Source organism: Pseudomonas sp. TH10 (assembly GCF_016651255.1).
In the GTDB taxonomy this organism is placed as follows: domain Bacteria; phylum Pseudomonadota; class Gammaproteobacteria; order Pseudomonadales; family Pseudomonadaceae; genus Aquipseudomonas.
In genome coordinates this window covers 1-45,697 of sequence record NZ_JAEKEG010000032.1, presented here as the reverse complement: position 1 = coordinate 45,697, position 45,697 = coordinate 1, and the positions used below count along the sequence as shown (strand labels likewise).

Below are 45,697 nucleotides of genomic sequence, written 5' to 3'. Positions count from 1 at the left end.
TGTCTGCCAGGCTCACCGCGCCATTGCTGATCAGCGTGTGTTCCGGGGCGACCACAAAATCCAGCGGGTCGTCCCACACCGGCGTAGCTTTGACCAGGGTGTGAGGTTCGGGGGCCAGGGTGATGACCGCCAGTTCCGCGCGGCCATGGAGGATTTCTTCGTAAGCCACTTCCGAATCGAGGAACTGAATATCCAGCGCTACTTGCGGGTAGCGTCGGGTGAACTCCCTTAATAAAGGCGGCAGGCGGTGCAGGCCGATGTGGTGGCTGGTGGCCAGGGTCAGGCGCCCGCTGACTTCGCCGGTCAGGTTGGTCAGGGCGCGGCGTGTATCGTCCAGCACGTTGAGAATCTGGTAAGCCCGCGGCAACAGGGCGCGGCCAGCTTCGGTCAGGCCGACTTCGCGGCCCAGCCGATCAAACAGGCGCACCTTCAATTGCTGCTCCAGGCCGGCGATGCGTTTGCTGATCGCCGGTTGCGTCAGGTGCAGCCGTTCGCCAGCGCCGGAGAAACTCCCCGTTTCGGCAATCGCGATAAAAGCATTGAGGTTGGCCAGATCCATGTTCGTATTCCAGTTGGTTATCCAAAGCATAAAAAATATGAATTTGAGTTATTTAATCTAACCCCATAGGATCGGCCTCACAAGCCAAAGGGTTATTGATAAGCCCAGGGCATAGAAACAAGCTGATGAGGAACCGTCTGATGGCCGGCAAAACGCTCTACGACAAGCTCTGGGATTCGCATTTGGTCAAGCAGCGCGACGATGGCTCTGCGCTGATCTACATCGATCGTCACATCATCCACGAAGTGACCTCGCCGCAAGCCTTCGAAGGCCTGCGTCTGGCCGGGCGCAAGCCATGGCGCATCGATGCCAACATCGCGACCCCGGACCACAACGTACCGACCACGCCAGAGCGCAAGGGCGGCATCGAAGCGATTGCCGACCAGGTTTCGCGTTTGCAGGTTCAGACCCTCGATGACAACTGTGATGAGTACGGCATCGTCGAGTTCAAGATGAATGACGTCCGCCAAGGCATCGTCCACGTCATCAGCCCGGAGCAGGGCGCGACCTTGCCGGGCATGACCGTAGTCTGCGGCGACTCGCACACTTCGACCCACGGCGCCTTCGGTGCTCTGGCTCACGGTATCGGCACCTCTGAGGTTGAGCACGTGCTCGCCACGCAGTGCCTGGTCGCCAAGAAAATGAAAAACATGCTGGTGCGCGTTGAAGGGCAATTGCCGTTCGGCGTGACCGCCAAGGACATCGTCCTCGCGGTGATCGGCAAGATCGGTACTGCCGGCGGTAACGGCCATGCCATCGAATTCGCCGGCAGCGCGATCCGCGACTTGTCCGTTGAAGGCCGCATGACCATCTGCAACATGTCAATCGAAGCCGGCGCCCGCGTTGGCCTGGTGGCTGCGGATCAGAAGACTGTCGACTATGTGAAGGGTCGTCCGTTCGCCCCGAAAGGCGCGGAATGGGACATGGCCGTCGAAGCCTGGAAAGACCTGGTGTCCGACGCGGATGCCAAGTTCGACACCGTGGTTGAGCTAGACGCTGCGCAGATCAAGCCGCAAGTCAGCTGGGGCACTTCGCCCGAGATGGTGTTGGCGGTTGATCAGAACGTGCCGGATCCGGCCAAAGAGATGGATCTGGTCAAGCGCGACTCGATCGTTCGCGCCTTGAAATACATGGGTTTGACCGCCAATCAGGCAATCACCGACATTCAGCTTGATCGCGTGTTCATCGGTTCCTGCACCAACTCGCGGATCGAGGACTTGCGCGCTGCGGCGGTGATCGCCAAGGGCCGTAAAGTCGCTTCGACCATCAAGCAGGCGATCGTCGTGCCGGGCTCGGGTCTGGTGAAGGCCCAGGCTGAAGCCGAAGGTCTGGACAAGATTTTCCTTGAAGCCGGTTTTGAATGGCGTGAGCCGGGTTGCTCGATGTGCCTGGCGATGAACCCGGACCGTTTGGAGTCCGGCGAGCATTGCGCCTCGACCTCCAACCGTAACTTCGAAGGCCGTCAGGGCGCCGGTGGTCGTACCCACCTCGTCAGCCCGGCCATGGCTGCTGCGGCAGCGGTGAACGGTCGTTTCATCGACGTCCGTGAATTGATCTAAGGAGCGCAGCATGAAAGCTTTTACCCAGCACACTGGTCTTGTCGCGCCTTTGGATCGTGCCAACGTCGACACCGACCAAATCATTCCGAAACAGTTTTTGAAGTCGATCAAACGCACCGGTTTCGGCCCGAACCTGTTCGACGAGTGGCGTTACCTCGATGTTGGTCAGCCGTATCAGGACAACTCCAAGCGCCCGTTGAACAAGGACTTTGTCCTCAACGCCGAGCGTTATCAAGGCGCCAGCGTGTTGCTGGCCCGCGAGAACTTCGGTTGCGGCTCCAGCCGTGAGCACGCGCCGTGGGCGCTGGAAGAATACGGTTTCCGCAGCATCATCGCGCCGAGCTACGCCGACATCTTCTTCAACAACAGTTTCAAGAACGGCTTGCTGCCAATCATCCTCAGCGACGCTGAAGTCGATGAATTGTTTAAGCAGGTTGAGGCCGAGCCGGGTTATCAATTGCAGGTCGATTTGCAGGCGCAGACGGTGACCCGTCCCGATGGCAAGGTTTATAGCTTTGAAATCGATGCGTTCCGCAAACATTGCCTGTTGAACGGTCTGGACGATATCGGTTTGACCTTGCAGGACGGCGATGCGATTGCGACGTTCGAGGCCAAGCACCGCGTGAGCCAGCCGTGGTTGTTCCGCGACGCATAATTGATTCGAGATTGATGTAGTCAGGGCTGGCCTCATCGCTGGCAAGCCAGCTCCCACAGGTTTCTCTGGTGTCCGCGAAATGTGTGTTCACTGAAGATCCTTGTGGGAGCTGGCTTGCCAGCGATGAGGCCGGAACAAGCACCATAAGATTCAAGGAAAGATCCCATGACCAGCACCGCCCAACACACTCAGGTCGTCCAAAAGCAATTCGGTGAACAGGCCGCCGCCTACCTGAGCAGCGCCGTTCACGCTCAAGGCACCGAATTCGCGCTGCTACAAGCCGAACTGGCCGGGCAGGGCGAAGCTCGCGTGCTGGACCTGGGTTGCGGCGCCGGTCACGTCAGTTTTCATGTCGCACCGCTGGTTAGGGAAGTGGTCGCCTACGACCTGTCGCAGCAAATGCTCGACGTGGTCGCTGCTGCCGCTGTAGATCGCGGCTTCAGCAACATTTCCACCGTCAACGGCGTCGCCGAGCGTCTGCCGTTTGCCGATGGCGAGTTCGACTTCGTGTTCAGCCGTTATTCGGCGCATCACTGGAGCGATCTCGGTGTGGCTCTGCGCGAAGTGCGCCGGGTGTTGAAACCGGGTGGCGTGGCAGCGTTCGTTGACGTGTTGTCACCGGGCAGTCCGTTGTTCGACACTTACCTGCAAAGCGTTGAAGTACTGCGCGACACCAGCCATGTGCGCGATTATTCCGCCGGTGAGTGGTTGCGTCAGGTCAGCGAGGCCGGTTTGCACGTTCGCAGCACCACGCGGCAGCGCCTGCGCCTGGAATACAGCAGTTGGGTTGAGCGCATGCGCACACCCCAGGTGATGCGCGCCGCGATCCGCGAGTTGCAGCAGGCGATGGGCAGCGAGGTGCGCGAGTATTTCGAGATTGAGGCCGACGGTTCGTTCAGCACCGACGTGCTGGTGCTGTTCGCCGAAAAATGAGTCACGCAACGATAGAATTTTTCCGGGTGTGCTCCAAGGGCGCACCGACTGATGACAAGAGGAAAGCATGAGCAAGCAGATTCTGATTCTCCCAGGTGACGGTATTGGCCCGGAAATCATGGCCGAAGCGGTCAAGGTCCTGGCATTGGCCAGCGACAAGTTCAACCTGGGTTTCGAGCTGAGTCACGACGTGATCGGCGGTGCTGCCATCGACAAGCATGGCGTGCCCCTGGCTGACGAAACCCTGGAGCGTGCCCGCGCGGCCGACGCGGTGCTGCTGGGCGCTGTCGGTGGCCCGAAATGGGACACCATCGAGCGTGACATCCGTCCTGAGCGCGGTCTGCTGAAAATCCGTGCGCAACTGGGTCTGTTCGGCAACTTGCGTCCGGCGATTCTGTACCCGCAATTGGCTGACGCCTCCAGCCTGAAGCCGGAAATCGTTGCCGGTCTGGACATCCTGATCGTCCGTGAGCTGACCGGCGGCATCTACTTCGGCGCACCACGCGGCACGCATACCCTGGAAAACGGCGAGCGTCAGTCCTACGACACCCTGCCGTACAGCGAAAGCGAAATCCGCCGCATCGCCCGCGTCGGTTTCGACATGGCCATGGTGCGTGGCAAAAAGCTCTGCTCGGTGGACAAGGCCAACGTGCTCGCCTCCAGCCAGCTGTGGCGTGAAATCGTCGAAGAAGTGGCCAAGGATTATCCTCAGGTCGAACTGAGCCACATGTACGTCGACAACGCCGCGATGCAACTGGTGCGCGCACCGAAGCAGTTCGACGTGATCGTGACCGACAATCTGTTCGGCGACATCCTTTCTGATGAAGCGTCGATGCTCACCGGTTCCATCGGCATGCTGCCGTCGGCTTCGCTGGACTCCAACAACAAGGGCATGTACGAGCCTTGCCACGGTTCGGCACCGGACATTGCCGGCAAAGGTATTGCCAACCCCTTAGCGACCATTCTGTCGGTATCGATGATGCTGCGTTATAGCTTCAATCTGCACGATGCCGCCGATGCCATCGAAAAAGCCGTCAGCGTTGTGCTCGACCAGGGGCTGCGCACCGGCGACATCCATTCGGCCGGTTGCACCAAAGTCGGTACGCAGGAAATGGGCGACGCAGTAGTCGCCGCGCTGCGGAATCTGTAATCTCTCGGGCCCGCTGCGAAATTCAATACAAAGCAGCGGCCCACTTTTCAAGAAGGTGTAGTTGCGATGAAACGTGTAGGTCTGATCGGTTGGCGCGGGATGGTCGGTTCCGTGCTCATGCAGCGGATGCTGGAAGAGCAGGATTTCGATCTAATCGAGCCGGTGTTTTTCACCACGTCCAATGTCGGTGGCCAAGGCCCGTCCGTGGGCAAGGACATTGCTCCGCTCAAGGATGCTTACAGCATTGATGAGCTGAAGACCCTCGACGTGATTCTGACCTGCCAGGGTGGCGACTACACCAGCGAAGTGTTCCCGAAGCTGCGCGAAGCCGGCTGGCAGGGTTACTGGATCGACGCGGCGTCCAGCCTGCGCATGAACGATGATGCAGTCATTATTCTGGATCCGGTCAACCGCAAGGTCATCGACCAACAGCTCGACGCGGGCACCAAGAACTACATCGGCGGCAATTGCACCGTCAGCCTGATGCTGATGGGCCTGGGTGGTCTGTTCGAGGCTGGTCTGGTCGAGTGGATGAGTGCCATGACCTATCAGGCGGCTTCCGGTGCCGGCGCGCAGAACATGCGTGAACTGATCAAGCAAATGGGCGCGACCCACGCCGCTGTCGCCGATCAACTGGCCGACCCGGCCAGCGCGATCCTCGACATCGACCGTCGCGTTGCTGATGCCATGCGCAGCGAAGCGTACCCGACCGAAAACTTCGGCGTACCGCTGGCGGGCAGCCTGATCCCGTGGATCGACAAAGAGCTGCCGAACGGCCAGAGCCGTGAAGAGTGGAAAGCTCAGGCCGAGACCAACAAGATCCTCGGTCGCTTCAAGAGCCCGATCCCGGTCGACGGCATCTGCGTGCGCATCGGTGCGATGCGTTGCCACAGCCAGGCACTGACCATCAAACTGAACAAAGACGTGCCGATCGCCGACATCGAAGGGCTGATCAGCCAGCACAACCCTTGGGTCAAACTGGTGCCGAACAACCGCGATATCAGCATGCAGGAGCTGAGCCCGACCAAGGTTACCGGCACCCTGAATGTACCGGTGGGCCGTCTGCGCAAGCTGAACATGGGTTCGCAGTTCGTCGGCGCATTCACCGTGGGCGACCAGCTGTTGTGGGGCGCCGCGGAGCCGCTGCGTCGCATGCTGCGGATCTTGCTGGAGCGTTGATCGCTTGAAGCAATGAAAGAACCCGTACCTTGTGAAAGGTGCGGGTTTTTTTATGAAATTGCCTGCGCCCCCACCAGCCGGTAAAGTGCCGCTCCCCACGTTCCGCCAGAGGTAGCACTATGACCCAGTCCCTTGATATTGCCGTAATCGGCGCCACCGGTACTGTCGGCGAAACCCTTGTGCAGATCCTCGAAGAGCGCGACTTCCCGGTGGGCAACCTGCACCTGCTCGCCAGCAGCGAGTCAGCCGGGCATTCGGTGCCGTTTCGCAACAAGAACGTGCGTGTGCGTGAAGTCGACGAGTTCGATTTCAGCAAGGTCAAACTGGTGTTCTTCGCCGCAGGCCCGGCCATCACCCTGAGCTACGCCGCGCGCGCCCATACTGCCGGTTGCTCGCTGATCGACTTGTCCGGCGCCTTGCCGGCCGATCAGGCGCCGCAAATCGTGCCGGAGGCCAACGCCGAAGTGCTCGCCAGCCTGAAAGCGCCGTTCCAGGTCAGCAGCCCGAGCCCGTCAGCCACCACGCTGGCTGTGGTGCTGGCACCCTTGCTGGGCATTATCGACCTGCAGCGCATCAATCTGACCGCTTGCCTGGCTGTGTCAGCCCAGGGCCGCGAAGCCGTCACCGAGCTGGCCCGGCAGACCGCCGAGCTGCTCAATGTGCGCCCTCTGGAGCCCAGCTTTTTTGATCGGCAGATGGCATTCAACCTGCTGGCCCAGGTTGGCAAGCCTGACGAGCAGGGCCACACGCAGCTGGAAAAACGCCTGGTACGCGAAGTGCGTCAAGTCATGGCGCTGCCTTCGTTGAAAATTTCCGTCACCTGCATTCAAGCCCCGGTGTTTTTCGGCGATAGCTATAGCGTCACCCTGCAGACTGCAGGCGAGGTCGATCTGGCGCAAGTCAACGCCGCCCTGGACGATGCGCCGGGGATTGAGCTGGTCGAGGCCGGTGATTATCCGACTGCGGTCGGTGACGCGGTGGGGCAGGATGTTGTCTATGTCGGCCGGGTTCGCCGGGGAATCGACGACCCGTCGGAACTAAATCTGTGGCTGACGTCAGATAACGTACGCAAAGGTGCGGCCCTCAATGCAGTGCAGGTGGCCGAATTGTTGATAAAAGACCTTTCGTAAAAGATACTTGCCAATAATTTGTCGACTGAATGCTGTCGGGCGCTATGCTTGCCCGCAGTGCTCGACAGCGCGGTTCAAACAAAGGATGAGGCTATGGTTCAAGTTCGCAAACTGGTGTTAGCAATAGCGGCCGCCTCGGCGCTGTCCTCCGGTATGGCGCATGCCCTCGGGCTCGGGGAGCTGACCCTGAAGTCGACCCTGAACCAGCCGCTGGTGGCTGAAATCGAGCTCCTTGATATCAAGGAGCTGACGGCGGCCGAAGTGGTGCCTAGCCTTGCTTCGGCAGAAGATTTCGCCAAGGCTGGAGTCGATCGCCAGGCGTTCCTCAACGACCTGACCTTTACCCCGGTGCTCAACCCCGGCGGCAAAAGCATCCTGCGCGTCACGTCGAGCAAGCCATTGTCCGAGCCGATGGTGAAATTCCTCGTGCAGGTCATGTGGCCCAACGGCCGCTTGCTGCGCGACTACAGCGTATTGCTTGACCCATCCAAGTTCTCTCCGCAGACCGCTGATGCCGCTGCGCAGCCAGCGCCGAGCCAAACTGTCACCGCACCGGTCACGGGTGCGACCAAGCCGACCGAGTACACCACCACTCGCCGCGACACCCTGTGGGAAATCGCCGCGAAGGCGCGCAATGGCGGTTCGGTGCAGCAGACCATGCTGGCGATCCAGGCGCTGAACCCGGATGCGTTTATCGACGGCAACATCAACCGGTTGAAAACCGGGCAGGTGCTGCGTCTGCCAGACCAGGCGCAGAGCACCAGCCTGCCGCAATCCAAAGCCATCGCCGAAGTCGCCGCGCAGAACACCGCCTGGCGTCAGGGCCGTCGTTATGCGCCGCAGCCCGGTGCCGGGCAGCAGCAGCTCGACGCGACCAATCGGCCTCGCGGTGACGCCCCTTCAACGCAGGCTGCCCGGGATAACCTCAGCCTGGTCTCGGCCGAAGCCGGCAAGGCGGGTGCGAAAGGCGCGGGGGCGACGCGAAGAATTTGAGCAACAAGCTGGCGGTGACCCAGGAAAGCCTCGACACCACCCGTCGCGACAACGAAGAACTGAAAAGCCGCATGGCCGATCTGCAGAGCCAGCTGGACAAGCTGCAGAAGCTGATCGAACTGAAGAACAATCAGCTGGCCAAGTTGCAGGCAGAAGGCGGTCAGGACGCGCCTGCGGATGTGGCGGCCGCCCCGGCGATCAACGCCGAACTGGCCACCGATCCTGCCGTGACTGCTCCGGAACAAGGCCTGGCACCAGAAGCCGTGCCACCAGTACCCGCAGCGACCCCCGAAGCTACACCGGTGGTCGAGGACAAGCCGGTCGAGCCAGCACCGGCGACGGCCACGGACGAGCAGAAATACAACGACCTGCTGACCAACCCGTGGCTTCTGGGCATGGTTGGCGGTGGGGCAATCGTTCTGCTGCTCCTGCTGTTGCTGCTCGCCCGTCGCCGCAAGGCCCAGCAGGAAGCAGAGAAACACCTGCGCATGGCTCGCGCCTTGTCCGAAGAGCAAGAGTTCTCTGTCGATCACGACCTGCCGGAAAGCAGCTTCGAAGGCCTGGAAGTTCCACCGCCGAGCGTGAAAATGGCGACTATGCCCGAGCCGACTCCGGCGCCAGCACCTGCACCCGCGCCGGTGATCGCTCCGGTAATCGTTACTCCACCCATCGCAGCGCCACTGATCTCGCCGGCTGCAGAGCACTCCGACGACGTCTTGCCCCGGGCTCAGTCGCACATCAACGCCGGTCGGTTTAACCAGGCGGGCGCGTTGCTGGAAGACGGCATCAAGCAAGAGCCTCAGCGCAGCGACTTGCGCCTCAAGCTGATGGAAATCTACGGCCGGCAAGGCGATCGCGAAGCCTTCGTCGCTCAAGAGCGCAAGCTGGTGGCCAATGGCGATAACTACGCCCAGGTCGAACAGCTCAAAAGCCGCTTCCCGGCCATGGCGATGGTCGCCGCGGGCGGCATTGCTGCCGCAGCCCTGGCTGCGCAAATGGATGCGCAGTACGTTAAGGACCTCATGCTGGACGAGCCACAGGAACCAGCCGCAGAGCCGGCGCCAGAGGCTGATGAGGCGCTGGACCAAAGCTTCGACCTGAGCCTGGATGACCTGGAAGCCGCCTCTCCAGCAGTGGTTGCACCCGAAACTGAGCCGGATACCCTCGGTGAGCTGGACGAATTCCCGTCCGACGATGACCTGAGCTTCCAGTCGGTGTTGCAACAGCAGACCGAGATCAAGGAAAACCTCGACGACCTGTCGGATTTCGATCTGGACATGGACCTCGGCGGTGATACCTCCCCGGCGATCCTGGCCGAGGATGACTTCCTCCTGGACCTGGATGAAGGCGTCAAGGACCTGCCTCTCGCTGACGTGTCAGGTACTCCAGAAGTGCCGCAGGACGACCTGGAACTGCCGGATGACTTCGACTTGTCGCTGGCCGACGAGATGGATGCGCAGGGGGCGTCTGAAGCCTTGCCTGCCGAGCCGGACGACCTGAGCGCCGAACTGGATCGTCTGTCCCGGGATATCAGCGCGCCGACCTTTACCGCCGACGACGCGCTGGTTTCCGCAGACGACGAGCCCGAGTTCGATTTCCTCTCGGGCACTGACGAAGTCGCAACCAAGCTCGACCTGGCCCAGGCCTACATCGACATGGGCGACAGCGATGGCGCGCGCGATATCCTCAATGAGGTCGTGAGCGAAGGCGATGACGGGCAGAAGAGCGAAGCGAAGGACATGCTGTCGCGGCTGGTCTGATGGCAGGGGGTAAACAACAGCGGCAGCCATTGAGGCTGCCGTTTTTTGTTATAGAAGACGATCTTTTGACTTTGGCTGGCATCCCCGGTCGACAGCCTTATAATGCCCGCCTTTGCAAAAACAGCAGGCTGTCCCACCTTGGCAAACATAGATAACCCGGTCGCCGAACTGGCCCCTGACGGCTTTTACCGCGTAGCGCTGGGCGTTGAGTACAAAGGTTCGCGCTACAGCGGTTGGCAGCGTCAACTGACCGGTGTGGCGACGGTGCAGGAAGAGCTCGAAAAAGCTTTGTCGAAAGTCGCCAATTCGCCGGTGTCCTTGCAGTGCGCCGGGCGTACCGACGCTGGCGTGCATGCCTGTGGGCAAGTGGTGCATTTCGACACTCAGGTCGATCGCTCGCTGAAGGCCTGGGTCATGGGCGCCAACATCAATTTGCCCCATGACATCAGCGTCAGTTGGGCGCGGGTGATGCCGGCGCATTTTCATGCGCGGTTCAAAGCCATCGCCCGGCGTTATCGCTACGTGATCTACAACGATCAGATCCGGCCGGCGCATCTCAACGAAGAAATCACCTGGAACCACCGCCCGCTGGATGTCGAACGCATGGCCGAGGCGGCGCAATACCTGGTCGGCACCCATGATTTCAGTGCCTTCCGCGCCGGTCAGTGCCAGGCCAAATCGCCGATCAAGAAGATGCACCACTTGCGTGTCACCCGACACGGCAAGATGATCGTGCTCGACATTCGTGCCAATGCCTTCCTGCATCACATGGTGCGCAACATCGCTGGCGTCTTGATGACCATCGGTGCGGGCGAGCGGCCGGTTGAGTGGATGAAGGAAGTGCTGGAAAGTCGCGAGCGCCGTTCCGGAGGTGTGACCGCGCATCCTTATGGTCTTTATCTGGTGCAGGTCGAGTACCACGACGAATTCCCGTTGCCCGAGCGTTTTATCGGGCCACATTTCCTTACGGGTTTCTCGGAACTTGACGGCTGACGCCCTCGAACGCTTTTGTTACCATCCGGGACTTTCCCGGATTTGCCTTGGAGTTTTTCTCGACATGTCAGCCGTTCGCAGCAAGATCTGCGGGATTACCCGCATAGAAGATGCGTTGGCCGCTGTCGAGGCCGGGGCCGATGCGATCGGCTTTGTGTTCTACGCCAAGAGCCCGCGAGCGGTGACCGTGCAGCAGGCGAGGGCGATCATCAGGGCATTGCCACCGTTTGTGACCACCGTGGGCCTGTTCGTCAACGCCAGCCGCTGCGAGTTGGGGGAAATCCTCGATGCCGTGCCGCTGGACCTGTTGCAGTTCCATGGTGATGAAACCGCTGAGGCGTGCGAAGGCTGGCATCGTCCGTACATCAAGGCGTTGCGGGTCAAGGCTGGTGATGACATCGCTGCCGCCGTGGATGCCTACCCGAGCGCTAGCGGCGTGCTGCTCGACACTTATGTCGAAGGCGTGCCTGGCGGAACCGGAGAGGCGTTTGACTGGTCTTTGATTCCGCAAGCGTTGAGCAAGCCGTTGATTCTGGCGGGCGGCCTGACGCCGGAGAACGTCGCCGACGCAGTGGTTCGAGTAAAGCCGTATGCCGTAGACGTCAGCGGCGGGGTAGAGGCAAGCAAGGGCATCAAGGATCACGCCAGGATCCACGCGTTCATCAACGCCGTAAAAGGCGTTTAGGCACCGGTTCCGATATTGATGTGACGGCTGGCAGTCTGCCGCCGTCCATCAATGCACTTGCACAAAGCAGGCGCGGCTGAGGGTTTGTGGAGGGCACGCAGGTCATGTTTCGCGCTGACCGTGGCTTTTCACCGATCATCGCCACACATATGAATTTAGCTGAAGGGCATACGCGGGGCTGCGAACCAGAGCGTTCGGGCCGCCGGTACTGGAGAAAGAAAGCATGAGCAACTGGTTAGTAGACAAACTGATCCCTTCGATCATGCGCTCGGAGGTCAAGAAGAGCTCGGTGCCTGAAGGTCTGTGGCACAAATGCCCGTCCTGCGAGGCTGTGCTGTATCGTCCGGAGCTGGAAAAGACCCTGGATGTTTGCCCCAAGTGCAACCACCACATGCGCATCGGCGCACGTGCGCGCATCGACATCTTCCTCGATGCTGAAGGTCGCAACGAACTGGGTGCCGATCTGGAGCCGGTTGACCGTCTGAAGTTCCGCGACGGCAAGAAGTACAAGGATCGCCTGACCGCTGCACAGAAGCAGACCGGCGAAAAAGACGCGCTGATCTCCGTCAGCGGCACCCTGCTGGGCATGCCGGTAGTGGTTTCGGCATTCGAATTCAGCTTCATGGGCGGTTCCATGGGCGCTATCGTCGGTGAGCGTTTTGTCCGCGCCGCCAACTACGCGCTGGAAAATCGCTGCCCGATGATCTGCTTCGCCGCCTCCGGTGGTGCGCGCATGCAGGAAGCGCTGATCTCGCTGATGCAGATGGCCAAGACCTCGGCTGTTCTGGCGCGTTTGCGTGAAGAAGGCATTCCGTTCATCTCGGTACTGACTGACCCGGTTTATGGTGGTGTTTCCGCCAGCCTGGCGATGCTCGGCGACGTGATCGTTGGCGAGCCGAAAGCCCTGATCGGCTTCGCTGGTCCGCGCGTTATCGAGCAGACCGTTCGTGAAAAACTGCCGGAAGGCTTCCAGCGCAGCGAGTTCCTGCTGGAACACGGCGCGATTGACATGATCGTCCACCGTCAGGAACTGCGCCCACGTCTGGGTAACCTGCTGGCACAGATGACTGGCAAGCCGACGCCGAAATTCGTCGCTGCACCGATCGAACCGATCGTGGTTCCACCGGTACCTGCTGGCCTATGACCGAGCGCACCCTTGGCGAGTGGCTCGCCTACCTTGAACAGTTGCATCCTTCGGCCATCGACATGGGGCTGGAGCGTTCGCAACAGGTAGCGTCCCGCATGGGGCTAGGCCAGCCGGCGCCTCGGGTGATCACGGTCACCGGCACCAACGGCAAGGGTTCGACCTGCGCTTTCGTGGCTTCATTGCTGCGCGCGCAGGGTCTGAGCGTTGGTGTCTACAATTCCCCGCATCTGCTGCGCTACAACGAGCGGGTGCAGCTCAATGGCGTCGAAGCCACTGATGCACAACTGTGCGAAGCCTTTGCTGCGGTCGAGGCCGGGCGCGGCGACATTTCCCTGACTTACTTTGAAATGGGCACCCTCGCGGCGTTCTGGCTGTTTCACCAGGCCGGACTTGATGCGGTGGTGCTTGAGGTGGGGCTGGGCGGGCGTCTGGACACGGTCAACGTGGTCGATGCCGATATCGCCTTGGTCACCAGCATCGGCGTCGACCACGCCGATTACCTGGGTGATACCCGCGAGTCCGTGGCCTACGAAAAAGCCGGCATCTTCCGCCAGGGCGCCCCCGCGCTCTGTGGCGATCTGAATCCTCCGCAACCTCTGCTGGACAAAGCCCGTGAGCTGGCCTGTCCTTTCTTTCTGCGTGGACGTGATTTCGATCTCGGCATGACCGATCAACACTGGCAGTGGCGCGGCACCGATGCGCAGGGGCAGGTTGTCGAGTTGCGTGACTTGCCGCTGCTCGACCTGCCGATGGAGAACGCCGCATTGGCCCTGCAGGCCTATCTGTTGCTCGGTTTGCCGTGGGATCCCCGGCAAATCGTTGCTGCGTTGCAGGACACTCGTGTGGTCGGGCGCCTTGATCGCCGTTCGTTCGAGTGGAATGGCAAGCGCCTGAATGTGTTGCTGGATGTGGGGCACAATCCGCATGCCGCCGAGTATCTGGCCCGTCGTCTGGCCTCGCGACCACCAGTCGGCAAGCGCCTGGCGGTGTTCGGTCTGCTGGCCGACAAGGATCTGGATGGTGTTGTCGGCGAATTGAGTGCTAGTGTCGAGCATTGGGCGGTGGCGCCGCTGGATTCGCCGCGTTCACGCCCGGCGGTTGAGTTGCAGGCAGCCCTGCAGAACCTTGGCGCTGGCGTCACGTCTTACGACAGTGTCGCCGCTGCGCTGGAAGGGCAGTGCGCCGTGGCGACCACTGACGACGAGATTCTGTTGTTCGGATCATTTTATTGTGTCGCCGAGGCCCTTGAATGGTTGGCCCGGCGCTCCACGGAGGAAGCGGCAAATGGCTTTGCTGGATAAAGCGTACAAGCAGCGCATGGTTGGCGCGTTGGTGCTGGTGGCGCTGGCGGTGATTTTCCTGCCGATGCTGTTTACCCGTCAGGATGAACAGCGTCAGGTGACTGTCGAAGCGCCTGCCGCACCGCAAGCGCCCGTGGTGCCGCAGGTGCAGATCGAGCCGGTGGTCGTACCTGAGCCTCAGGTGCTGCCGCAGGAGCCGGTGCCGAGCGACGAAGAAATCGCCGAGCAGCAAGCGCCGTCGACGCCAATCGCCCCTGCGGTGCCCGTCGCCCCTGCGCCGGCCTCGGCAGCCAAGCCGGTCGCGCCAGCCCCGGCACCCGTGCCGGCATTGGCCGCCAAGCCAAGCACGCCACCGGCCCAGCCAATCACGGCGACGCCAGGCAAGCCGGACACCAGCCAAAGCCGCGTCGATGCCAATGGCCTGTCGGTCAGCTGGTCGGTGCAACTGGCCAGCCTGTCGAACCGTGCCAGCGCCGAAAGCCTGCAGAAATCCCTGCGAGCCCAGGGCTACAACGCCTACATTCGTTCTGCCGATGGCAAGAATCGGGTGTTTGTCGGCCCGCTGATCGAGCGCGCCGAAGCCGATCGTCTGCGTGATCTGCTGGGTCGCCAACAGAACCTCAAGGGTTTTGTCGTACGTTTCCAGCCTGAGCGCGGCTAAAAACTATCACCTCGATTGAAATGCGCTGACAATCGCAGCTTACCGAGAGGCATGCGCTCTGCTAAAATGCGCCGCCTTATCCGTCTGTAGGCTGCACTGTGCCATTTACCTGGGTTGACTGGGCGATCGTTGCAATCATCGCCATCTCCGCTTTGATCAGTTTGAGCCGCGGCTTCGTCAAGGAAGCATTATCGCTGGTGACCTGGATCATCGCAGGAGCGGTTGCCTGGATGTTCGGTGGCTCACTGTCCGAGTACCTCGCCGGATACATCGAAACCCCATCGGCTCGCGTGATCGCGGGCTGTGCCATCATGTTTGTCGCCACGCTGATCGTGGGCGCAATGATCAATTATCTTATCGGCGAGTTGGTTCGCGTCACCGGGTTGTCCGGGACCGATCGATTCCTCGGCATGGCCTTCGGCGCTGCGCGTGGCGTGTTGCTGGTGGTCGTGGCGGTCGGGCTGTTGAGCCTGGGGCCGGTACAGCAGGACGGGTGGTGGAAAGAATCACAGCTCGTGCCAAAGTTTCTATTGGTCGCCGACTGGTCCAAAAACCTGATCCTCGGGTGGAGCAGTCAGTGGCTTGCCAGCGGAATCAGCGTACCCGCTGATATTCCGTTCAAGGAGCAATTCTTGCCGTCGGCGAAAACGCCACAGTGAGTGTTGTTCAGTTCAGATCCATTAAGTAGGGGTTGCGTCGCATGTGTGGCATCGTCGGTATCGTCGGTAAGTCGAACGTCAATCAGGCGCTGTATGACGCGCTAACCGTGCTCCAGCACCGCGGCCAGGACGCTGCCGGTATCGTCACCAGCCATGATGGCCGGTTGTTCCTGCGCAAGGACAATGGCCTGGTGCGTGACGTGTTTCAACAGCGTCACATGCAGCGTCTGGTCGGTCACATGGGTATCGGTCACGTCCGTTACCCGACCGCGGGCAGCTCGACTTCGGCCGAAGCCCAACCGTTTTACGTCAACTCGCCTTACGGCATTACCCTGGCGCACAACGGTAACCTGACCAACGTTGAACAGTTGGCCAAAGAGATTTACGAATCCGATCTGCGTCACGTCAACACCAGTTCCGACTCGGAAGTGCTGCTCAACGTGTTCGCTCACGAACTGGCCCAGCGCGGCAAGCTGCAACCGACCGAAGAAGATGTGTTTGCTGCCGTGACCGACGTGCATAACCGTTGCGTCGGTGGTTACGCGGTGGTTGCCATGGTGACCGGTTACGGCATCGTCGGTTTCCGCGATCCGCACGGCATCCGCCCGATCGTGTTCGGCCAGCGTCACACCGACGAAGGCGTCGAGTACATGATCGCGTCCGAAAGCGTTTCGCTGGACGTGCTTGGCTTCACCCTGATTCGCGACCTGGCACCCGGCGAAGCGGTCTACATCACTGAAGACGGCAAGCTGCACACCCGTCAGTGCGCGACCAACCCGTCCCTGACCCCATGCATCTTCGAACACGTCTATCTGGCGCGTCCGGACTCGATCATCGACGGCGTGTCGGTCTACAAGGCCCGTCTGCGCATGGGTGAGAAGCTCGCCGAGAAGATCCTGCGCGAGCGTCCAGAGCACGACATCGACGTGGTCATCCCGATTCCGGACACCAGCCGCACTGCAGCGCTGGAACTGGCGAACCACCTGGGCGTGAAATTCCGCGAAGGCTTCGTGAAGAACCGCTACATCGGCCGGACCTTCATCATGCCGGGCCAGGCAGCGCGGAAGAAATCCGTACGCCAGAAGCTTAACGCCATCGAACTGGAATTCCGCGGCAAGAACGTCATGCTGGTGGACGACTCGATCGTACGCGGCACCACCTGCAAGCAGATCATCCAGATGGCCCGTGAGGCCGGCGCGAAAAACGTCTACTTCTGCTCGGCTGCTCCAGCGGTGCGCTTCCCGAACGTATACGGCATCGACATGCCGAGCGCTCACGAACTGATCGCCCACAACCGTTCGACTCAGGACGTGGCGGATCTGATCGGCGCCGACTGGCTGATCTATCAGGACCTGCCTGACTTGATCGAAGCGGTCGGTGGCGGCAAGATCAAGATCGAAAACTTCGATTGCGCAGTGTTCGACGGCAAGTACGTCACCGGCGACGTCGATGAGGCTTACCTGAACAAGATCGAACAGGCGCGTAACGACTCCTCGAAGATCAAGACCCAGGCGGTCAGTGCGATCATCGATCTATACAACAACTAAGTAACCACCGGCCTGTAGGAGCAAGGCTTGCCCGCGAAGACTTTGGCGCTGCCGAAGGACCTTTCTCGGGCAAGTCCTGCGCCACAGGCCGGTTTAGTATCCATTACCGAGTAAGGCAAGGAGTGACAGCATGAGTCAGGATTGGGATGCCGGTCGGCTGGACAGCGACCTTGAAGGCGTAGCGTTCGATACCCTGGCCGTACGTGCCGGTCAGCACCGTACGCCGGAAGGTGAACACGGTGATCCGATGTTCTTCACTTCCAGCTACGTATTCCGCACCGCTGCCGATGCCGCGGCGCGTTTTGCCGGGGAAGTGCCGGGCAACGTTTACTCGCGCTACACCAACCCGACCGTGCGTGCGTTCGAAGAGCGCATTGCCGCGCTTGAAGGCGCCGAGCAAGCCGTGGCCACTGCCACCGGCATGGCGGCGATCATGGCCGTGGTCATGAGCCTGTGCAGCGCCGGTGATCATGTGCTGGTGTCGCGCAGCGTTTTCGGCTCGACCATCAGCCTGTTTGAAAAATACTTCAAGCGTTTCGGCGTAGAAGTCGATTACGTGCCCCTGGCGGACCTGTCCGGCTGGGATGCGGCCATCAAGGCCAATACCAAATTACTGTTCGTCGAGTCGCCGTCCAACCCGCTGGCAGAGCTGGTGGACATCGCCGAACTGGCGAAAATCGCCCATGCCAAGGGCGCGATGCTGGTCGTGGACAACTGTTTCTGCACCCCTGCGTTGCAGCAGCCGCTGAAGATGGGCGCGGACATCGTCGTGCACTCGGCGACCAAGTTCATCGATGGCCAGGGGCGTTGCATGGGCGGCGTGGTTGCCGGTCGTGGCGAGCACATGAAAGAAGTCGTCGGCTTCCTGCGCACCGCCGGGCCAACCCTGAGCCCGTTCAACGCCTGGATTTTCCTCAAGGGTCTCGAAACCCTGAACCTGCGGATGAAGGCGCACTGCGCCAACGCTCAGCAACTGGCCGAATGGCTGGAGCAGCAGGACGGTATCGAGAAGGTGCATTACGCCGGCCTCAAGAGCCATCCACAGCACGCACTGGCCCAGCGTCAGCAGAAGGGCTTCGGTGCGGTCGTCAGTTTTGAGGTCAAGGGCGGTAAAGAGGGCGCCTGGCGCTTTATCGATGCCACCCGACTGATTTCGATCACTGCCAACCTCGGTGACAGCAAAACCACCATCACGCACCCGAGCACCACTTCCCACGGTCGCCTGGCGCCGCAGGAGCGTGAAGCCGCCGGGATCCGCGACAGCCTGATCCGCGTCGCGGTGGGCCTGGAAGACGTGGCGGACCTGCAAGCCGATCTGACGCGCGGCCTGGCTGCGCTGTGATCGAGTTGTCCGCGCCCGGCACGGGCACCAATGGCCGCGTCGCGCTGGTCACGGGTGCTGCGCGTGGCATCGGCCTGGGCATTTCGGCTTGGTTGATCAGTGAAGGCTGGCAGGTGGTGCTGACCGATCTGGATCGTGCGCGCGGCTCGAAAGTGGCGAAGGTGCTGGGCGAAAGTGCCTGGTTCATTGCCATGGATGTTGCGGACGAAGGTCAGGTTGCGCTCGGTGTGGCTGAGGTGTTGGGTCAGTTTGGTCGTCTCGATGCGCTGGTGTGCAACGCGGCGGTCGCTGACCCGCATAACATCACCCTGGAAAGCCTCGATCTGGCTTACTGGAATCGCGTGTTGGCGGTGAACCTCAGTGGGCCGATGTTGCTGGCCAAGCACTGCGCGCCGTATCTGCGTGCGCACAACGGTTCGATCGTCAATCTGGCCTCGACTCGTGCGCGGCAGTCGGAGGCCGACTCCGAGGCGTACGCGGCGAGCAAGGGCGGCCTGCTGGCGTTGACGCATGCGCTGGCGATCAGCCTCGGGCCGGAGATTCGTGTGAATGCGGTGAGCCCGGGCTGGATCGATGCGCGGGACCCTTCAGCCCGCCGCGCCGAGCCGTTGTCCGACGCCGATCATGCTCAGCATCCGGCGGGCAGGGTAGGGACGGTTGAAGATGTGGCGGCGATGGTGGCCTGGTTGCTGTCCAGGAACGCCGGTTTTGTCACGGGGCAGGAGTTTGTGGTGGACGGCGGCATGACCAAGAAGATGATTTACAGCGAGTGACCGGCAGCCGTATTGATGCTGGATGCTCTGCAGATTTGGCGAGCAAGCCCGCTCCCGCAGTGGCGTTGTGTGGGACCCATAGCCTGTGTTCACTCACAATCCGCTGTGGGAGCGGGCTTGCTCGCGAAAGCGGTCTGGCGGCAGAACCATTCGCCACTGACACGATTTCGTCTTTTTTAGAAAAACTTCAATCCTGCTATTGACTTAGGTTCGCTACCTGCGTAAATTTCGCGGCCTCGGAGATGCAAACGGGTGATTAGCTCAGCTGGGAGAGCGTCTGCCTTACAAGCAGAATGTCGGCGGTTCGATCCCGTCATCACCCACCACTCCCCGAGAAACTTGCGTAAGCAAGAGCGTAGGCTGAAAGTGCCTGCACCGACGCGCAGCGGTAGTTCAGTCGGTTAGAATACCGGCCTGTCACGCCGGGGGTCGCGGGTTCGAGTCCCGTCCGCTGCGCCATATTTTCCGAGTCAGGTCTGACCTGATTCGAGATCAAAAGAGAGATTGAAAAATCTCGGAGCTTTTGATCAGACGAGTTAGGACGCAAGTCCAAAGCGATACGCAGCGGTAGTTCAGTCGGTTAGAATACCGGCCTGTCACGCCGGGGGTCGCGGGTTCGAGTCCCGTCCGCTGCGCCATATCTGCTACAAGGCCCACTGAACGCCTTGGAGCTACGAAGAAGCCGTTGGTGACTTCGAGTCGATAGCAAAGACCCTGGTCGAAAGACCGGGGTTTTTTGTGTCTGCGATTTGCTTCTTTCCTGAACCGCTATCCCCCGTCCTGCAGGAGCGAGCTCCCACAGGACGGTCTTTATGCGCGCTCAATGCATAAAGAGCTTCCTTCCCGGCACTGACATTAATTAGAATCACTCTCATTTACGATAACTCCTGGCACAGGGCTTCTAGATGAGTGATGCAGTGGTGCCGAAGGAGCCAACCCTTCACGACCTGTACCGCGATCACCGTGGCTGGCTTGAAACCTGGTTGGGGAGGCGCTTGGGCAACGGCTGTGATGCGGCTGATCTGAGCCAGGACACTTTCCTGCGGGTGCTTGCCAGTGCGCAACCGATCGCCGACATGCGCGAGCCACGCGCGTATTTGCTCACCGTCGGCAAACGTCTGCTGAGCAATTTCTATACCCGCCGCAGCCTGGAAAAAGCCTATCTCGAAGCCCTCGCGCAATTGCCTGAAGAATGCGTGCCTTCACCCGAGCAACGTTGGGTGCTGCTGGAAACCCTGCAAGCGCTGGACGAATTGCTCGACGGTTTGCCGCGAGCGGTGCGTCGCGCCTTTCTCTGGAGTCAGCTCGAAGGCCTGACCTACGGGCAAATCGCGGAACGCCTGCAAGTGTCCGAACGTACCATCAAGCGTTACATGGCTCAGGCTTATGAACATTGCCTGCTGGTGGACCTGTGAACACTCAGGCGTCCGACTCGCGCCAGGCCGTTCGCGCCGCCGCGCAATGGCTTGCGCTGCTGGAATCCGGCGGTGCCAACGAGCAGGACCGCGCGAACTTGCAGCGCTGGCGTGATACCTGCGCCACCCACGAGCAGGCCTGGCAGAAAGCCCAGGCGCTGCGCCAGCGTTTTGCCGACCTGCCATCGGGGCTGGCGCTGAGCAGCCTGGATCGTCCGGATGCGGCGAGGCGCAAAGTGCTCAAGCGCGCCCTGGGCGCGGTGGCCCTGGTGCCGGCGGCGTGGCTGATCAGTCGGCAACTGCCGCTGGATGCCTGGCGCGCCGATTTGCACACCGCCACCGGCGAGCGCCAACAGATCCGGCTTGCCGACGGCAGCGCGCTGCAGCTCAACACGGCCAGCGCGGTCGATGTGGACCTGCAGGCACGCCGCGTCAAGCTGATCGAGGGCGAAATGTCCCTGACAGTGCCAGGTGATTCGCCGCTGACCATCCAGACCCGTTTTGGCAATGTCATCGTCAGCCGCAGTGAAGTCTGCGTTCGCCAGGACGCACGCGGCTGTCGGGTTTCGGTCTACAACGGCGCCGTCCAGTTACAGCCTTTGCATGGGGCGGGCCTGGCCTTGCGCGCGGGCCAGCAGGTCAGCCTGCAGGCTGCCGGTGCCGGATCCATCAGCGCATTCGACACCCTGGCGCCGGGTTGGCGCGAGGGCGTGCTGATGGCGAAAGACCAGCCGCTGGGGGACTTCCTGCGCGAACTGAGCACCTATCGACCAGGTGTCCTGCGCTGGGAGCCGGAGCTGGAAGCCCTGCGAGTTACCGGCAGCTTCCGTCTGGACGACACTGACCGGGTGCTCGCGCTGCTCGCCGCCAGTCTGCCCCTGGAGGTGCATTCCCGGACTCGCTATTGGGTCACGTTGCTGCCGCGCAAAAATAGTGTGTAAACCATGGCCCCTTTTTTCGACTCGCCTGTCATTGAAGGCATGTGAACGATCAAGAGAGCCTATTCAAATGCCTAACGCTTCTTCCCCGCGCCTGCGACCGTTGTTGCACCTCAGCCTGCTGCTGGGCCTGAGTGCCAGTCCATGGTTGATCTCCCCAACCTGGGCCGAGGACGGTAACCGGCGCAGTTATCAGGTGCCCGCCGGCAGTTTGAGTGCCGCGCTGACGCGTTTTGCCGGGTTGGCCGGGGTCAATCTGTCGGTGGATCCGGCGCTGGTGAGTGGCCGCAAGAGCAACGGATTGTCCGGTGAGTTCGCCGTGGAGGAGGGGTTCAGCCGCTTGTTGCTGGGCTCCGGTCTACAACTGCAAGCGGTGGGCGATCATGCTTACACGCTGATTCCTGCCGCCGAGGGCAGCAGCCTGCAATTGGCGCCGACTTCGATTCTAGGTGCGACCGGCACAACGGAGGCGGATGTGTTTGCCGGTGGTCAGGTGGCGCGCCGTGGCTCACAGGGTTTGCTGGGCGCCAGGGACTTCATGGAAACCCCGTTCAGCATGACCACTTACACCAGCGAAGCGGTGAAGAACCAGCAGGCGCGCACCCTGGGTGATCTGATCGGCAGCGACCCGTCAGTGCGCGCGACCAACCCGGCGGGCGGCCGCTATGAGCAGTTCACCATCCGTGGTTTCAGTCTGTTCAACAGTGATGTGTCTTATAACGGGCTCTACGGCGTGTTGCCGACCTACACGATCGACATGGAAATGGCCGATCGGGTCGACATCCTCAAAGGCCCGAGCCAACTGATCAACGGCATTTCCCCGCGGGGCAGTGTAGGGGGCGGGATCAACGTGGTGCCCAAGCGCGCCAGCGACCAGCCGATCACCTCATTGACCGCCAATTACGCCTCCAACAATCAGGTCGGTGGCGCCGTGGATGTCGGTCGCCGTTTTGGCGAAGACAACCAGTTTGGATTGCGCTTCAACGGGGTTAAACAGTCCGGTGACACGGAGTGGGACCATCAGAGCGTCGACCGCGACATGGCCGTGCTCGGCCTGGATTTTCGCGGTGAACGCTTGCGCCTTTCGACCGATATCGGCCACACCGAACGCGACACCGATGCGCCGCAGGAACGCGTGCAGGTTGCGGCCAATGCCAAGGTTCCAAGCGCGAACAATGTGCATCGCAACTACGCGCAACCGTGGAGCCAGGCGAAAACCGAGGACACCTTCGGCACGCTCAACGCTGAGTTCGACGTCAATGAATCGGTGATGCTGTACGGCGGCGTCGGTGCGCGCAAAAGTAATCATGACTTCTTGCGCCACGCCGTTTCCGTGACCAACGACGCCGGTGATTTCAGCGTTCTGCCGCGCGATTTCACCCGCGACGAGAATGTGCGCACGGCCACGGCGGGTGTGCGCAACTGGTTCCACACCGGGCCGGTGAGCCATGAAGTCAATCTGGCGGCCAACTATTTCTATATGGATTTCGAGAACGGTGGCGCGCGTTATGCGGCGGGTCGCAGCAATCTGTATGAGCCGGTAGAAACGGCAAAACCCGGTACGCCAACGCGCAATGACGCCAAGGTCTACACCGAGAATCGCTTCAGTGGGGTGGCCTTGTCCGACACCCTGGGGTTCTTCGAGGACCGCTTGCTGCTGACCCTTGGCGCCCGGTGGCAGCGGGTGAAGGTCGATGACTGGTCCGACAACATCAAGGGCGCCACTGCCTATGACGAAGAAAAAGTTTCGCCGTCGGGCGGTATCCTGTTCAAGGCCACTGACAAGTTGTCGCTGTACGCCAACTACATGGAGGGCCTGAGCCAAGGCAAGATCGCCCCGTCGACCTCGGTCAACGAAGATGAAATCTTCCCGCCTTTCGTCAGCCGCCAGGTCGAGGTCGGCGCCAAATACGACGCCGGCCCATTCGCGGTTACGGCGGCGGTCTTCCGCATCAAGCAGCCGGCATATGAAACCAACGCGACCACACGGGTCTTCGGCCCGAACGGCAAACGCGAGAACAAAGGTGTGGAGCTGAGTGTGTTCGGTGAACCCCTGGATGGCTTTCGCCTGCTCGGTGGGGTGATGTACATCGACAGCGAATTGACCCACACCACCAACGGCACTTTCGACGGCAACCGCGCGCCCGCAACGCCCAAATACAACGTCAACCTCGGCGCCGAGTGGGACGTGCCCACCGTCCAGGGCCTGACCCTGACCACGCGTGGCATCTACTCCAGTTCGCAGTACCTGGACCAGTCCAACAACAAGGAAATCGACTCCTGGGAACGCTTCGACGTGGGCGCCCGCTACGCGTTCAAGGTCGACGACAAGACCATCACCCTGCGCGGCAACGTCGAGAACGTCGCGGACAAACGCTACTGGAGCTCCGCAGGCGCCTCGGATGACAGCGAGCCTGGCTTGACACTGTCTACGCCACGCACTTACCTGCTTTCGGCGACAGTGGATTTCTAGGGTCGCTCGCGCGCCTTGCTGCGATGACCCCGGCTCAGCTGTCATCGCAGGCTGACCTCAAGCCATCGCCAGCAGGCTTACTCCCACAGTTATTGGTTGTGAACTCCCCTTTGTGTTCACTGAAAATCCCTGTGGGAGCCGGGCTTGCCCGCGAAGGCGATGGTGCATCCGATAGACATCTGACTGGCTTGGCGCCATCGCGCTCACTGCCCAGCGCCCCCCAAAAAACCAAAAATTTTTGATCATCCGGTCAGTTTTTTGTAACTGGTTGTTTGCCCCGAGCGCATAAACCTTTAAAGTTAACCTTTCGGTCAGCTTTGCACTGTCAACACGCCCTTTGCTCCGTCCTAAAAGGGTTCCTGCAAGACTCGAGATTCCCAGAACATAACCAGAAGGGCGGACACATAACCGCCCAGAGGATGATCCATGTCCAACCGTGATATATCCCGGCGCTCGTTCCTCCAGGGCGGGCTGGTGGCGGGTGTGAGCGTCACGCTCACGCCGCTCAGCAGTCAGGCGCTGGCTGCCTTGATGGAAAACAGCGTCACCGTGCCGTCCGAGAAATGGCTCGGCAACAACGGCAAGGCGCGCCAGCGTAACGATGCACTGTCCAAAGTCTGCGGCAGCAAAGTGTTTGCCCGCGACATCCGCTCCAAGGACATGCCGGGCTGGCCTGAGCAGCAAGGTCACGCCATGCTGCTGAAAACCATCAAGGCTGACCGCATCTACGACGGCTACGACCTGTCGTGGCTCGGCGCCGACTTGCAGCCTGACCGCATCGTCACCGCCGCTGATCTGGACAAGGACGGCATCGTCTTCCCGGAAGAGCATGCGCCGGATCCACTGTTGCCTGAAGGCAAGGTGCCGATGTTCATCGGTCACCCGGTGGCCATCCTGATCTGGAATGACTTCGAGCGTTTCCGCCAGGCCAAGAACAAACTCAAATTCAATGACAAGGCGATTCGTTACGGTGCCCAAGTACCGTTCTACGAAGGCGACCCCTACGGTAGCTTCCGCTATGTGCGCGTCGGCGGCCCGACCTCGGCAGACGAAGACGAATTCGCCAGCCTCAAGGACTCGATCCTCTTCCCGATGCTGAAAAACCGTCGCCCGGTGTGGAATTCCCAGCCGAACCTGCACGGTAACCTGACCGAGCGTGGTCTGTTCTACGCCGACCGCATGAAGAAAGAGATCGACACGCCGCCGGACAATTGGCTGGTGTTCGACGAGCGCTACAAAACCCCATCGATCGAACCGGCCGCCATGGAGCCGGACAACGGCAACGGCTGGTACGACCCGAAAACCAAGACCCTGCACTTCGTAGTGGCCACTCAGTGCCCATTGGAAGCGGCGACCGAGACCGCGAAAATGATCGCGCCGTCGCGCTTCGGCCTGGACAACCTGAACATGCACCCCGGTTACACCGTGGGCTACGGTTCCAAAGACCACAACATCTTCGTTTACTACGCAGCCCTCGCTGCCCTGTACGGCGCTGGTGTGCCGGTGCGCCTGGCGAACGACCGCTACGAGCAATTCCAGAGCGGCATCAAGCGTCACCCGTTCGACATCCGCTACCAATTGGCCGTGGACAAAAACGACTACAGCTTCAAGATTTTCCGCGCTGAAATGAGCGTCGACGGTGGTGGTCGGATCAACTACAGCCCGTCGGTGGCCGCGGTTGGCGCCACCGCAGCGCAGTCGATCTACTACATGCCGCAGAACGATCTGCAAGTCACCGCGTACCACTCGCGCGGTGTTGAAGCGGGTTCGATGCGCGGCTACGGCACCCTGCAGAGCATGGCGTCGACCGAGATGATGGTTGACGAAATTGCCGGTCGCCTGGGCATCGACGCCATCGACCTGCGCAAGAAAAACGCCATGGTTTCGGGCATGAAAAATACCCAGGGTGCGGTGCCGGCGGGTGCCTTGCGCCTGCATGAGATTCTCGACAAGGCCTCGGTGCACGAAGTCTGGAAAAACCGCGACGCGATCAAGAAGCAACGTGAAGCCGCCGACCCGGACAACTGGTACGGCGTCGGTTTTGCCATTTGCCAGAAAGACTTCGGCACCGGTTCCGAAGCGCCGATGGCGAGCATCGAGTTCACCGCTGAAGGTCGCATTACCCTGCGCCACATCGGTATCGAGATCGGCACCGGCATGTCCACTTCGCAAGCGCTGGTCGTGGCCGATTTCCTCGGCAGCCCGGCGCATGAAGTGAAGACTGGCGAAACCGAATGGAAGGAAATGCAGCTGATCACCAGCGGCAACCCTTACATCATGAGCCAGGCCGAGCAGGACAACCTGCTGCGCAACCCGCGCTGGGTTGGCAAGTTGGCCTCGGCGTCGTCGGCGACCAACTCTGCTTATTACTTCAGCCATGCCACCCGTGAGGCGGCGCGCGTGCTGTTCAACAACGGTTTGTGGCCAGCGGCGATGGAGATCTGGCGCCAGGGCCCGTATGGCGGTCAAGCCAACCCTTACGTGGTGCGTCGCGAAGATGCGCATTGGGTCGACGGCAAGCTGACGGCCAACGGCATGCAGCCGCTGAGCTTCGAAGAACTGGCCAAACACGCTCACGAGCGTGGTCTGGTGACCGGTGCCACCGTACACGCCTTCAACCGCTGGAGCTGGGCCGAGGCGGAGTACAGCATCGATGGCGTGCGTGAACGTCTGCCTCTCGACGGTCTGGCGGTGAAGTACGGTGATGGTGCGCCAAAAGCGAAGAAAGCGCTGATGAGCACGGCTGGTTTCCACCTGCTCGATCGCCAGAACATCAACTACCCGGTGACCCAGCTGAACAACGCTGCCGTGACCTACTACAGCCCGGTCGCCACGCTGGTCGAGTTGAAAGTGAACAAGGGCTCGGCCGAAGTGCAGGTGCTCAACCACCACTCGTGGGTCGAGTGCGGTCGTGTGCTGGTCGAAGAATTGGTCAAGGGCCAGATGGAAGGCGGTATCGCCATGGGCATCGGTCACGCCTTGATGGAAGAAATGCCGCTGTACGAAGGCGGGCCGGGGGAGGGCGACTGGAACTTCAACCGTTACCGTTTGCCGATGGCGCGCCACGTTGCCGTGTGGAAACAGACGGCGGAAATCCTGCCGCCGCTGTCCCCGAGCGACCCCTCCAAAGGCATCGCCGAAGTGGTGATGATCCCGGTCGTGGGTGCCATCGGTAACGCCGTGGCCCACGCCATTGGCAAGCGCGTTCGCGACCTGCCTATCACTTCTGCCCGCATCAAGGAGGCCCTCAATGGCTAACCGTCCGCTTCAACTGACCCTCAACGGTCAAACCGTCGGCCCGGTGGAGATCCCTGATGACCTGCCGATGATCGACTACCTGCACGAGTACAAGAACCTCACCGGTTCCCGCCTGGGCTGCGGCCAGGGCATCTGCCATGCCTGCGTGGTGATCGTCGACAACCCCGACGGCACCAGCGAGGAAGTGCGCACCTGTATCACCGGGGCGCACTATTTCGAAGGCAAGAAAGTACGGACCATCGAAGGCCATGCCACTCGCGATGAGCAGGGCAAAGTCACTGAGCTCAACCCGATCCAGCAGCGCTTCGTCGATGAGTTCGCGTTCCAGTGCAGCTACTGCGCGCCCGGTTTCGTCAATGCCGCGACCGTGCTGGTAGAAAAGCTGCAGCGCCAGCCGATCGTCAAGAGCCAGCTGGAACAGGTCATCGAGGACAGCCTCGGCCATCACGTCTGCCGTTGCACCGGGTACGTGCGTTATTACAACGCCACCCGCAACGTGCTGACCGATCTCGGCCTGGTCAAGGAGGGTTAAGCATGAAGCTTTTTCTGACCCGCCTGACCCTGGCGGTCGGTCTTGCTGCGCCAGTGTTGTTTGTTCACGCCGAAGATCAGGTCAAGCGCGGCGAGTACCTCGCTCGCGCGGCCGACTGCATGGCTTGCCACACGGCTCCGGGCGGCGCGCCTTTTGCGGGTGGTCTGCCGATCGTCTCGCCGTTCGGCACGATCTACGGCACCAACATCACGCCGAGCAAAGATCACGGCATCGGTTTATACAACGATGACGAGTTCTTCGCTGCGCTGACCGAAGGCAAGCGTCGCGACGGTGCGAACCTGTACCCGGCGATGCCTTACACCTCGTATCACCTGATGCCGCGCGAAGATTCCGACGCGATCCATGCGTACCTGAAAACCATCGAACCGATCGAACGCGCAGCACCGGTCACCAGCCTGAGCTTTCCATTCAACGTGCGTCCGGGCCTGATCGGCTGGAACATGATGTACGGCAAGGCGCTGAAACTGGAGTCGGCTGAAGGGAAAAGTGAAGCCTGGAAACGTGGCCAGTACATGGTCGAAGTGCTTGGTCACTGCGGCGAATGCCACACGCCACGCGGCCTGCCAGGCGCGATGCAGTTGGATAAACGCCTGACCGGCGGCATTCTCAACGGTTATCTCGCGCCGAGCCTGCTGGCCACTGATCTGGCCGCTCGCGGCTGGAACGAGCAGGATCTGGGTACGTTCCTCAAGCACGGCATGAGCGCGCAAGGGACGATGTTCAACGAGATGTTCCCGGTGTTCCACAACAGCACGCAAGGCCTGAACGATACCGATCTGGCGGCGATGGCAACGTTCCTGCTCGGCGACAAACCGCCGGCAGCCAAAGCGCTGGTTGAAGTGCCCCTGGAGCAGTTGAGTGCCAGCGCCCGGCGCGGTCGCCAGGAATACCTCAACGTCTGCGCCGGTTGTCATGCGGTAGAGGGCGAGGGCAAGCCGCACATCGCAGTGGCCATGCGTGGCAACACCACGCTGCGCCTGACCGATGCGCGCAACCTGCTACGGGTGATCGAGGACGGCATCGGCGAGCAGCAGTTTGTCGGCTTCGAACGCATGCAACCGATGCCGGGCTTTGCCGACAAACTCAGCCCTGGCCAGTTGACCGACCTGCTCAATTACCTGCGTCAAGGGTGGGGTGGTCAGCCGGGTGAACTGACAATCGGCGACGTGCAGAAGCTACAAGCGGACGCCCCTCCAACCGAACACAAGGTGCATTGATATGCAGCATCTGGATCTGCAAGTGGTACGGCGCGCGCTGCAATGGTCAACGGCCGGCCAGCAGGTCTGGCTGTGTACGGTGCTCGCCACCTACGGCTCGGCGCCTCGCGCGCCGGGCTCGCTGCTGGCGGTGAACGGCGGAGGGCAGTGGATAGGTTCGCTGTCGGGAGGTTGCGTAGAGGAAGACTTTCTCGAGCGCGTCGCCGAAGGCGCATTCGCGCAAGCCGTGTGCGTGGTTCGCTACGGCGAAGGAGATGACCCGCGCTCGCGCATCAGCCTGCCGTGTGGCGGGATTCTTGACGTGCTGGTGGAGACGCTTGAGCCGACGTGCGAGGTTCAGGCGCATCTGCGGGAGCTGGAATCGGCGTTGCTGGGCCAGCGGCGCCTGATCCGCGAAATCGATCTGGCCAGCGGCGCCCGTGACGTGTTCGTGGACCGGGAGCAGGGCGCGCGTATCGAGCGCGAAGTCGATCGGGTTCGTGTGCGCATCGGCGCTGCCCAGCGCTTGTTGCTGGCGGGTTACTCCAGCGTCGCCCAGGCCTGTGCGGAGTTTGCGGTGGGCCTTGGGTTCGAAGTCATCCTCTGCGAACCCCGGGATGAAGTGCTCGAAGGCGTGGTGCTGAACAACGTCGAGATCCGCCGGCAGCTGCCTTCGGTCTTCATCGCCGACGGAGGCTGCCATAGCGATACGGCAGTCGTTGCATTAACCCACGACCCGCGCATCGATGACCTGGCGATGATGGAAGCGGTGCGTACGGACGCGTTCTACATTGGCGTCATGGGCTCGGTGCAAACCTCGCAGAAGCGCTTCGAACGCTTGCGCCGCATTGGTGGGCTGGGCGAAGCCGAACTGGCACGGATCCACGCGCCCATCGGCCTCAACCTCGGCAGCAAAACCCCCGCAGAAATCGCCCTGGCGGTGCTCGCCGACATCCTGCGAATCCGCAGCGGCATCGCCCGGGATCAACTCTAAACGCCCTGTGGGACAACACCAGTGGGAGCGGGCTTGCTCGCGTCAGTCAGTACCCGAATTTATCCCGCAACCCGTAATACCAAGCCCCCAGCGCCGCAAACGGCGTGCGCAACATCTGCCCGCCCGGGAACGGATAGTGCGGCAGATCCGCAAACGCATCAAAACGCTCGGCCTGACCACGCAATGCCTCAGCCAGCACCTTGCCGGCTAAATGCGTGTACGTCACGCCGTGGCCGCTGCAGCCCTGCGAGTAGTAAATGTTGTCACCCAAGCGTCCCACTTGCGGCAAACGCGACAGCGTCAGCAGGAAGTTTCCGGTCCAGGCGTAGTCAATCTTCACATCCTTGAGCTGCGGGAAAGCCTTGAGCATTTTCGGGCGAATGATTGCCTCGATGTTCGCCGGATCACGCGCGCCATACACCACGCCACCGCCGAAGATCAGACGCTTGTCGCCAGTCAGGCGGTAATAGTCGAGCAAGTAATTGCAGTCTTCAACGCAGTAGTCCTGAGGCAATAAGGCTTTCGCCAGCTCATCACCCAGCGGTTCGGTGGTGATCACCTGCGTACCGCATGGCATCGATTTGGCCGCCAGCTCCGGCACCAGGTTGCCGAGGTAGGCGTTGCCGGCGACGATAATGAATTTGGCGCGCACGCGGCCTTGCGGCGTGTGCACGACCGGATTGGCTCCGCGCTCGATGCGCACGGCAGGCGATTGCTCATAAATAGTACCGCCGAGGGATTCCACGGCCGCTGCTTCGCCGAGTGCCAGGTTCAGCGGATGAATATGTCCGCCGCTCATATCCAGCATCCCACCGACGTACTGTTCGCATCCGACCACTTCGCGAATGCGACGTTGATCGAGCAGTTCCAGTTGCGTGTGGCCAAAGCGCTCCCAGAGACGCTTCTGCGATTCCAGATGGCCCATCTGTTTGGCAGTCAGGGCGGCAAACACGCCGCCGTCCTTCAGGTCGCACTGGATGTTGTATTTGGCCACGCGCTCGCGAATGATCCGGCCGCCTTCGAAAGCCATATGCCCGAGTAATTGCGCTTGCTTCGGGCCGACGGTGCGTTCGATGACGTCGATGTCACGGCTGTAGCTGTTAACGATCTGCCCGCCATTACGCCCGGAGGCGCCGAAACCGACCTTGGCTGCTTCGAGCACGGTGACGCGAAACCCGTTCTCCAGCAGGAACAGGGCAGAGGACAGCCCGGTATACCCGGCGCCAATCACACAGACGTCCGTCTCCACATCACCCTGCAGGGCCGGACGTGGCGGTACGGCATTGGCCGACGCAGCATAATAAGACTCTGGGTAAAGGGTGTTCGCCATCCTGCCGCCTCTGTGTTTAATATATTTTACGAGTGCGTCGATCCTACCCGAGTTGAAAAACCTCCGCCAGCCACCGGAAAATCCCGGTTGCTGGGCCGAAATTAAATATTTTGCATATTCATAGGGTTAGGTGAAAAAAAGGTGTTGACACCCCTCCGGAATTCCGTAGAATGCCGCCTCACAGCAGGCACGTAGCTCAGTTGGTTAGAGCACCACCTTGACATGGTGGGGGTCGTTGGTTCGAGTCCAATCGCGCCTACCAAACAAAATCCGCTCTGCTGGGCGGTCTAGAAGGGCTCACCGAAAGGTGGGCCTTTTTTGTGCTTCAGGTTTCATGCAGAACGTTCACAATTTATAGGCTTCGTTCACACTGGGCAATGTGAACGCCGTGACTGTCAGTTCGTAGGGTGGAGTTCTTCACCTACTTCTCAGCCCTTTCCACCACCTGTCATCTCTCGCTTGAGCGACCGCTCACCGATCTGTACTGTACGCATATACAGTTATTGGCGTGTGCGTGATGGAAGACGATTTGATCGACGATTCTGGGTTTGAGTTGGGTATGCCTACGCATGTGGAAATGCTTAAGCACTACTGCTCTGTACTGGAAGCTGAGCTGGACACAACACGTCAGGATCTACGCAGGGCCCATAAGACCATTGCCGGGTTGATCGTCATGTACAGGGGCGGATCGAAGGAGCTGGCAGCCCTGAAGGTTGAGCGCGAAAAGCTGAAGTGGACACTCAGTGAAATGTACTGCCAGGAACGTGAACAGGGAATGAGCCAAGGGGGACGCCTACGTTGACTACTCGAAACGGCAGGGGTCCTAATTCCAGAGAGAAGGTGTGGCGTGATGGCGAGATTAGGTGGGTCGCAAGGTGTGCCGATCTCCTCTGTTTTGTCATGGACTGCTGAAGATTCTGAGGTAGATTTGTCATTGGCTTGTTCCCGGCAATTTGCTCGTCCTGACTTTTATTGAACCTCTTTGCCGGGCAAACGTGATTTGCAATTGCCAGTATTGTGGGCTGCCACTAGGATGAGGCATCTGAGCAAGGAGCGAGACATGGAATTCGTAGAGCGACTGAACGCGTTATCCGCCAAAATCCGCCAGCAAAGCGCGGCAATCCAGACGGAAGAGGCCACCAAGATTGCCTTTGTGATGCCCTTCATTAATTCGGTACTGGGCTACGATGTCTTCGATCCCTCGGAAGTTACACCTGAGTACATCTGCGATATTGGGACGAAGAAGGGCGAAAAAATCGATTACGCCATCATGAAGAATGGCGAAATTCAGATTTTGATTGAATGCAAAAAAATCGGGGAACCGTTGCACATCAACCACGCAAGTCAGCTCTTTCGATACTTTCATGTCACTAGCGCCCGAATTTCGATTCTAACCAATGGCCAAGTATACAAGTTTTTTACTGATCTAGACGCTCCCAACAAGATGGATGAGAAACCGTTTCTTGAACTAGATCTGCTAGATCTAGATGAGCACACATTGCCTGAACTACAAAAATTAACTAAGTCTGCATTTGATGTCGATTCGATTATCAGTGCTGCTGGGGAGTTGAAATATGTAGGTCAGATCAAGAAGGAAATGGCTTCTCAGTTCAGTCAGCCTAGTGATGAGTTTGTAAAGTTCTTCGCTGCTCGCGTATATGATGGAATAATTACGCAGAAGGTAAGAGATCAGTTCACGAACTTGACCCGTAAGGCGGCCATTCAGTTTCTAGGGGATCAGGTTAATGGTCGGCTTAAGTCGGCTATGAGTGGAGCAGCAGAACCATCCTACGCTATAACAACATTAGTAAGTAAGACTGTTGAAGAGCCTGAAGAGGATCGTATTCAAACTACACTAGATGAATTGGAAGGTTTTCACATCGTTAAGGCAATCGTCAGGTCGGTCGTTGATGCGAAGCGCATTGTCAATCGAGATACTCAAAGCTATTTTGGCATCTTGCTCGATGACAACAATCGCAAACCAATTTGTCGGCTCCACTTCAATCGTAGTCAGAAGTACCTAGGCATTTTCGATCAAGAGAAAAACGAGACGCGCCATCCTATAGCTTCCGTGGACGACATCTATAGTTTTGCGGAACAGCTAAAAGGTGTTGTCGCGTATTACGAATAATCCGGATCTTGTGAACATTCGTTTGTACTGAGATCGGGTAAGTTCAAAGAAAGTTTAAACTTTCTCTTTTTAGGTGCGGTCGAGAAGTCAACAAGACTAAAGTTGACTTCTTCATATTTTGCATCTGCGGGTGTGCCACCGCCTAGCCTGAAATGAGCCGTCATTGTAGATGTAGAGAATGGAAACATGATGTAGATGTTATTGAATCTCATATCTAGTACGTACATGGCTCCACCTTCGATAACTTGCCGTTGCAAGGTGACGGCCATGATGATGGGTAAACGTTGGTCTGGAATTTGATTGCCTATAAATGCTATTGGCTTGTGTGTCAGAAGTGAAAAATTGTGGCCGCTTCTCAGCCAGTGTAGGGCGTCTGTGAATTCCAGCAAGAACTCATTAGGTAAAAGTGAAATGAGAATTTTCAGAAGGGCTTTGTAAGATTTCAGGGTGTTTACTTCTTTTGAGATAAACTCTAAGGTTTCATTTGTTTTTGGGATGCCTCTAGGGAACGTTATGTTTATAAAAATATCGTCAGCGAATATGGAAACACCGCCAGCGGCATACTCAGTTGGTCGTCCATTCTTGCCTTTAGCTCTATAAAACCATCCAGGCATTAGAAAATTCTTTAGGGATTTTTCGATACCATTCCCAAAAAGCTTATTGCATTCATCGCATTCGTCGAGTGTAAATACCGTCTTGTTTCCTAGGAATTCGGGGATCGAGTGTGACCTGTTTTTGAATTTAGGACTCGATGTAAAGCAAAATCTACAAGAGCCGTTTGAGTTGCCTATGCAGTGCTGGGGCGATACTGAGTAGTCGATTTGATCATGACTAAAAATAGTTTCTATCATTCGATACTATCCAAACTCAATCGATGGTCGGCGTTGAAGAGTAACATGGTTTTTTACGTCATTTGGGGCAGGCAACGCCACAATCATTTATCGAATTGCTAGTTACCTCTAATTTCTCTATAAAACAATTATTGTCGGAGCTTGAGAATACCAGCTGTGATGGCAATCGCATTCGCATCGAGAGTCTGCAATGCGGTGACGGCGTTCTTATGGTCTTCGCTTTAGCCAATAAGGCCATTTCTTCGATGGCAGCGGCAAGGGCGTGCTTGTTGTGAAGTAGCGAGGTCAGCAAGTTAGCTGTGGCGATGTTGGCTTCTGAGTGATCTGGCATAGTTATCGCCCTTGAGTAGGTAGTGCGGGAATCCTAGATCATCTCGCTGCTGACTGGGGCCATTTTTCCAGCTTCGCTGACACCACGGGAATTGCACTGACTTGCCCCGCCATTTTCATCGGACTTGACCAGCAGACTCCGCAATTATGACAGGCAGTGAGCGACCCAAGGCGGACATTGACTAACGTTTGGAATTACCAGCCTGCGGGGCTTCCCGCGCAGGTTCGGTGGATTGATGGGTTAGCTACCATGCTGCGAAAGCGGCACGAACACACCAACATGTTTATCTACGTTGAAGGACACGCCACCGCCTAACTTGTAATCATCAACGTGCGCTTGGAGTTCAGCGGTGTCTGACTCATAGAGGGTGAATCGATACTTTCTACTGAATAGCGCAGTCCCAGGTTCTGCTTCAACAATCAACTCTGCAACATATTCACCCGATTGCCAAACGAACAACTGACCAAACAGCGTCACAAACGGAGCAACCAATTCCGGCTCAGCGATCACTGGATTGCTGTTACCCTCGGCTCTTGCATCGAGTTTGTCACGAATGTCGGCGCGAAGTTTGGATTCTGTCTCGCGGTAAAGCTTTTCCGTCGCTCGGTCGAAAAAGTTGAGAAAGTTCGTACCATGTGCCCATGTGTCACCGGGTTTCAAGGTGAATGGAACAAATAGGACAGAGGACTGCGCGGACGGACTTTCAAAGTAGTTTTGGGCGGGAAGAGTAGTCAGTGGGCGATTGTCCCGCGTTAGCACAATTTGCAGAGAACGAATACGAAGCACTCGACCACCAGTGTTGCGAATACTGACAAACATTCCAACGTTCGGATTACCCACCTTGTGTGTTACTTGAATCCGGCTGTGAACTTCGACTTCAAGCCGGCGAGGGCGAAACCACAAGACTACCGGTGGGAGTTGCGACAGTAAAAGCGCAAGGACAGCGACTGCTGCGGCCCAAAACTGCCAGTCAAGGTACAAAGGTGTTGGGGAGGGTGGCATAGGGAATTCCGCTGGTAGTTAACATTTAGGTTGGGGGCGACGGCACGCCGTCCCGGCAAGTGAAGCGAACGACCTTTATAAGTCATACTCGCCACCTAGTACCAATTTAAAGCTCCTGAGTTGCTCCTTGCAAACCTTGTCTTCAAATGCACTTTGACCAACAATCCTTACCATGCGAGAGCAAATTGCTGAGTACTTTTCAATCCAGTAGCTTTTTTCTAATTCGCCCAACCAATGATTATCTTTTTCGGCGGAAGGAAGTCCGTCCAAAAGACCGATATAATATCTTATAGAATTAGTCATTATAGCTATGTTATGCAGTAATGACAATATTGCCTTACTTGAAGCTTCGGTTACTGCTATTTCGTTGTTGGATAGAGCGTAAATAATGCTCCTAAGTGGGCGACCATAGTACTCATCACCGAAACAAATGTTATTAAATGGCATCTCCAGCTTTTTCTCAAGTTCCACATCTAATCTTGAGAGTGACTCACGAGCTAATAGCAATTTTTGTTGATATGCATTTGAAGCGAAGCTTTTATATATCTGGTATCCTGCTAAAAGCGAGGCTGCAGGAGCTAGAATTCCACCAATATACGAGCCAAAACCACCCCAGTCTTGGTTGTTTGAACTAATACGAATGTTTCCTCCTGTATGCATTGCCAGGAAATATGATATTCCAGCGGCGGCAGATACAGCAATAAAGGCCAGAAGCGCAAATCTGAACTCTCTCAATATTACTCCTCGGCTTATGACTACAATTAGGTAGGCGGCTAAATGTCACGTCCAAACTCGACAGGTATCGCATAAAATTCCTTGTCGTTCCGTAGGCTCTTGTTAATCATCAAGGTGCTCGTGACAAACACGACATGCCTCAAAGAGAAACGCGACATAGGCGACAAGATCCGTTGTCGAGCATTCCTAGCGATAGGCTACCGTTTCGCCAGTAGGGCGTCCACCGCCCGCTGATGGCCGTTCTCTGTCGGTCGTAAGCCGCTTTACTGATCCGCAGATACCCCGAACTTTTCAAGCTCGACACTTGCCTTAGGCGAATATAGGTCGTGAATCTGTGGCCAAAAATATCGCTGGGGAGGTCCGGGGGGCTGGAAAATCCCTGTCGAATGTGGTGCTTGCTTAAACCCCTAGTAACATCGGCGTGTGCTGGGCTACAGCGCTGTCTAAAAATATCGAGTGGGGGTGTATGGCCACCCGGAGAACGTCGCTCAGGCAGCTTTCTAGGAGCTTGCTGGGATGCTTACTCGGTTGGCGTCTGCTGTCCTACGCCTTGGCGTTGAGCGACAGTCCAAGGCGAGCCATGAGGCGGGATACAGTCATTGGCTGGAATGCCTTCCCTTTGGCCGTGGTCACGCCCTTAGCGTTGAGACGCTGTGCAATGGCGGCAAAAGAGATACAGCCATCGTACAAGCACGCCTTGATGTGATGCGCGATTGCATCAGCCCGACTGTCAGCGTTCTGTTTCTTCGCCTCCAGTGCGGCGCTGTTACCTACTGCCCAAGCCTTCGCACGGCCAGCGTCACGGCGAGCGATCTTGCCTTGTGCCTCGGTATCGCCGTTGGCGGCGAGGGTTTTCAACTCGGCCAGGCCATCCTTCGTCCGCTTGCGAATCTTGATTAGCTCTTCCTCAGCCAACAAGGATTTGATGTTACGGACAAGGACACTGCCGTGAACGTCTTCCGCTTCAACGATGGTGTATTTCTTTTGCAGGGTGACGAAGTGGGCATGGTCGCGGGTGAGGCGGTCAACACGGTGTACGACTACCGGGCAATCCAGCCCTTTAGCCAACGCCAGAGCTAGGCGGCACTGTGGTCGCTCCTGCGGGTCGATGGAACCTGACACTCCCTCATCCGTGTATTGGGCGACGATCTGCCAGCCGTGCGTCTCAGCGGCAATCTGGATAGCGGCGAACTGACCAGCTACCGATAGGCACTGATCGTCTGTACTCATCCTTGCGTAAGCCACTATCCGCTTCATGTTCTCGTCTCGATATATGGTGTTGAATTATCGTAACATATTGCTGACGTTCGACAACGAAACGTTACAACTTGTTGTTTGGGGTTATGGGCCTGCTTGCTGGCCTGCCCCAACTCGATGTAGAGCCACTGGTAAGGATCGTGTAGGCCGCTGTGGGTAGCCCGACCCTAGGTCGCGTTCTAGCCGCTCCAGCAATGCCACCCCCGCTGTAGTGGAGGTCTGGCGATTCCTGGTGTTGTACTTAGGCTGGTGTGAGGAAATCTGCCGCTGCTGCGGAAAAACTGCGTGTCGGGGGGACTTCGCTTAACCCGGTAGTAGTTAATGTCCCGGAAATAGGGCCTTTGGCGAGGGCTGCGGGGTATGGGGGCACAGATTGATGCCGGCGAGGCAATAGATATTGTTTAGTTTTTGATCAGATTTTTGGAGGAGTTGTTCGCGGGACCATCCGGCGTTACATCCCCTCAAAAAGAACCGAGATGCTCACGCCCAAGGCATCGGCTAACACCTTGATGGCATTGATCGAAGGGTTGGCACCGCCCGTCTCGATGCGTGACATATACGTCCTGGCGAAGCCGCACCTGTCAGCGAACGCCTCCTGATTCATACCCATAGCAATACGCAGCTCTCGAACTCGATTGCCGAATTGGTGTTGAAGCACTGGGGATGGGGGTGGGCTTGGCATTCCCCATGGTCAAGCGATGTGATCTAATCGTGAACACACTAATCGTGACATTAGGGCGCGGTTTGATCATACCTGCTCCTTCGCTCAGTAGGCTGAGTCCCGGAGCTGGAACACGTTTATGGCATGCTAGGGGCTGATCAATGGCTGATAAAGACGCAACTTGGCACGACACCTCCGACAAGGGGGAATTCGCTCAACTCGACCAAGCCTCTTTACTGAGGTTGGCGGTATTGACTCGTGACAATCCTAAGGCTTCATCAGTGCTGCTCGCGCTTCTGGCAAACGTAGGCGACGAGTATGCTCTGGTGGTTAGCCATGCAACGCTGGCAAAGCTTTGTAAGTGTTCAATCTCTACGGTCAAACGTGCGATTGCAGACCTAGTGGCAGAGCACTGGATAGAGGCAGTGATAATTGGCTCGGGTCGGGCGACATCTCTGGCGTACATTATCAACTCTAGGGTTGATTGGACGGACAAGCGTGAAAAAGTAGAGTACGTACAGTTCAATGCACGGGTGCTTATATCCGGAGAAGATAATCCCAACCTGAAGAACGATCCGCTTAGCCAAATAATGCATTTAGAGTTCGGTGAGACAGTCTTTCCGGCCTGTACCATTGCACAGTAGCATCGACTACCTTACTAATGCGAAATACTTCAGGCGTAGTTTGGGATAGTCTGCGCCACTCCAACCTCCTGATAGGGTTGTTATCTTGTTACTCCCCGTCACATACAATAATGTGGGGCAGGGGAAAATCCCCGCAGCTTTGAACTGATCTGTGCAGGTATGTAGGACTGACAGTCACAGACTATCAACCTCTAAATCTTGATTTTCCAAGATTACCCTCTGCGCCTCGGGCATGCTTAATAACTTTACAGGTACCAAGGGGAGGGTGGGGGGCAAACCCCGCCCCCGCTGTTGATTTTAACTGTGTAAGCGGAAATGGTGCCATGGGTACTGAAACATACCCCTGTGACCATGGTCACCACTAACCTTTCTGCATTGATTAACCGTGGCTTACGCCACAAGATATATCAGTAAGGTTCAAAGCAAGATCAAGAGCGGGGAGGGGTTTTCACCCCGTCTCTCCCCTTGATTATATAGAGTTGTTATCCGTGCCTCAGGCACAAGTGTCGTGCTGTGGCGTCTACGCCACAATGTAACTATGTAGAGTTTGATAATCTCAAAGCTACGCTTTGACATGAGAGCTTCAACCCCCGTGCACTGCACGTCGAGTTTCACTCTCTATTATATCCTGCCGTAATTGCAGAGTAATGACCTATGGGGCATCGATGTAGTCTGTTTCATCCAAGTCAAACTCTTCACCCCAGCCGCTAGGTGCCAGCACCTTGGTCTCCAGTCGCTGTTGCTCATCTGGGTGGTGGTTTAAGTGGCGCTCAATGCAACCGAGCGCTACACGCCCGGCAGCGGCAAGGTATCGGACATACCGTTCGCCAACTGGCTTCAAGTCGTGGTTGCGAAAGGTCGGGTTGCTAGCAATTGCGTCGGTTGAAATCACTGGCATCGTGAGGACCTTCCACACATACCCAGGTTTAATGTTCAACTTTCCGTTACTACTCTCGACGGCGATGTACATGCCAGCCATAACGGCTTGCTCGATCCAATGGGCACGTTCCGCGATTGCAACCTTGATGATCGCGACGTTCGGGTTCACACGAACCTTTGGCTTCGGGCCGCGTTTCGGCTTGGTGCATGTAGTCTCTGGGGGCGTGATGGGCGTGATGGGCGATACTGCGATCGTACTGCCAAAATCCGCGTACACCACGTTGCCGTTTTTTATAGTCGCGAGATGGAGATGCTGGCTCGGGTTGTGGGTTGTTCGTGGAGTGCAGCACGGTTGTTTGATCGGGATCAGGTCTTCAGCGAATGATGCGGTAATGTATTCGCCGTATATTTCCCCAGTTGCCTTATCAATCTGATAGTTCCCTATGTTAGCTGTCCGGCAATAATCAGGGGTACTTCGGTATGTTTCAGTGCCATAGTTAGCTTCGGGGCTCTTAGTTAAGGTGTTTCGGTTCGACATCTTGTTGTCCTTATTGTTTAAGTTTGTTGCATATGCAAACCCTTGGTGTGTTCCGGCTATTGTCGGTTGGAACGCTTGTCCCTTATCGCAGACGCAAGAAAACGCATCTGCTCAGCGGCCTATTGGCTTGAACATGCGAGGTGGTGGTCAGGTAGGGGGGTGTTGCTGGTTCCAGTCTTTACGACTGGTGTACTGATATTAACGCGTGCAGGTTCGTCGTCAATATGAAAATTATGGGCTAACTACCCTGATTATCTACACGAAACGCGGCATGGCCTTCAGGACGGGTAAAAAGGGCCGACACGGTGTGAACTTGCTGGGCCCTGATCACCGGTGGAGGCGTACTGGCGTACCGTCTGGCGCCCGGTGTTATGTGGCAATACGGCTAGTTGTGCTTTTCAGCATAATTTCCGCCTGCAATTCTTCGAGTGGTCCGTTCTGTTTGTAAGATTGGGCGATCAGGGTCAGGGAGATTGCGGCAGTATCATTGGGTGGGCTGGGCCTCGAGGGCGTACATTCTGATGTGTACCAACTCCACGGGCATGTAGTCCCGATGCGGCCCAATATTCGGGATATGTTTACAATTCTATCCGTTGGAGCGCCTCAGCCATGGCGTTCAATGGACTGCGGCTACCATAAATGCTGAAGGTCACTGCACCGTCCTCATGACCCACAATCCGCTTGATCAGCGAATCCTGCACCCCAGCGTCACGCAGGTCGTCGATGAGTGTGTGCCGAAAACTGTGGAACGTTTTTCTGAGGTCGGTGATGCCTTTCTTGGTCTTGTACCGACCAAACCATTTGGACGGTGCGTGGCCGAGTTTCCCCCGTACGGCTTCCAGTTCAGGGAACAGGCGATCTATTCCCGTGTCCCTGACTGATTCAACATGCTCCAGCAGCCCCATGGCTACTAGTGCGGGGTGTACTGGGAGAATGCGTCGGCTGCTGGAATTCTTCAGGTTCTGGCCTTCACGATTGTCATCAATGCGAATGCACCGGATACCCTGATGTTCGATGAGGTCATCCACACGTAGTTGGCACAGTTTTTCCAGTCGTGCCCCGTGGCTCGCCCAAGGAGCGGTAGCCGATGCCGCCATGGGTGTTTGCGTGTTTCTACCTTAAGTGCAGCCAGATCCAGTAGGGTGGCCAGATCTTGTCGATTAAAAGATAGTCGTGCCTCCTTGGCTGATCCGTCATTACCTTGAGGCCGACCAGCGGATTGTCCGGAACGTGTCCTTCCTACTTGCACCAGTTCTGGAATGCGGAGACCTTGCCTAAGCGATTGTTCACGTTAACGGCGATGACCGTCTTGAAAGTATCCCCTAGGCGTGGGTTCAGGTAGTAAAGCCTTCCGCAGCAGCTCCATGTGTGGCACGAACGCGTTACGGCAAAGCGTGTCATTGCAGGCTTCTCCCGAACTCGAGACTGAATTTAGGCAATGATCTTTCGTACAGGAGCGTTCGAGGTCATTGTAGAGGCGGTAGTAATTGGCGGAGATGATTGTGACCTTTGCGCCAGTTTGGTAGTGTGATGACACGATGCTGGCGTCCAAAGGGCGTCAGAGAAATTAACAGAAAGCTCTGAAGGAAGGTAGTTGGCTAAATGGAGATAAGTCAGATTTCATGGGGTGATGATAGTGCGGAAAAAGATACCCATCTTCTAAAGTATTTTGTATCGTCCGACTCATTTCGTCGCCTCGCTGAACGAACTAAAAGCATTGTAATTGGCCGCAAAGGGGCTGGTAAAAGTGCACTGCTTACGAAACTTAGCCAAGTATTTGAAGGTGAAGGTTCGCACGTCATTCGGCTTGCTCCGAAATACAACTCTATTCGAACTATATTGAATGATGTCGACCTGGCTAACGGGTTTGGTCAAGAGATTTTCTTCCAGCACACATGGTTGCGTCAAATTTACTTAGATGTGCTATGTAGTATTGGTCATGAGAGTAAGGGTGGCTTGTCCAGTGGAAGCATGGAATTTGCTAGGTCTGTAGCAGTCCAGCAAAACAGGACATCCAAGGATCTGGTCGAGAACATTGCTGATATCCTGGGTCGAGTAAAAGTCAAGGTTGGGGAGCTTGGCGAATTCGGACTGCAGTTGGAAAACGAACTAAGAAGTGTTGCAGAGGTCGATTCACTAGAGCACCATGTACTGCAACTTTTGCAGGAGGGAATTAAGGTTGTGGTTATGGTCGATGATCTCGACCTGGGATGGGATAATTCTTCGACAGCCAATAATATGTTACTCGGCCTACTTTCTGCGGTGAGTTACATTGGTGCATTGAGCGATGGATTGCACCCGGTGGTTTTTTTACGTGAGGATGTTTACTCTATTCTCCTGGGCAAGACTCAACATTCGGACAAGTATCGTAATGTAGAACGATTGCGTTGGAGCCAGGATGCTCTGGTAGAAATGCTAGAGGCTCGAATAAATTTCAACCGAGAACAAGACGGATTGCGAGCAGAGGACGACGTATTTTATAGTGTTTTCCCTCGTCAAGTTGGCACGACTAATAGCAATAATTGGCTCATCGAACGGACACTCTCCCGTCCTCGAGAACTGATTCAGTTGGCACGCTATTATACCGAAGCAGTAGACGGTGATTTACCCTCTGATCAAGCTCTTAAAAGCTCTGAAAATGATTATTCGAATTGGAAGTTGGAAGATCTTTGTGCCGAATATTCCAATCAGTATCCGGAGATGAATACCGTTTTCTCGTACTGGAAAACAAAATTCTTTCGGCAAAAATACCATTTGAAATACGTAGAGGTTGAAGAAATACTTCTAAGCATCTTAAGTGATGCCGCCATAAATAGGGAGTGGTTCAATAAGCTCGCTAATGATGTAGATGTTAGTGGTTTTTTAAAGATCTTGTATGAAGTTGGTTTTGTCGGTGATTTTGTACTCGGTGGCTCAGGGGGCAGCAAGACGTATTACTCCTACGAGGGACGTCATGAGCCTTTGTTCGACGAGGTACAAATTCACCCATGTTTCAGGAAGGCTGTGAATACGGTCGAGCGGATACGTACGCGTGAGGCGCTACAGGCCCAATGATGCAGTCTGCTTTTGAATAGTTGAGCGGTGCGAGCCGCCCTTAGGGTTTATAAGACTCAAGGAGCAACATCGATGTTCGACCATTGGATCTAGCAAAACCTCAGTACGCGGTTTTGTGGATATTCTCAGCCAGCCATGTACTTTCCTCCTTAGAAAGTACGTGTGTCCACTACTGGCTCACATAGAGCTATTCAAACGGGCAGCGTTGATATTAGGAGTTTGCACCGTATATGCCGCCAGTCTACGTAGGGCGTTAACTGGCGGACCTGTCAGTTAAAGGATCAGTCAATAAGGTTAAGAACGTCCCTGACGTTAAGATGTGAGTATCGCGCTACCGAGCGTGTATCCCTGTGTCCTGACACGATCATTATCTGGGCATTGTTGAAACCTTTCTTGGCAACGTTGGTGATTCTGGTGTGCCTGAGCTGGTGCAGTCGAACACTACTGTCTAAACCTGCTTTCACTCTTGCCAGTCGCACAGACTGCGATACCGCGTGTGGCGTAACTGTGAATACCTGACCGCCTGGGTGTCCTGCTACAGCGGCCCACAGTTGAGCGAGCTGAAGTATTTCCACGGCTCGGTGGGTGAGGGGTACGGACCTTGTACCGTTCTTGCCGTCGATCACGTCGGCAATCCGATCCTTGAGGTGCAGGCAGTCTTTTGTTAGCTTCAGGATTTCAGATCGCCGCATGGCCGTCTCATAAGCCAGTTCGACTATCAGTCTCATGGTTGGAGAAAGCCTTGCCAGCAGTCGCTCAAGTTCGCTCGCACGGATGACCTTGTCGGAAGACTTGTCGGGTTTGGGCAAGGCGATATCACTAACCGGATTGTGGATGTCGATCAGTAGGCCACGTTTGGCGAATCTGTAGAACCGGGACATGAACGCAAGCTGCGTCCTGCACGTGGACGGCTTCACAGTCTTCAACCGCATAATCTTGAAGTCGTTGATCATCTGCGGCGTGATCTCGTGAATCGGCTGGGGGAAGTGCCTGCCCAGATGCTCCACGATCTTAAGTGCGTGATCGTAACTGCCCTTGCCCTTAAGCATGGCCTCGCAGTAGGTCATGCCCAGCGTATATATAGTGTGATGCTTGCGATCCACAGTCACGGCTTCGATCTGGTTTGCCCAGGACTCTGCTTCGCCCTTCGTAGTGAAAGTTTTCGACTGGGGGATTTACCCTTTACCCGTACCTGGGCGTTCCAGTTGCCGGACGGTAGTAAGCGGAAATTAGCCATTGTTGACGCCTCACGATGTGAATGGGCGTTCTGTGAAACCTATGAGCACCGGGGCTTGCAGCTTGCTCAAGCAGACCTTGACATGGTGGGGGTCGTTGGTTCGAGTCCAATCGCGCCTACCAAACAAAATCCGCTCTGCTGGGCGGTCTAGAAGGGCTCACCGAAAGGTGGGCCCTTTTTTGTTGTCTGGGGTTTGCAAAACTCTTGCAAATCCCACCTCAGAACGCCAGCTCAGAGTGTGGGTTGCCGATGGTAGCGCACACGGCCTTGAACCGACCGCGGGCAACTGGCTGAAAAGATGCGGTGCGACCAGTCGACCCGACTGCACCTGACGAGAGGGCGGGAGCTACATGGACGAGCTAAGCGTTTTCAAGAATCCCCACTGGGCGGTGACTCATCGCAGAGATGCCCGTTACGACGGCTACTTGATCATTTCATCTGAAGAGACGGCATCAGGGCTCAGCGGTTTGAGTCATGCAGCCCTGGCGTCTTTAGGTTCGGTAATGAAAGCGGTCGAGCTTCTACTGACCAAAGCGTACGCACCCTACAAAGTAGTGTTCTACAAGCTAGGGTTCTCACCGGGTTTCAACGTCCACTTTCATGTCGCTCCAGTCTCGCAAGCGTTGCTGGCAGAGATATCAAATTACCCCGGGTATTCCGACAACCCTGACGGTAATGACGCCATTGTTTTTCTTAGTCGGGAATACTGCGAACGGTCACTGAGCGCTGACGAAATAGAAAAGCAGCTTTCGGCAGTTTGTCTGCTTAAAGGGCTTTTTGACCAAGACCCAACAGGGTCAGAATAATCTTAAGGCCCGCGATAGGTGGCCCAGTTTACCGAATCTGCGATTTTCATCCCCTCAACTTGATTCAACTGGGTGAATGAATCTGTCATCTTGAACAGCTGGCATAGCTGGCATAGCTGGCATAGCTGGCGCTGCGGTCACCGCCCTCTGGAGCGGGCGACTGGCGATCAGGCGGCGAGGCAACCACATCCTCAAAACGTCTAAGTTCATGGAACATCCCGCACCTTTGAAGGAGCAACTCATGTCCAAATCTCGCTCATTGATTGCCGTTAACCTGTTTTGCACTGGTCTGCGGCCCGGCGACTACGTGGGCCGACCCTGGTAATGGGAAAGGTCAGGGAAAGGGGCAAGGAAATTCGCCAAACGGCCAGGTCCATGGGAACCAGCA

35 protein-coding genes, 4 tRNA genes and 4 pseudogenes are annotated in these 45,697 nt (G+C 57.6%); 32 read left to right on the top strand and 11 right to left on the bottom strand.

Annotated features, from left to right (window positions below):
• A partial coding sequence (locus JFT80_RS04735) for a LysR family transcriptional regulator (protein WP_201147095.1) occupies positions 1 to 559 on the bottom strand: 559 nt, incomplete at its 3' end.
• Between the two features lie 140 nt (positions 560 to 699).
• On the opposite strand from JFT80_RS04735, the gene leuC reads away from it, so the two are divergent.
• From leuC to JFT80_RS04605, 26 genes and pseudogenes are all read left to right on the top strand, one after another.
• Positions 700 to 2,118 carry a 3-isopropylmalate dehydratase large subunit gene (gene leuC / locus JFT80_RS04730; protein ID WP_016984527.1) on the top strand — a complete coding sequence of 473 codons (1,419 nt, stop codon included), beginning with the start codon at positions 700 to 702 and terminating at the stop codon, positions 2,116 to 2,118.
• 10 nt (positions 2,119 to 2,128) lie between these two features.
• The gene (leuD, locus tag JFT80_RS04725) at positions 2,129 to 2,773 is read left to right on the top strand and encodes a 3-isopropylmalate dehydratase small subunit (RefSeq protein ID WP_007913445.1); all 645 of its coding nucleotides are present in this window, start codon (positions 2,129 to 2,131) and stop codon (positions 2,771 to 2,773) included.
• A 165-nt stretch (positions 2,774 to 2,938) separates the two neighbouring features.
• The gene (locus JFT80_RS04720; protein WP_201147094.1) at positions 2,939 to 3,706 is read left to right on the top strand and encodes a class I SAM-dependent methyltransferase; all 768 of its coding nucleotides are present in this window, start codon (positions 2,939 to 2,941) and stop codon (positions 3,704 to 3,706) included.
• 67 nt (positions 3,707 to 3,773) lie between these two features.
• A complete protein-coding gene (gene leuB, locus JFT80_RS04715; protein ID WP_201147093.1) occupies positions 3,774 to 4,856 on the top strand; it encodes a 3-isopropylmalate dehydrogenase in 1,083 nt (360 codons plus the stop codon).
• Between the two features lie 66 nt (positions 4,857 to 4,922).
• Positions 4,923 to 6,035, top strand: coding sequence for an aspartate-semialdehyde dehydrogenase (asd, locus tag JFT80_RS04710; protein WP_201147092.1), 1,113 nt, complete (start codon positions 4,923 to 4,925; stop codon positions 6,033 to 6,035).
• Between the two features lie 119 nt (positions 6,036 to 6,154).
• Positions 6,155 to 7,165 carry an aspartate-semialdehyde dehydrogenase gene (locus JFT80_RS04705; protein ID WP_201147091.1) on the top strand — a complete coding sequence of 337 codons (1,011 nt, stop codon included), beginning with the start codon at positions 6,155 to 6,157 and terminating at the stop codon, positions 7,163 to 7,165.
• 93 nt (positions 7,166 to 7,258) lie between these two features.
• Positions 7,259 to 9,918: pseudogene (locus JFT80_RS04700) on the top strand (FimV/HubP family polar landmark protein).
• Positions 9,919 to 10,020: 102 nt separating this feature from the next.
• Positions 10,021 to 10,911, top strand: a complete 891-nt coding sequence (gene truA, locus JFT80_RS04695) for a tRNA pseudouridine(38-40) synthase TruA (protein WP_374091324.1) — start codon at positions 10,021 to 10,023, stop codon at positions 10,909 to 10,911.
• Between the two features lie 64 nt (positions 10,912 to 10,975).
• Positions 10,976 to 11,596, top strand: a complete 621-nt coding sequence (locus tag JFT80_RS04690) for a phosphoribosylanthranilate isomerase (RefSeq protein ID WP_201147089.1) — start codon at positions 10,976 to 10,978, stop codon at positions 11,594 to 11,596.
• A gap of 223 nt (positions 11,597 to 11,819) precedes the next feature.
• Positions 11,820 to 12,740: an acetyl-CoA carboxylase, carboxyltransferase subunit beta gene (gene accD, locus JFT80_RS04685; RefSeq protein WP_201147088.1), complete on the top strand. Its 921-nt coding sequence runs from the start codon at positions 11,820 to 11,822 to the stop codon at positions 12,738 to 12,740.
• Positions 12,737 to 14,044, top strand: a complete 1,308-nt coding sequence (gene folC / locus JFT80_RS04680) for a bifunctional tetrahydrofolate synthase/dihydrofolate synthase (protein WP_201147087.1) — start codon at positions 12,737 to 12,739, stop codon at positions 14,042 to 14,044. The genes accD and folC overlap by 4 nt, the downstream gene beginning before the upstream one ends.
• Positions 14,028 to 14,705 (top strand): SPOR domain-containing protein, encoded by a 678-nt coding sequence (locus JFT80_RS04675; RefSeq protein WP_201147086.1) that lies wholly within the window; start codon positions 14,028 to 14,030, stop codon positions 14,703 to 14,705. Before folC ends, JFT80_RS04675 begins: the two co-directional genes overlap by 17 nt.
• Before the next feature lie 98 nt (positions 14,706 to 14,803).
• Entirely contained in the window at positions 14,804 to 15,364 is a 561-nt protein-coding gene (locus JFT80_RS04670; protein WP_201147085.1) for a CvpA family protein, read from the top strand.
• A 41-nt stretch (positions 15,365 to 15,405) separates the two neighbouring features.
• Entirely contained in the window at positions 15,406 to 16,911 is a 1,506-nt protein-coding gene (purF, locus tag JFT80_RS04665; RefSeq protein WP_007913462.1) for an amidophosphoribosyltransferase, read from the top strand.
• Positions 16,912 to 17,041: 130 nt separating this feature from the next.
• Complete coding sequence (locus tag JFT80_RS04660) at positions 17,042 to 18,253, top strand: O-succinylhomoserine sulfhydrylase (protein ID WP_201147084.1); 1,212 nt, start codon at positions 17,042 to 17,044, stop codon at positions 18,251 to 18,253.
• Positions 18,250 to 19,026 carry an SDR family oxidoreductase gene (locus JFT80_RS04655; protein WP_201147083.1) on the top strand — a complete coding sequence of 259 codons (777 nt, stop codon included), beginning with the start codon at positions 18,250 to 18,252 and terminating at the stop codon, positions 19,024 to 19,026. The genes JFT80_RS04660 and JFT80_RS04655 overlap by 4 nt, the downstream gene beginning before the upstream one ends.
• Before the next feature lie 250 nt (positions 19,027 to 19,276).
• Positions 19,277 to 19,352, top strand: a tRNA-Val gene (locus JFT80_RS04650).
• Positions 19,353 to 19,408: 56 nt separating this feature from the next.
• Positions 19,409 to 19,485 (top strand) — tRNA-Asp (locus tag JFT80_RS04645).
• Positions 19,486 to 19,587: 102 nt separating this feature from the next.
• Positions 19,588 to 19,664: transfer RNA gene (locus JFT80_RS04640), tRNA-Asp, on the top strand.
• A 267-nt stretch (positions 19,665 to 19,931) separates the two neighbouring features.
• Positions 19,932 to 20,441: a sigma-70 family RNA polymerase sigma factor gene (locus JFT80_RS04635; RefSeq protein WP_201147082.1), complete on the top strand. Its 510-nt coding sequence runs from the start codon at positions 19,932 to 19,934 to the stop codon at positions 20,439 to 20,441.
• Positions 20,438 to 21,382 (top strand): FecR domain-containing protein, encoded by a 945-nt coding sequence (locus tag JFT80_RS04630; protein ID WP_122838220.1) that lies wholly within the window; start codon positions 20,438 to 20,440, stop codon positions 21,380 to 21,382. Before JFT80_RS04635 ends, JFT80_RS04630 begins: the two co-directional genes overlap by 4 nt.
• A 67-nt stretch (positions 21,383 to 21,449) precedes the next feature.
• Positions 21,450 to 23,852, top strand: coding sequence for a TonB-dependent receptor (locus JFT80_RS04625; RefSeq protein ID WP_201147081.1), 2,403 nt, complete (start codon positions 21,450 to 21,452; stop codon positions 23,850 to 23,852).
• 426 nt (positions 23,853 to 24,278) lie between these two features.
• Positions 24,279 to 27,110 (top strand): xanthine dehydrogenase family protein molybdopterin-binding subunit, encoded by a 2,832-nt coding sequence (locus tag JFT80_RS04620; RefSeq protein ID WP_201147080.1) that lies wholly within the window; start codon positions 24,279 to 24,281, stop codon positions 27,108 to 27,110.
• Positions 27,103 to 27,642: a (2Fe-2S)-binding protein gene (locus JFT80_RS04615; protein WP_201147079.1), complete on the top strand. Its 540-nt coding sequence runs from the start codon at positions 27,103 to 27,105 to the stop codon at positions 27,640 to 27,642. Before JFT80_RS04620 ends, JFT80_RS04615 begins: the two co-directional genes overlap by 8 nt.
• A gap of 2 nt (positions 27,643 to 27,644) precedes the next feature.
• On the top strand, positions 27,645 to 28,880 hold the full coding sequence (locus tag JFT80_RS04610; RefSeq protein ID WP_201147078.1) for a cytochrome c: 1,236 nt from the start codon (positions 27,645 to 27,647) through the stop codon (positions 28,878 to 28,880).
• A 1-nt stretch (position 28,881) separates the two neighbouring features.
• On the top strand, positions 28,882 to 29,853 hold the full coding sequence (locus JFT80_RS04605) for an XdhC family protein (protein ID WP_201147077.1): 972 nt from the start codon (positions 28,882 to 28,884) through the stop codon (positions 29,851 to 29,853).
• A gap of 46 nt (positions 29,854 to 29,899) precedes the next feature.
• Here JFT80_RS04605 and JFT80_RS04600 read toward each other — a convergent pair whose 3' ends face one another.
• Positions 29,900 to 31,183, bottom strand: coding sequence for an FAD-binding oxidoreductase (locus tag JFT80_RS04600; protein WP_201147076.1), 1,284 nt, complete (start codon positions 31,181 to 31,183; stop codon positions 29,900 to 29,902).
• A 185-nt stretch (positions 31,184 to 31,368) separates the two neighbouring features.
• Between JFT80_RS04600 and JFT80_RS04595 the strand changes: the two genes are divergently transcribed.
• From JFT80_RS04595 to JFT80_RS04585, 3 genes are all read left to right on the top strand, one after another.
• Positions 31,369 to 31,445, top strand: a tRNA-Val gene (locus JFT80_RS04595).
• Positions 31,446 to 31,700: 255 nt separating this feature from the next.
• Entirely contained in the window at positions 31,701 to 31,985 is a 285-nt protein-coding gene (locus JFT80_RS04590; RefSeq protein WP_242482790.1) for a hypothetical protein, read from the top strand.
• Positions 31,986 to 32,243: 258 nt separating this feature from the next.
• On the top strand, positions 32,244 to 33,314 hold the full coding sequence (locus JFT80_RS04585) for a type I restriction endonuclease (RefSeq protein ID WP_201147075.1): 1,071 nt from the start codon (positions 32,244 to 32,246) through the stop codon (positions 33,312 to 33,314).
• Here JFT80_RS04585 and JFT80_RS04580 read toward each other — a convergent pair.
• The 6 genes and pseudogenes from JFT80_RS04580 to JFT80_RS04560 form a co-directional block, all read right to left on the bottom strand.
• On the bottom strand, positions 33,305 to 33,928 hold the full coding sequence (locus tag JFT80_RS04580) for a hypothetical protein (RefSeq protein WP_201147074.1): 624 nt from the start codon (positions 33,926 to 33,928) through the stop codon (positions 33,305 to 33,307). The genes JFT80_RS04585 and JFT80_RS04580 overlap by 10 nt on opposite strands.
• 365 nt (positions 33,929 to 34,293) lie before the next feature.
• Positions 34,294 to 34,496 (bottom strand): annotated as a pseudogene (locus JFT80_RS23825) (hypothetical protein).
• A gap of 240 nt (positions 34,497 to 34,736) precedes the next feature.
• Positions 34,737 to 35,498: a hypothetical protein gene (locus tag JFT80_RS04575; protein WP_201147073.1), complete on the bottom strand. Its 762-nt coding sequence runs from the start codon at positions 35,496 to 35,498 to the stop codon at positions 34,737 to 34,739.
• A 75-nt stretch (positions 35,499 to 35,573) separates the two neighbouring features.
• Positions 35,574 to 36,233, bottom strand: coding sequence for a hypothetical protein (locus JFT80_RS04570; RefSeq protein WP_201147072.1), 660 nt, complete (start codon positions 36,231 to 36,233; stop codon positions 35,574 to 35,576).
• A 543-nt stretch (positions 36,234 to 36,776) separates the two neighbouring features.
• Entirely contained in the window at positions 36,777 to 37,490 is a 714-nt protein-coding gene (locus JFT80_RS04565) for a recombinase family protein (protein ID WP_201147071.1), read from the bottom strand.
• A gap of 451 nt (positions 37,491 to 37,941) precedes the next feature.
• Entirely contained in the window at positions 37,942 to 38,172 is a 231-nt protein-coding gene (locus JFT80_RS04560) for a helix-turn-helix domain-containing protein (protein ID WP_201147070.1), read from the bottom strand.
• Between the two features lie 140 nt (positions 38,173 to 38,312).
• On the opposite strand from JFT80_RS04560, the gene JFT80_RS04555 reads away from it, so the two are divergent.
• Positions 38,313 to 38,795 (top strand): hypothetical protein, encoded by a 483-nt coding sequence (locus JFT80_RS04555; RefSeq protein ID WP_201147069.1) that lies wholly within the window; start codon positions 38,313 to 38,315, stop codon positions 38,793 to 38,795.
• Between the two features lie 652 nt (positions 38,796 to 39,447).
• Here JFT80_RS04555 and JFT80_RS04550 read toward each other — a convergent pair.
• Both JFT80_RS04550 and JFT80_RS04545 read right to left on the bottom strand, forming a co-directional pair.
• Positions 39,448 to 40,212, bottom strand: a complete 765-nt coding sequence (locus JFT80_RS04550) for a hypothetical protein (protein WP_201147068.1) — start codon at positions 40,210 to 40,212, stop codon at positions 39,448 to 39,450.
• Between the two features lie 578 nt (positions 40,213 to 40,790).
• A pseudogene (locus JFT80_RS04545) lies at positions 40,791 to 41,535 on the bottom strand (site-specific integrase); the annotation flags it as partial.
• Positions 41,536 to 41,814: 279 nt separating this feature from the next.
• On the opposite strand from JFT80_RS04545, the gene JFT80_RS04540 reads away from it, so the two are divergent.
• Entirely contained in the window at positions 41,815 to 43,266 is a 1,452-nt protein-coding gene (locus tag JFT80_RS04540) for a P-loop ATPase, Sll1717 family (RefSeq protein ID WP_201147067.1), read from the top strand.
• Between the two features lie 281 nt (positions 43,267 to 43,547).
• Here JFT80_RS04540 and JFT80_RS25050 read toward each other — a convergent pair.
• A pseudogene (locus JFT80_RS25050) lies at positions 43,548 to 44,503 on the bottom strand (tyrosine-type recombinase/integrase).
• Positions 44,504 to 44,853: 350 nt separating this feature from the next.
• On the opposite strand from JFT80_RS25050, the gene JFT80_RS04530 reads away from it, so the two are divergent.
• Entirely contained in the window at positions 44,854 to 45,309 is a 456-nt protein-coding gene (locus JFT80_RS04530) for a hypothetical protein (protein WP_201147066.1), read from the top strand.
• The last annotated feature ends 388 nt before the right edge of the window (positions 45,310 to 45,697 follow it).

Coding starts and splice junctions, on each gene's coding strand:
- leuC (WP_016984527.1), top strand. CDS start 700: ATGGCCGGCAAAACGCTCTACGACAAGCTCTGGGATTCGCATTTGGTC.
- leuD (WP_007913445.1), top strand. CDS start 2,129: ATGAAAGCTTTTACCCAGCACACTGGTCTTGTCGCGCCTTTGGATCGT.
- JFT80_RS04720 (WP_201147094.1), top strand. CDS start 2,939: ATGACCAGCACCGCCCAACACACTCAGGTCGTCCAAAAGCAATTCGGT.
- leuB (WP_201147093.1), top strand. CDS start 3,774: ATGAGCAAGCAGATTCTGATTCTCCCAGGTGACGGTATTGGCCCGGAA.
- asd (WP_201147092.1), top strand. CDS start 4,923: ATGAAACGTGTAGGTCTGATCGGTTGGCGCGGGATGGTCGGTTCCGTG.
- JFT80_RS04705 (WP_201147091.1), top strand. CDS start 6,155: ATGACCCAGTCCCTTGATATTGCCGTAATCGGCGCCACCGGTACTGTC.
- truA (WP_374091324.1), top strand. CDS start 10,021: ATGCCCGCCTTTGCAAAAACAGCAGGCTGTCCCACCTTGGCAAACATA.
- JFT80_RS04690 (WP_201147089.1), top strand. CDS start 10,976: ATGTCAGCCGTTCGCAGCAAGATCTGCGGGATTACCCGCATAGAAGAT.
- accD (WP_201147088.1), top strand. CDS start 11,820: ATGAGCAACTGGTTAGTAGACAAACTGATCCCTTCGATCATGCGCTCG.
- folC (WP_201147087.1), top strand. CDS start 12,737: ATGACCGAGCGCACCCTTGGCGAGTGGCTCGCCTACCTTGAACAGTTG.
- JFT80_RS04675 (WP_201147086.1), top strand. CDS start 14,028: ATGGCTTTGCTGGATAAAGCGTACAAGCAGCGCATGGTTGGCGCGTTG.
- purF (WP_007913462.1), top strand. CDS start 15,406: ATGTGTGGCATCGTCGGTATCGTCGGTAAGTCGAACGTCAATCAGGCG.
- JFT80_RS04660 (WP_201147084.1), top strand. CDS start 17,042: ATGAGTCAGGATTGGGATGCCGGTCGGCTGGACAGCGACCTTGAAGGC.
- JFT80_RS04635 (WP_201147082.1), top strand. CDS start 19,932: ATGAGTGATGCAGTGGTGCCGAAGGAGCCAACCCTTCACGACCTGTAC.
- JFT80_RS04625 (WP_201147081.1), top strand. CDS start 21,450: ATGCCTAACGCTTCTTCCCCGCGCCTGCGACCGTTGTTGCACCTCAGC.
- JFT80_RS04620 (WP_201147080.1), top strand. CDS start 24,279: ATGTCCAACCGTGATATATCCCGGCGCTCGTTCCTCCAGGGCGGGCTG.
- JFT80_RS04615 (WP_201147079.1), top strand. CDS start 27,103: ATGGCTAACCGTCCGCTTCAACTGACCCTCAACGGTCAAACCGTCGGC.
- JFT80_RS04610 (WP_201147078.1), top strand. CDS start 27,645: ATGAAGCTTTTTCTGACCCGCCTGACCCTGGCGGTCGGTCTTGCTGCG.
- JFT80_RS04605 (WP_201147077.1), top strand. CDS start 28,882: ATGCAGCATCTGGATCTGCAAGTGGTACGGCGCGCGCTGCAATGGTCA.
- JFT80_RS04600 (WP_201147076.1), bottom strand. CDS start 31,183: ATGGCGAACACCCTTTACCCAGAGTCTTATTATGCTGCGTCGGCCAAT.
- JFT80_RS04590 (WP_242482790.1), top strand. CDS start 31,701: ATGGAAGACGATTTGATCGACGATTCTGGGTTTGAGTTGGGTATGCCT.
- JFT80_RS04585 (WP_201147075.1), top strand. CDS start 32,244: ATGGAATTCGTAGAGCGACTGAACGCGTTATCCGCCAAAATCCGCCAG.
- JFT80_RS04580 (WP_201147074.1), bottom strand. CDS start 33,928: ATGCCTGGATGGTTTTATAGAGCTAAAGGCAAGAATGGACGACCAACT.
- JFT80_RS04575 (WP_201147073.1), bottom strand. CDS start 35,498: ATGCCACCCTCCCCAACACCTTTGTACCTTGACTGGCAGTTTTGGGCC.
- JFT80_RS04565 (WP_201147071.1), bottom strand. CDS start 37,490: ATGAAGCGGATAGTGGCTTACGCAAGGATGAGTACAGACGATCAGTGC.
- JFT80_RS04560 (WP_201147070.1), bottom strand. CDS start 38,172: ATGCCAAGCCCACCCCCATCCCCAGTGCTTCAACACCAATTCGGCAAT.
- JFT80_RS04555 (WP_201147069.1), top strand. CDS start 38,313: ATGGCTGATAAAGACGCAACTTGGCACGACACCTCCGACAAGGGGGAA.
- JFT80_RS04550 (WP_201147068.1), bottom strand. CDS start 40,212: ATGTCGAACCGAAACACCTTAACTAAGAGCCCCGAAGCTAACTATGGC.
- JFT80_RS04540 (WP_201147067.1), top strand. CDS start 41,815: ATGGAGATAAGTCAGATTTCATGGGGTGATGATAGTGCGGAAAAAGAT.
- JFT80_RS04530 (WP_201147066.1), top strand. CDS start 44,854: ATGGACGAGCTAAGCGTTTTCAAGAATCCCCACTGGGCGGTGACTCAT.